Origin of the sequence: Metasolibacillus sp. (genome assembly GCF_025291715.1) — a bacterium.
Taxonomy (GTDB): Bacteria; Bacillota; Bacilli; order Bacillales_A; family Planococcaceae; genus Metasolibacillus; species Metasolibacillus louembei.
This window is the reverse complement of record NZ_JAMBIZ010000003.1, coordinates 57,672-115,342: the sequence shown is the minus strand read 5'-3', so window position 1 is coordinate 115,342 and position 57,671 is coordinate 57,672. Positions and strand designations below refer to the sequence as shown.

Here is a 57,671-nt window from a genome sequence, read left to right as displayed (position 1 = left end):
GCTCCAATGCTATTTCAAGAGCATTGACACCTTCCTCCACACGAAATGGATGTAGGACAGGGTCTCCTGTTATTTTTTCAACGACTTCGCTATCTTCGACACAAACATTTGTATACGGAATTGCACATAAGCGATCATATGGAATCGGCTGTTTACACTTAACGCACACCCCATATGTGCCCTCGTCCATTTGAGCAAGCGCCTTGTCAATTTGTTCAAGCTTGTCATAATTTTGCGTGTGCAGTGTTAAATCCTTGCTACGCTCGAATAGCTCTGTCCCTAAATCGGCAGGATGATTCGATAGCAGTGATAATTCATCGACAGAATCACGCAAACTCACTGGATCCTTAGCAGCAATTGTTTTTGACATATCCTCTTTTTCCATAATGAGCATTTTTCGCAATTTCATTAACTGTTTGTCTGTCAGCATAAAAAACCCGCCCTTTTTCATTAGTATGCTGAAAAAGGACGGATGCTATACGCTAGTTCATGCGCTGTGCGACCATATCATAAATGTATTTCGCTTGATCAAACTCAGGCTGCAATGTGAATGCTTGCTTTAAATGATAAAGTGCATCATCAGTACGCTCTGTTGATACCGCATAAAGCACACCTAAATTATAATGTGCATCTGCGTTGTTCCAATCTTCATCAATAACAAATTGCAGCTCACCTTGCGCCAGTTCAAACATCTCCAATGAGCAAAGCAAAATACCATATGATAGGCGAATTTGTAAATCCGTTGGGGCTAGCTCCGCCGCACGCTGCATATATGGCAATGCCAGCTTATACTGCTCCTCACGTTCAAACGATTTTGCTAGCATATAATAAGCATCTGCGCCTTCAATGCCATGCTCAATCGACTTTTGATAAAGCTTTGCCGCCTCAATATAGCGCTCCGCATTATAATATAAATTCGCTAAGCCATAATAAGCTGTCGCTGATTTTTCATCAACAGTAATCGCTTTTTGGAAAAAACGTTCCGCACGCTCCACGTCATTTAACACAGCTAATAAATTGCCGAAATTGACATAGCCTAATGCATCATTTGGCTCCGCTTCAATCGCCTGTGTAAAAAACTGTGCTGCTTCCTCGTATTTTTTTTCCTGAAAAGCTTGAATGCCTTGTTCATTAAAGGACATGCTCAATCTCCTACCCTACAAATGTTAATTTTTCGCTATTTTTAAATACTTCATCAATTGTACCGCCGCCTAAGCAAACCTCACCATCGTACAAGACAACTGCTTGCCCTGGTGTAATCGCGCGCACAGGCTCTGCAAATTCGATATAGGCTGTGCCGTCTTGGCGTAACTCTACCTTTACAGGTGAGTCTTCTTGACGATAGCGGAATTTCGCTGTGCAGTTAAACTGTTGTGGTAGCTCTTTATCAGTTGTGAAATTCATTTTCACCGCAGATAACGCCGTTGAATACAGGGCATCATGATGGAAGCCTTGTCCAACGTATAAGACATTGCGCTGCAAATCCTTCCCTAACACAAACCAAGGCTCACCATCGCCACCGATGCCTAAACCGTGACGTTGCCCTAATGTATAGTACATTAAGCCGTCATGCTGTCCCACTACTTGCCCATCAAACGTTTCCATTTTACCAGGCTGTGCAGGTAAGTATTGGCTTAAAAATTCTTTGAAATTGCGCTCGCCGATAAAGCAAATACCTGTAGAGTCTTTCTTTTTCGCTGTTGCAAGACCTGCTTCTTCTGCAATTTTACGCACTTCTGGCTTCGGCAAATGACCAATTGGGAACATGACATGCTTTAATTGCTCCTGTGATAGCTGGTTTAAGAAATACGTTTGATCTTTATTATTATCAACACCACGCAGCATCACCGTTTCTCCTTCACGCTGCTCTACGCGTGCATAATGACCTGTTGCTAAATAATCTGCCCCTAAGTTCATCGCATGCTCTAAAAATGCTTTAAACTTAATTTCTTTATTACACATCACATCTGGATTTGGTGTACGTCCCGCTTTATATTCTTCAAGAAAGTACGTAAACACTTTATCCCAATACTGCTTTTCAAAATTCACTGCGTAATACGGAATACCAATTTGGTTACATACAGCAATGACATCTTCATAATCCTCTGTCGCTGTACATACGCCGTTTTCATCCGTATCATCCCAGTTTTTCATAAAGATGCCGATAACATCGTAGCCTTGTTGCTTTAATAAATAAGCGGCAACAGAGGAGTCGACACCTCCTGACATACCGACTACTACACGTATTTCGGATGGTTTTCTTGTTTCTATCATCATAATCACCTTTTCAATCCTGTCGCGTAAAAGGCGCGAAGCATTAGTTTTTTGTTAAACGTTTGACAATATCCGCTGTACGTTTACCAGCCTCTCGAACAAGCTCCTCCGTTAAACCATGCCCAAAGCTAAAGCGAATGGAGCTGCGCAACACCGTAGAATCTTTACCGAACATCGCCACTAAGACGTGTGATGGGTCAATAGAGCCTGCTGTACAAGCAGAGCCGCTCGATACAAAGACACCTGCCATATCCAAATTCACTAAAAACGATTCGACATCTGTCCCTGGCAATGTCACGTTGAAAATATGTGGTAGCATATTTTCAGCATCACCATTCACTGTAAATTCAATATTCGCCGCCGTAAATTGTTCAACGAGTATCGCTTTATATTGTTCATAGGCTTGACGTGTTTGCTGCTGTGTTTCAGCGACAAGCTGTACTGCCTTCGCAAAGCCAACAGCCGCTGGGATGTTTTCCGTTCCAGCACGACGCTTTTTCTCCTGCGAGCCGCCATACAGTAGGCTGTCTACCTTTGCACCAGCTCTCATATAAAGCAACCCGATGCCTTTTGGGCCACCAATTTTATGGCTAGAGGCACTTAATAAATCGACTTGCAATTTTTCCACATCGATGTGCTCTAAGCCAAATGCTTGGACTGCATCGGTGTGGAATATGGCAGAGTGTCCCTTTAATAGCTTGCCGATTTCCTCGATTGGCTGCAATGTACCCACTTCATTATTGCCATACATTATCGTGACTAAAATTGTGTCATCTGTCAATGCATTTGCAACATCTTGGACAGCGACGCGCCCTTTTTCATCTACAGGCAAATAAGTAATATGGAATCCTTGTCGTTCTAACTTTTCGCACGCATGTAACACCGCATGATGCTCAATTTGTGTCGTAATAATATGTTTACCTTCATGCTGCCTTGCATTAGCGACACCGAAAATCGCCATATTATCCGCTTCTGTCCCACCGCTCGTTAAAACAATTTCAGTTGCTGCTGCACCTATCTGCTTCGCTAAAATCATACGCGCCTCATCCAAGACTTTACGTGCTTCACGTCCAGCAGCATGAATGCTCGATGCATTGCCATAAACAGTTGCCATCGCAGCTGTCATCTCAGTAATTACCTCTTTTAGCATCGGTGTCGTTGCAGCATGGTCAAGATAAATTGTTGTCATAGCATAAACTCCTTAAATATAAAACATATAGCCATCTGTAGGTGAAGACTCTGTGTATTTTGCTAAATCCTCTAAGCTCGTTGTATCCAATACATTTTTCACTGCATCACGAATGCGCATCCATAGCTCGCGCTGTGGTGCTTCCTCATCTTCAATCCCTTCAACAGGCTGAATTGGTCCTTCTAATACGCGAATTACATCAGCAGCTGAAATTTCTGCTGGTGGGCTTGCAAGCATATAGCCTCCATAGGCACCGCGTACACTTTTTACTAAGCCTGCGTTACGCAGTGGGGAAACTAATTGCTCTAAATAGGCTTCCGATAAATCTTTTTCTGCTGCAATTTGACGAAGTGGTATTGGTCCTTCACCATGATGCTTTGCTAATTCAATCATAATTGTTAAGCCATATCGGCCTTTTGTAGAAATTTTCATAAATTACACCTCTAATTTTCTAGTCCATTCATGTGTTTTATTATAGCATATTTCCTTTTATTCCACTCGGAAATACATTGAAATTTTCATTGTTGTTACAGAAACAGTGTGAAAGCCTCTGCTTTTCTTCCAGTACAAAATGCACTATCATTAATGATGATAATGGATGTAGAAAGTTGGTATAGCAATGCACAACGAACCTTTAGCTTATAAAATGCGACCACGCAATTTAGATGAAGTTGTTGGACAGGAAGACATTATTGGTAAGGATAGCGCCCTCTACAAAATGATTATTAAAGGGCATGTGCCTTCCATGTTGCTTTACGGTCCACCTGGTGTTGGCAAGACTTCTATTGCAAGCGCTATTGCAGGTAGTTCCAAGCTGCCATTTTTCGCTTTAAATGCAACACAGGCAGGAAAAAGCGATATTGAACAAGTTGTGATGGATGCAAGAATGTCAGGCAAAGTTATTTTATTCTTAGATGAGATTCACCGTTTTAATAAATTACAGCAAGATACTTTGTTACCCCATGTCGAGAATGGTTCCATCGTCTTAATTGGAGCAACGACGGAAAATCCGTTTCATAGTGTGAACCCTGCTATTCGCTCACGCTGTGGGGAAATTTTGCAGCTGACACGTTTAACCGTTGAGGATGTTTGTACATTGCTACAGCAGGCTTTGACAGATAAAGAACGTGGACTTGGTAAGCTTGGCGTTTCTGCAACAAATGAGCAGCTCATAAAAATAGCGGAAGCAAGCAATGGCGATGCACGTAAATCATTAACATTATTAGAATCTGTTTATTATGCCTCTGATGAACAAGACGGCGTAACGGTATTAAGTGACCGCGCAATTGAACATTTAGCGAAGCGCATTGGCGTTTATGGTGACAAAGGTGGCTCACATTTTTATAATTTATTATCCGCCTTACAAAAATCAATTCGTGGCAGCGACACAAATGCTGCTTTATATTATTTAGCACATTTATTAGAATCTGGCGATATTGTCGCAGTATGTCGACGACTTTTAGTGATTGCCTACGAAGATATCGGCCTTGCTAATCCAGCGGTTGGTGCACATGTCAATGCAGCTACAGAAGCAGCACAAAAGCTCGGTTTACCAGAGGCACGCATCCCACTCGCTGCCGCTGTTGTCGAGATGTGCTTAAGCGATAAATCAAACTCTGCCTATAAAGCGCTTGATGCCGCCATTGCTGCTATTCATGAAGGAAAAACCGGTGACATTCCGAATCACTTAAAGGATGCCCACTATGCAGGCGCAAAGGAATTAGGGCATATCGGCTATCAATATCCACACGACACGCCAATCGGCACCTTTGGTGGATGGATTAATCAGCAATACCTACCTGATGCACTTGTTGGAATGGAGTTTTATAAGCCTGTGATTGCAGGAGAGGAAAAACGGATGGCGAGTATTTATGAGAAATTGAAATCGTTTAAAATGTAAGTTATAAAATTTATAAGAAATTCGTAAAATTCAAAACCCAAAACTATTAGTCCACACAAAATAAGTGTCCTCTAATAATTTTGGGTTTTTCCAAACTTTATTATCAGCTTAGACAAGCCAATCGAATTGTATTTATTATAAATAAATCTACCAACTCTCTTTGGAAATAAAATAAATCCCTCCTATTTATTAAATATATTTCCACAAAAATCCTTGTATATATAATACAAAATTATATTATATGGTATATTAACCTTTGGGGGGATTTAATGAGCTATCTAATAGGTTTCATAACTTTTTATTATCCGATTCTTCTAACTTTTATTCTTGTTATTTTTCAAGCTTATTTTGGTAAATACGGAAAGTTAACTTACGCTATTATTTTACCTATCTCTTTTACAATTTTAATAAAATCTTTATTTTGGGCGCATGATTTTCTAGTTGTTCTAATCCTTGGGAATTTCTTTTTTTATTTAATTGCAGTAGTTACATATTTTACAAAACCGAAATTTTGAGAGGGAAGGAAGCTTCATGTTATGGAGGGGTATTACATTTTTATCATCAAATAAAAAACGAGCAGGGGCTCATCTCCCTGCTCTTTGGCAAAAGCTTCCCAGCAAATCCGTGCTGTTAGTGGATGCTTCTGTTGTAAAGTCGAAACTTTACGTAGGTTTGGCACCTAGTTTACATTATAGCAAATTATCATTATGCTTTCAAATGGATTGCTTTACCAAAGACCGCACGTGCCGCATCGCCAATATGCTCGCTCACTGTTGGGTGTGGGAATACCATTCGAGCTAAATCCTTCACAGAGCCACCAGTAATTTTACATGCTAACATCGCATTGATCATTTCCGTTGCACCATCTCCAACAACACATGCGCCATAAATATCGCCTTCTGGGCTTGCAACAAATTTCATAAAACCTTGAATGTTGCCTTCAAGCAATGCTTTCGGATTTGTTGGCAAATACATTTTTGTCACAATAGAGTCTGTTGGTGCTTCATGCTCTAGCATACCAAATGTCGCAATTTCAGGATGTGTGTATACACAGCGTGGAATTTCCTGCTGATTGATGACGCGTGGATGCTTACCTAAAATATAATCCACTGCATGCACACCTTCTGCGCTTGCAGAATGCGCTAATTGGAAGCCACCCACTAAATCGCCAATCGCATAAATGCCTGGAACGCTCGTTTCATAATGATTATTCACCGCTATTAAACGACCATCCATTGTCAACTCTAATGCTTCAGCAATTTGCGTGTTTGGACGACGCCCTGTAGCGAACAATAAATTTTCATACGTAAAAACACCTTTTGACGTATGTATTTCATTGTCTTGAATTTCTTCAAAGGTAAAATCTGTGATAAGTTCAATGCCTAGCTGTGCCATGCGTTGGCGAATTAACGGGCGCGCATCCGGCTCCTCTGTTTGCAAAATATCCTGACTATGGTTTAATACTGTCACTTTTGTCCCCATCGGCGCTAAGGCGAATGCCATTTCGATGGCGATTACTCCCCCACCAATAATCGTTAGCTGCTTTGGCAATTCCACCATCGCAAAAAACGTATCTGTCGTATAATAATTCGCAGTTTCAATCCCTTTAAATGGCGGAACAAATGGACGACTACCTGTTGCTAAAATGACATAGTCTGCTGTAAACGCTTTTTCTCCAACCATCACCTTGCGCTCTGCCGTCACGCTCGCCTCACCGCGATACATCGTAATATGCGCACTTTCAATAAAGCCTTCGATATTATCCAGCAATTCAGCTACTACGGCGTCTTTACGCTTCATTAGCTTTGGAAAATCAATATCGATTGTTGGTACAGTAATGCCCCAATCTGTGCCACGACGAATTTCCTGTACGAGCTTGCTATGCTCCAGCATGATTTTTGATGGAATACAGCCGACATTATAGCAGGCACCTCCGACTTTATCTTTTTCTACAAGTGCAACCTTTAAGCCGCTTTTGGCAGCATGTATTGCTGCAACATATCCCCCAGGTCCTGCCCCTATCACTGCAACTTGATAATGTTCCATAACTACTCCCCCTTTTTTACTACGATACCATTTTCTATTTTTCCTTACTAGCCAAAAAAGGGAGCGTCCCAAAATGACTTTTCGGACGCCCCCTCTCTTCTAGTTCTCTTCGTTATCCTGACGATTTTTCTTCAGCATTTTCGATAACATTTCATAAACGATTGGTACAACAACTAATGTTAGCAATGTGGATGATAATAAACCACCAATTACTGTGACAGCTAAGTCTTTTGAAATTAGACCACCACCTGCGCTACCAAACGCCATCGGTAGCATCGCACCAATTGTTGCGATTGCCGTCATTAAAATTGGTCGTAAACGCGTCATCCCTGCCTCTAAAATTGCCTCGCGCATCACCATACCATCGCGCTCCATATGAATAATACGGTCCACTAATACGATGGCATTGGTCACAACGATACCAATCAACATCAGCATCCCCATCATTACCGATACAGAAATTGTTTGCCCTGTCACAAATAGACCAACAAATGCACCGATAACTGCGAATGGTAATGAGAATAAAATCGCAAATGGTGCTAACCCTTCACCGAATGTGACAACAAGAATGAAGTAAACAATCGCAATCGCCGCTAGCATTGCAATACCTAATTGCGTGAATGCCTCTGTCATATCTGCGGCAACACCAGAAACGCCTGTTGTTACACCTTTTGGTAAATCTAACTCATCTATTTTCTTATCTGCAGCAGCTGTCGCTTTGGAAATATCATTACCAATAATTTTTCCTGTTACTGTTGCAAAGTATTCACCTTTTGAACGTGCTAATGAATTTAGCGCTGTACTCTCTTCCACATCGACTAAGTCCCCAATTTTCATTGTTGTACCTAATGCAGTTGGAATTTCTGTTGCTAAAATATCATCAATAGATTTCGCAGCCGTTCTCGCTTCACGCTTGACAATGACATTAATATCTTTGCCGTTGTGCTCAACAGTTGTCAATGTTTCAGACGTGCCTTGTGGTGATAGTGCCATGACAATTTGCGCTGTCGTTAAGCCATATTGCAAGACATTTTGCTGCTCTACTTTTAAAATATGCTCAACATATGGATTTTCATTGTCAGACTTGACATCTTCCAAGCCATCCACATCGCGTAATGCTTCCTCTACTTGCTCCACCGATTTACGTAAATTATCAAGATCTTCACTATACAATGTATAGCTTACCTCGCTTGAGCCCATGCCGCCCATTGAAGCGAAATCCTGCGACTTCCATTCACCCGATTGTCCGATATTGAATACATAGTCCTCTACCTCTTTACGAGCGCCTGGGAAATCCTTCATCTCTGGGTCGAAAATTAAGTACATTAATGCACCGCCACCAGCGCCACCCATCATCATTGTTGCTGGATCAGCACTTTCCGCGTCTGTAATCGACACCTGTACAATATCTATATCATCGCGCTTCATTAATTCTTGCTCGACAATATTCACATTTTCCTCTGTTTCGTCTTTCAGCTCACCCGTTGCTGGAGTATACGTTAAGTACATGACCTTTTCTTCCTGTGAACCTAAGAAGCTGAAGCCAATTAATGGTGTTAAAGCAAGTGAGCCAACAAGCATCACAACAGCAATTGCTGATGTAATGAATTTATGGTTTAATGCTTTTTCTAAAATACCTTTATACCAAACTGCTAGCTTGCCAACCTCTTTATGCTGGCTTTCTGTTTTCTCACCATATACCTTTTTACGGAATAAGAAATGAGATAATGCTGGTACAATCGTAATTGCTACTAATAATGATGCCCCTAATGCAAACGACATCGTTAAAGCGAATGGCATAAATAGCTCACCAACCATACCGCCTACGAACATTAACGGTGCAAATACCGCCACTGTTACTAATGTAGAGGATAAAATTGGCTTGAACATTTCAATTGTTGCCTCACGAATTAACGCACGACCTGTTAACTTTTCTTGCTTCAAGTGAATACGACGATAAATATTTTCCACAACGACAATGGAGTCATCAATTACACGCCCAATTGCAACCGTAATTGCACCTAATGTCATAATATTTAACGTAATATCCATCCAGTTTAATAATAGCAATGCCATAAAGACAGAGACTGGAATCGAAATAATTGAAATAATTGTCGATTTAAAATCACGTAAAAATAATAAAATAATTAATACAGCGATTGCACCACCGAATACTGCTTTTTCAATCATGGTAAAGACAGAATCCTCAATTGGTTTCCCTTGGTCAAGCGATACGTCAATAATTAAGCCATCAATTTTCGCTGTTTCCTCATCGATTAAATCCTTCACTGCATTGACAACTGTTACAGTATTTGCATCTTGCGCTTTAACAATTTGCACACTGATTGAATCTTCTCCGTTTGTACGGGAAATAGATTGTACTTTCCCTTCCACTTCAATTGTCGCAATATCGCCTAAACGAACAAATGGCGAAGGGTTTTCTGCTGATGGTGTAACTGGAATTAAAAGCTCTTTTAATTCATCAACAGATTGTACTTTCCCATCGACTGAAACCGCTTGTTCACCAACAGTAAATTCATATAACCCTAGCGATAAAGCCATATCGCTCGCCTGAATCATTTGCTTCACTGTATCTTCTGTTAAGCCTAGCTCCGCCATTTTCGCATCATCGTATTTAAATGACACTTGCTCAATATGCTGACCTGTAATGGAAGCAGATGCAACACCTTCAATTTTATTCAGCTTTGGTAAAATAATATCCTCGACTGTTGAAGTTAGCTCCACGATATCTTCCTGTGAGCTACTCACAGACAATGCGACAACAGGCATCATATTCATGCTAATTGCCATAACAGAAGGCTTTTGCGCTTCTTCAGGTAATACAATATCATCTAAAGCTGATTCAAGCTGGCGTTTTTTCTCATCCATATCAACGCCATAATCATACTCAATTTGCACTTGTGAAACGTTTGATGATGATGTCGAAAAGACTGACTTGACATCTTCTAAGCTTTCTACTTTTTTCTCAAATGGTATGGACATCTCATCCATTACCTGCTCAGGTGTTGCTCCAGGATATACACCTACAACGATTAAATAGGGAATCGAAATATCAGGAATTGACTCCATCTTCATTCGTGTACCAGAATAAATACCTGAAACGGTAACAATAATCGTTAATAACCACACAGCTAATTTATTTTTCAGAACAAAATTGACTAACGACCGCATGCTTTTCTCAATCCTTCCTTGACACTTTTTCTCACAAATCCTATACTAATGACTAATCGGTCAGTTGTCAATTCGAAGGGGGGTATAAATTATGTCTAAAAAGCAACTTATTTTAGAAACGGCTGCAAGACTCTTTACTGAAAGAGGTATTGATGCCACATCTGTTCAACAAATAACAGAGGCCTGTGGCATATCTAAAGGGGCTTTTTATTTATCCTTCAAATCGAAGGATGAGCTGATTATCGAAATCATTGACTATTTTGTGAAAGATGTTGCCGCCAAGATTGACCGTTCAGTCACCGAAAGTCAAAATACCGAAGAAAAGCTCTATAACTACTATTATCAAATTTTCTCAATTATGCAGGAGCATGCGACACTTGCCTCCGCATTTTTTAAAGAGCATACGCAGTTTGTCAGTGAGGAATTTATTCAAAAAATGGCGCACTATGGTGTCATGATGAATACATTGATTGAAAATTTATTATTGGAGCTTTACCCACAAGCAGCTCAGCATGTTTATGATTTGGCGATTATCGTACGCGGCTTTATTTCCGGCTACTCTGAGCATCTATTCCATAAAGGCAATAGCTATCCATACGATTTACAGGCACTTGCTAAAAGTCTTGTCGAAAAAACGACAATTCTTGCCACACATGCAACAATACCTTTTATGACAAAGGAAATGGCAGTCATCCCAACAACTGCTGATACATTGATTACTGTAGAAAACATTTTGCGGGAAGCGCATGTATTGAGCTCCTATTTAGATGATGAGCTATTACAGGATTCTGTTCGTGTCATTACAGAGCAGCTCCAATCCAAGCAGCCTCGCCCCGCTATTATGCAAGGTATGCTAAACAATTTACAGGCTGAGCCTGTGTGTAATTGGTTTTGTTATATTGTCAAAAAACATATGCAAAAAGAAGGCTGATGAGGAAATTCATCAGCCTTCTTTTAAAATGCTCGCCTATAAAATGGGATGCTCAGCAACACAAGAATAGCAATAATAAAAAATAATTGTGCTTGAAAATGCACGAGCAGCCAGCCACCTAGAACAGGTCCGATAAAGCCACCAATATTTTTCAATTGTGACGCACCTAAATAGGTTGCCTTTTGCGTCTCAGGTGCGATTTCCTCAATAACGGCATTCATCATTGGAAAAGCAAAGATTTCACCAACCGTAAAAACAATCATCGCCACGATAAAAAGCCATGCCGTATTGGCCATACCAAACAGCATTAAGCCTAGCGCAAAGAAAATGATGCCCGCAATGAGTGACGCTAAAATAGAAATTCTCTCTGCTAGCATGCTAATTGGTAGCTGTAAAATTAACACAACAACTGCATTTAATGAAATAAGGAGCGAATAGAGCTTTACCCCATCCTCTAATTTTAATTGCACAAACTGTGGTAATGTCGAATCAAACTGTGCATAGCCAAGACCGATTAATGTGCCACCAGCTAAAAATAGCAGGAGCTTATAGTCAGAAAAGACAACGCGTAAAATGCTTGCGATATTTTGCCCACCTGCTAGTCGTTTTTGACGCATCTCATATTTCTTCAAAACGCCTATTAAAAAGAGGCCGTAAATGACATACATAGCACCAGTAATAATAAAAGGTATGACAGGGCTTGCTAAAGTCGAAATCAGCACACCTACTAATGGTCCTATAACAGCTGCAATATTGATTGCTGTATAGCGCACTGAAAATAAACGACGTTTTTTCGCATCTTCTGTAAAATCAATCATCAATGCCTGTGTCGCTGGCTCAAAAAAGGAGCGACATAGCCCGTTCAAAGCATTTAACACAATAAATAATGGTGCAAACGTTGCCAATGCAAAGCCAAAGAACACCATTCCCCAAACAAAAATCGTTACAATAATGATAACTTTACGTGCAAAGCGATCCGTTAAATAACCACCTAAAAAGCCACCAAATGTCGCGCAAAGTGGTGCAACCCCTAACGTAAAGCCGATAAGCAGTGGCGATGCATCATGTACAGTATGTAAATAAATCGCTAAAAACGGCATCGTCATAAAGCTGGCAATACGTGTAAAAATTGTTCCACATAAAATAATCCATACGAGCGGATGGAAATAATGAGCTAATTTCATTAAAATATTCTTTCACACCCCTTCCACAATTTTAGCAACACAGCAATGGTTTTAGCATATACTACAATTATGTGAAAAGCTATTATCTTTCAAAAAGGAGCTTGAGAATGAATATTTTATTGTTAACTGGAAGCACAAGAAATGATGGCAACAGCGAGCAGCTCGCACATTTAGCATTAAAAGGGCTGTCCTATGAAACCATCCAATTAAAGGATTTACACATTGAGGCTATTGAGGATTTACGTCATACGGAAGAGGGATTTCACCCTGTCGATGATGACTATACAAAAGTGTTGGAGGCTATTTTACGGAGCGACCTGCTCGTCTTAGCGACACCTATTTATTGGTATAGCATGTCTGGCACGATGAAAAATGTTATTGATCGTTTTAGCCACGCCATTCGTGATACACGTTATCCAAATGTGACAGAGCATTTAAAAACGCTGAAAGCAGTCGTTATCGCAGTTGGCGGTGACCAGCCACGCATTAAAGGCTTACCTTTGATTCAGCAATGTCAGTACACATTTGACTTTTTAAATATCGAATTTTATTCGTATATTATCGGAGAGGCACGCAAGCCTGGTACCATCCATCATGATAAGCTGGCGCTTCAGCAAGCAGCTTACTTAAATGAGCAGCTTCGTGCCTTGTAAATTCCATATAGGCTTGAGTTAAAATTTAAACTCAAGCCTCCTCTTCCCATACCTTTACATAAATTTCATCGAAAAGCTGGTCGTTAATATACGTTTCTAATTTCCACATGCCAGACTTAGGTAGCATCATATGGCTAGGTATATGAGTGGTTGCCCCATTGTTTGGACTTAAATAGTCAAATTCCGATTTTAAATTTAAAATTTCGATTTTTTCATCAGGTTTGTCTTCTGAGCTAGCTAACACTTTAAAACCTCCTTGCAGCTCCTCCTTATCTGCCCAAATATGCCACATATATTTATTCACTTGATTTTCTACAAAAAGGAGATGATCTGGATTGTAAATAAAACCGATTTTATTTTCTGTTCCAATCATTTTATACATGCCTACATCAAAAAATTCACTTTCCTCCCAATTCGCTTCTTGTTTATTTGAACAGGCGGCCAACATGGTTATGGACAAAAAAACGAAAAAAAGTAATCGCTTAGCTGTAAACATCTTCATTCCTCCTCTCTATTAAAACTAAAATCCGCTTATGGTTGTTAATAGGATATAATTTAAAGAATATTTTGTCAATTATCCTAAAAAAGAGAGCATGTTGGATTTCTCCTAACATGCCCCTCTTTTATTTTTGATGTGTTGCAATCCACTCTACAGTCCCTGCACTCAGCCCACCTGCGCGCCATAAAACGAAATGCTCATACTTTGAATCCTTCTCCTGTACATAGGCAATCCACTTTTGCAAAGTTTCCGCATCTGCATACCATGCCTCGTAGTCCATTCCTTTATCCTTGTAATGGAAACGGATAGCATGGCTATCTTGATCACGTGCAATCGAAGACTTCGTTGAAGCAATCAATTTTTCTGCCTCATCGCCTGTTAATGCGATAATTTTGCCGCTCTTCGGCCATGTAAAACCACCTGTTGCAAAGGCAATACTAAATTGCTGATTCGATTTCTCTAGCTTGCTAAGCAGCTGATCTAAAAATGGAAAGGTTGCTTTCGCCCCAGGGCCGCTATGATAGCCATGTACATTATAAGCCATCACCGTATAGCTTGGTCCATCTGGTAAAGCCATTTCAAATGGGAAGCTTGGCACTACGACCACATGCATTGACAGCCCCTTTTTCTCTAGCGCTTGATAAAGCTCCTGCAAAAATAAAATATAATTTGCGGTATCTTCTTTTGCTATTTTTTCATAATCAATTTCCACACCGTCTACTGGAAATTTTTCTGTCATTGCCATAATATCAGCAATATGCTTTTTTCTTGCCTGCTCATCCTTTACTAAGCGATGAAGCAATGTGCTATCCTTTTGTACAGATGGCTTGCCCTCTACTACAAAATCATTAATAAAGGTTAAAAGTATCGTGTGGCTATCTCCAAAGTTATTATGCATATGCTCATAAACCTTCGTCGCTGTGTCCGTTAAAAACGGCTTGTCATTGCCATTAAAATACGCACCAAAGACACGTAAAGTTTCTAAACCCTCTGAGGAGTTTTCAATATTTTCAATCGTCGATTTTAATTGCCACTCAGGAAGCCAAATCGATAGTTTTGTTTTTTTCGTTTCCTCAACGGGATTTTTGGTAGCCTCACAGCTGCTACAGCCTGCAAGTGCAACGATTGCTATGACAAAAAAAGTGAATATTTTTTTCATTTCTAATTTGCCCTCCAAAGCTCTTAGAAGGTTTCAATGAAGAAATCAACTAGTCTATTGAACCATGTAGTGACATTATACTTCACTTTATCGAATTTTGTATATTGGTTTGTAAATACGACTTCTTCTTCTGCATCTGTAATTTTAATATTCTCAATCACTGTATCATAAATATCATCTGCATATTGCTCATGTGTCGTATCCTTTTTAGAATAAGATGCAGCGAAGCCAATCTGCGTCCCTTGGATTGCCTCAGAAATTGCGATATTCGCTGATAGTTCTTTATCTACCGATAATTGAAGCTCATTTTGCTCTACTTGCACTGAAAAATGACGTCGCTTTTTTAAATTGCGAGGATATTCCTCCTCGTCAATGCGGGAGCCCTCTTGTGTATCATTGTAAGAGTATACGGTCGCTTTGTTAAAGGCATAATCCTCACCGCTCCACTCAACCTCTTTCAATGGATGACGCTCAATTTCATTTTCCTCTTTATTCGGCTGTTTTTCATAGACAATGATTTCATTATCCTTTAACATAACGCGAAGATAACTATTCGCTGTAGCATCATAATTGATAAAAACGGATTGCTCTCCTACAATATTTCCATAAAAATCAAATTCCATTTGGTATGCTTGTGGCATCGATTCTCTTAAAAACATCGTTCCTTCTATCGCTGGCATGGAAGTTAAAATAATTTCATTATTTAAAAACTCTGCTGCCCCATTAGCGAGCGTCCACTGCTCTGCTTTTTCATGATTGCCAATTTCAAACTCCACATTTTTATTGCTAGCCTGTTGAATTTTCATCATTAAATGATTCGTTGACCAATATGGGGAAACTTGCAATCTACTTAAATTATAAATATCTGCATTCGCCTCATTATAGGCATCCAGCTCTCGGTTAAAATGCATTTTATAAAGCTTTTTAATTTGCTGATCATTGGCATTTGCCACAAGCGTATCCATGTTATTATAAAGCGCATTTGCATGCATAATTGCATACGCCTTTGGCATTTCCTCTAACGTTTCTGTATAAATATCATGCATTAGCTCATAGTCTGTTGTAATACGCTTCTCCATTTCCGCCCTTGTTTCTGTCGGAATCATGTATTCATCTCGAAGGAAATCCATTAAATAGTGATTATAATATTCAATCATCATTTTATCTGGCACGTCATTTTCATCAATAACACCTAACGATTGCCCTTTATCATTGAAAACGTTGATATATGTTAAGCGATAGCCATTTGACCCAAGCTCCCAATAACCACTGTTTTCCATCAGCTTTAAATGCTTCGGTCTTAAAAACTTTGTATCTTTCGTATCCATTTTATTGGCATACGTATACATCGTTGCTTTGTAATTCAATTTTTCTAATACTTTTTGAGCAAAAATACTCGAATCTGTCCGTCCATCCTCAAATGATAAATACAAAGCCTTTTCTGGCAACGGCTTACCTTGCTCATAAAAATCAATAATATCCTGCTGAGAAATTGTTTGGTAGCCCTGCTTTGCTAACAGTGATAATTGCTTATCTAAATTGCCCTTTGATACGTATTTCGGCGATTCACCACGACTTACACCGAAATACGATAAGGCAACAAAGCCCTCTTCATTTGTTAAAGGTGCGGTTGCTTCTTCAAACTTATTCATTAAAAAGATAGCTCGAATTAAAATAGTTGCAAGCATGATAACAATAACTGCCTGAATAATGGAACGAATAACTTTTTTACGGTCTTTTGCCTTCGGATTCAGCACTGTATTATTTTTACTCATTCGCTCACACCTTTATGTCCTTTTTTCCATTTTCTTTTACGCTGTGCTTTTTTCGCTTCTTTTCTTTCTCGTTCTAATACGTCCTGTGGTGTTTCACGTGTTCCCCAAGTGGACTTCCAAAATGTCACCCAAGCAACTGGCATTTGCCACAGCAAGACAAATTCGTAAAATAAAACGAATATAAAGCCGAACGCCCATAATTTACTTTTTCTAAAGTATAAATGTGCTAAACTCATTAACATCGCCATTAATAACAGCCCAACAATAAATGTTGTTGGAAAAATGCCGTGTGCAATTGGCACCCAAAGCAAGTTATATACAACGACAATTGGCGCAGCAATCGGTACGATTAAACCGACAATAAAGAATAAAAACATGAAGGGTTCTTTTTTCCACATAAAAGTGAAGGCACGCAATGACTCCCTTAGCCAAGAACGCTTCCAACGCATTTGCTGCGATAAAAACGATTTTGAGTCAGACGGAACAATTGTCGAACATACCGCATTATCTTGATAGGCAGTACGATGTGTTTGCAAAATGTAGTTCGTCATACTGCGATCATCCCCAAACGTAGCTGGCTGTCCTAGAAACTTTTGATTCAGCCATGCCTCCTCATTTTTTAAAACGAGGTCTTTGCGATAGCACGCAAGCGGTCCAGATAAACACGTTACTGTATCAAACCAGGATTCTGCCGCTTTCATAATACGAAAGGCAATATAATAACGAACTGTTTGTAGCTTTGTTAACGCATTAGTAAATTTATTTTCCACCTCTGTACGTCCAGCAACACCGCCCATTTTAGGGTCTTGGAACGGCTGTACAATATTGCGAATTGCGTTCGGCTCTAAAAAGCTATCCGAATCCACAAAGACAACTAAATCATGCTTCGCCATATGCACCCCTGCAACAAGCGCCTCTCGCTTTCCGCCATTTTGAGGAAGCTTATAAAATGTTAAACGCTCCTTCGTTTTGAAGCGCTCTCCCTCCGCATTAATCAGCTCAATCATTTCCTTCGCCTTTTCCTCGGTCTTATCCGTTGAGCAATCATCTACAACAATTACCTCTAGCTTATCGACAGGGTAATATTGATTAATACAGCTTAAAATTGTACGATGAATCCATTTTTCCTCGTTAAATACTGGAATAATAATTGTAACGCCTGGCTCGTAATCTGGATTAATCGGTACATTGCGAAATAGCATACCAAATATATAACGACTTAATAAAAATGTTGCCGCTATAATACTATAAAAATAGAGAAATTTATTAAATTGGAAATATATCACACTTTCAGCACGCATTAATACAACGATTAACGATACTAAAAATAACACTAAGCTTGATACAAAAATGGACATACCCCAACGCTTTTTCACCATATATTCATTTAAAGGCTGCAAAAATTCATAAGCATAATAGTAGCGTATCTCACCATCAACCTCTTTTTCAAATGCACGTACCATCTTTGCTTGTATTTTGACATTCGCTTCATAGCCCTCCGGCATTACACCACCTGGAATTTTAAAACGCATTGTCGTCACTTCATCTACATTAAAAATATTCGGTGTATCTGTATAAACAAGAATGCCTGTTACTGAAATATCCTCTGAATAAAACTTATGCGAGGTTTTCTTTTGCTTGCCTTCTCGTATAATTTTCACAGGAAAGGCTGAAATATAGCGCATGCTTAATGATTGCAAACGAAAAAGCTCATTCACATCCGCTACACTCACCTCTGCCTCTTGATAAGTAGCCCCTCTACGATCAACGAGGCTTCGTACGTTTTCAGGGTCGGGAATGTTTGACAAAATACGTCTATCGGGTCTCGGTGTCATCAATATTTCTTTTGTTTTTTTCATCCGTATCAGTCTACTTTCTCATCAATATCTTGTTCAATCCATGTGGACAGTTTATTAAAGGAATAACCTTGCTGCTGTAGTTGTTCAATAATTAAAGGTAAAGCCTCCACTGTTTGCGTCCCATCTAACACGTGCATAACGATAATTTTCCCTGGTGCCATTCGATCCATTACTCGCTTATAAATATCCTGTGCTGTATAGTCTAAATTCCAGTCGAATGACGCAATATCATATAGAGCAATCACCTTCACACCTGTTGCTGCAATGATTTTCGCTGTGCGCTCATCCATTTCACCTTGTGCAGGTCTGAAATAAAGTAGCGGGGATTGCTGTAGTGCATATGTTAATGCTTGATGTGCTTTAATTAAATCCTCCTGCAATTCTTCTGGTGACATTTTCGTTACATTTGCATGATTATAGGAATGGCTGGCAATCTCATGTCCCTCATCTAAAATTAGTTTTGCTATATGCGGGTTTTCCTCCGCACGCTTACCAATTAAAAAGAATGTACTTTTAATATTGTATTGACGTAATACGCTCAACACTTCTTTTGTTCGCTCTTCGCTTGCCCAATCGTCAAAAGTTAGCACAACTTCCTTTTTCGTTGTATTTTTGCGATAGTAAATAAAAGGCTCTACATTTTCATAATCCAGGTTAAATTGAAGTGCATCATAACCTTCAATTTCCTCCAATGGCTTTACTGTGTACTGCTCCTTGACCACATCCGCCAATGTCGTCAACGTATAGCCCTTGCCCTCTAACGATTGTGCTAATAATGGAATCGCATCAATTACAGCTGGATTAATATACGTATTTAAATGAATAACTGCTCCGCTATTAGCAAAGCGTTCAATATACGCAGCAATCTCCTCAGCACTTTGCATATTGCGATCCTGTGGGTTAATAGACGACTCGACAACAGCTGACATCCCAAGCATCGATGCTACAGCCTGCATATTTTCCGTTGAATCTCCTGAGCGACTACGCACATATCGAGGCTTAAAGCCTAAGTGCTGCTCAAAAATTTGATTTGTTAAAAATAAATCCTTATACGTTTGCTCGTAATTTAGCGTTGTCATATCAACAAAGGACAATGTTCCACTTTGCACTTCGTGACCTCGCTCAATAATATTTTTCACAAGCTCTGGCTCCTGTGCGACACGCATTCCCTCAAGAAAAAAAGTCGCCTTTATCGAATACTTATCTAGCTGCTCCAGTAATTTTAGCATTGTTTGCTCGTCTGCAAGCCCATTAAATGTAAGAGCCATTTTTGATTGTAAAATATTAGCAGATTGAATCATCTCGCTTAATGTACCATCAGATTCAACTACATCAATGGAAGGCTCTACCGCTTCTATAGCATTCTTCTTTGCATCAGCCTGACAGCCTGCTAACAGCAGCATCGCTATAATGCTGTAGAATAGTAAATTCCGCATAAATAAACCCCTTATAATTTATAATAATTCGCATTTTCAAATGAAAATGCCGTTTGACGCGTATCAAAAATGAGTGCTGCATGACGATCTATTAATTCGTAATCAATAGAAGAATGATTTGTAATAATCAATACAGCATCAGCCTGTTGTACTAAATCAGCTGTTAGCTCTACCGTTTTAATCCCTTGTACAATATCGATAAAAGGTTCAATAATATGGAGCGTGCATTGCTGCTCCTGTAATAATTGAATAATCGGTAATGCTGGCGATTCTCTTACATCATTAATATTTGGCTTATATGCCGCACCAACTACTATAATATCAGCTTTTTCAAGCTTTTTGCTTTGCAAACTTAAATAATTTGTTAATCTTTCAACAACAAATTGTGGCATTGACTCATTAATTTTATCAGCTGCATCAATTAATGTGACAGCTGTACCATGCTGTTGACCAGCCCATGATAAATATTTTGGGTCTACAGGAATACAATGTCCTCCAACACCAGGCCCTGGTGTAAATCTCATAAAACCATAGGGCTTCGTTGCTGCCGCATCAATTACTTCCCAAACATCAATACCCATTGTATGACATACTTTGCTTAATTCATTTACTAAGGCGATATTCACTTGACGAAACGTGTTTTCTAAAAGCTTCTCCATCTCAGCAACTTCTGGTGTAGATACACGATGTACCTTCGTTTGCAATGCATGCTCATAAAATAATTGTGCTAAGTCCGTGCATTCCTTGGTCATACCGCCGATTACTTTAGGTGTATTTGTTACATTAAAGCTGCTATTGCCTGGGTCAATTCGCTCTGGTGAATATGCGATGAAGCTATTTCCCCCTATTGTGTAGCCTTGCTGCTCAATCGCTGCACCAACAATGTCTCTCGTTGTGCCTGGGTAAGTTGTGCTCTCCAAAATAATGAGTGTGCCTTCCTTAATGTGCAGGCTAATTTGCTCAACCGCAGAAATAATATATGTAATATCTGGATTACCTTCCTTATCAAGAGGTGTTGGAACACAAATAACAATGATATCTACTTCATGGAGCTGTTCAAATTGTGCTGTTGGCTCAAATCGTCCTGTTGCTAAAGCCTGCTCTATGTTTGTTGATGGTAAATCTGTAATATAACTCTCGCCTTGCTTTAGTTGATTTACTTTATTTATATTTTTATCAAAGCAAATTGTAGTAAATCCTTGCTGTATTATTTCTAGTGCAAGTGGTAGACCTACATATCCTAGGCCGATAATCCCTACTACAGCTTGCTTATTTTTTATTTTCTCGCTTAAATCAAATGCTTTTTTGTATATTTCACTACCCAAGAAAATCACTCCTTTTTCCTATATTTTTAAGTATCGTCTTTTATCTGTAGATTGGAATAGGTTTAAAGGATTATTTAATATTGTATATAAGATACAAAAGTTATGTTTTTTATTATATTTTTGCTATAAATTGTTTTATAGCAATTAAATTTATTTATAAAGGCTAATTCCATGTGCACAATAACATATTCCTTACTTTTCAGCAGCAATTAAAAATTCTAAAAGGACTAAAGACTTAATTGTTATGAGAATTTTTAAAAATAATAGTAGAAATTAAGATTAACAGAGCCTGCTAAACAAAATCTGAACAAAAATTTATCATTTAAATCAACATTCCCTGAATATAAACCTTCAATGCCTTAATGAAAGTAGCAGCATGTAAAATGTCATGCATAACTCATAAAATAAAAAAAATTGGTTATGTTATACGTGTAGAATGGAGGGAATAGAAAATGAATCGCTTCCAATTAATATTTTGCTTCGTACTACTTGGCATTTTTCTTATTGCGACACCTAGCCATGCACAGCAAACGCCTTCGCAAGAAGAAATATACGCACAAAGGATGTCCTATTATTATGAATTTGAAAGCCCTATCGTTCCTTGGTACTATCTCGCTGCCATCGATCAATATGAGCGCAATATTCAAGCTGTTCGCAAGGACTTGGCAACACGCGAGGGAATACTTTCCATACAATTTCCTTCACATTTTTGGTCAGGACCCTTCAACCCTTCTGTAGAAGATACTTCACCTGCCACTATCGCTTATTTTGGCGGGCATGGACTTGATGGCAATGAGGATGGAATAGCAGATCAAACACAGGATGCTGATGTTTTGCGCACACTCGTTGGCTATTTGCATCAAGCACATCGAGAAGCAGGTACTTTTCAAGCTGCGCTAGAGAAATATTACGAAAATGAGCAAGCTATTAACCAAATACATGTCATCGCCAATATTTATAAAAAATACAACACCGTTGCCTTAGCTGAACGAGCATTTCCAATTCCGATTCGTGCAAATTATAGCTATAAAGGCACATGGGGAGCAAGCCGTGGCTGGGGTGGACGCAGAATGCATGAAGGAACAGATTTATTTGCAAGCTATGGAACGCCTGTTCATTCTACCTCTTATGGTGTGATTGAAGTGATGGGCTGGAATGAATATGGTGGCTGGCGTATCGGTATTCGTGACTTATATAATACGTACCATTATTATGCACATCTTTCCTCCTTCCATCCTGATTTAGCAATTGGCGATATTGTAGAGCCAGGTACAATTATCGGCTATGTTGGCAGCTCAGGCTATGGCAAAGAAGGAACTTCCGGTAAATTTCCACCACATTTACATTATGGCATGTATAAATTTGACGGACGCACTGAATGGGCTTTCGATCCATTTCCATCCTTGTTAATTTGGGAGCGTCAAGCAAAAAAGAAAAATTAAAAAACACATGAAATCAGGGACTACCTTGATTTCATGCATTTTTCTATTTTAAAAACTGCAAGCCTGTTCGTAGCATCATTTTGACAAATCGAATAAGTAAGATAGTTAAAGCCAGATAAAAAAATGCTGTTACGAAAACAATCATTAGCTGAACATTCTCCATCATATTCATGCCAAAGGAAAACGCAATAAGTGAAGCAACAACAACAAATGTAGCGAATCGCTCTATTTTTTTATATGCTCGCATACTATCTGTTTGTTCTGAAAGAGGCTTTAGCATATAAATAATGAGAAGCATCGCTAAATACTTAAATATGAACAATAGCCAGCTGACAATGTCCTCTAAAATAATATATTGCGTATACCATTTCACTGACAATAGCTCATCTGCCATAACAATAAGCAATAGGATGTAAATAGCCCCTTTTAACTTACTTTTTTCAGGCACCTTCCATACGCTATAGAAAATAACGAGCATCGCCAATGCATGTACATAGGGTAAGAAAAACGTCAAAGTCGAACAAATTAAACCTCTTCGCAACCATTTCAGCGCAATTTGCCATTGCTCAGTCATTCGCTATCATCTCCTGTCGTATTTCTTTGACGATTTTGTGGGAAAATGGGGGGAAAAGGATATTCGCTCTTTTATTTATCGTGCCATCTGTCGTTTCAATAATAAAATATAAACTTTGATAGCTGCGTAGCTCCCTCTCATCGCTCAGTTGATAGGAAAGTTCTAGCAAGGTATCATCTATCGCATATGGCAACAAATCAATATCCTCTTCTCCAGCCATATTGACACGCTTAATGACCTTTCCACGGCTTTCTAATTTATAGTGCTGAATAACAGGAGGCGGTGTAATAGCAGTAATTGTAGTCATATCTGTTTTAAATAACTCTTTGTGATTGCCATTTGAATCCACTTCAAAGCCAAACCCTTCGCTATCATCCCCTTGAACAAATTGTGTAAATTGGATATCGAAAGGAATTTTTTCACCATCTAAAAAAAGAGCATAGGCTTCAATTGGCGAACGCTGCATCATTAATCGATTTAAATCTTCTACTTGAAAATTAAGCGCTGCATTCGTTGTCATATGATGTGCTGTACTCCCTAAACTCAAGCTGTAATCACCATTTACCGCAAACGTTGTATCATTAATAACAACTGCGCGTATTGTATTTTCAAACTCACTTTTATTTATAATTGCATGGATATAAATAGATTGATAACCTGACCTTTCTTCTAAATTCACACTTACTGGATACACATACGGTCTTGGTAGCTGCTGCGCCTCATAATAGGCGCTATTCCACACCCATGACAAAGCAACAAGCAAAGTAAGCGCCCATTGTTTGCGCCATTTTTTATGACTTTTTCCAAGGTTCCATACTATCGTTACTAGAAGAACTGTACAAATACTAGCCAGCCAATATGTGTTCGTTAATGGCTGCACTAGCCCAGCTGCTTGCGTATTGTGCTCCAAATTTGGCGCTGTTGATACAAGCCAAATAAAATAGGCAACTGCTGCGGTTAACGGGATTGTTAAAAAAGTAGGTAGCCATTTTTTTCGCTGTTTTTCTTTCGCAGCACGCTCAATGCCAATGACTACATGCTTATGTAGCTCTGCTGGCTGCTCAATTTGTCGCATTTCATCCTTTAAAGATTTCATCCGCTATTCCCTCCTCCACAAGCTTTGTCTTCAATTTTTTCAACGCACGATATAAAATAGTTTTCGTCGTGCCAAGCTTTAATTGCAAAACGTCTGCAATTTGTTCAAATGTAAAATCCTCATAGTATTTCAGTAAAACGACATGCTTTTCTTCCATTGATAAATGCTGCATCACACTTTGCAATGTGAAATGCATATCGAGCTCTACTGGTTCTTCAATGAGATATGTATCGTGTAATTCCTCGTAATATGGTCGCTTTTTTAACAAGTCGTGAGCACAATTGATTAAAATGCGAATGAGCCATGTTTTAAAATAAGCTACGTCTCGCAATTGTTGAATTGCTTTATAAGAGCGATAGGCACATTCCTGCACAATATCGAGCGCATCGTCCTGATTTTTTGCATAAACATATGCCATCGCATACAGCTCCTGCTCATATTGCTGAAAGAGCGCAATATATGCCGTATCATCCCCGCTTTGCGCTTGTCGTATTAGCCGTTCATTCACACTTTTCACCTCTCTATACATATTAGACTGTCATTTTTTCAATTTAGCTTGCAATTTTGGAAATTTTTTTAGAAGTCGCTGATAAAAAAATGACTATTAAGCGAGATGCTCAATAGTCATTTCATTCTATATAATTGCTACAATAACACATGCCCATGCGGCAATAAATAGTAGCCCACCAATTGGCGTAATAGCGCCGAGCTTTTTCACACCTGTAACTGCTAATATGTATAGGCTACCTGAAAAGAACACGATGCCAGCTACCATTAAATAGCTTGCCCATTGTAAAATTGTCGATACTCCTAATAGTGTGTCATAGCCTAAAATACCAACAATAATTAGTCCTAATGCGTGATACATATGATACTGTACAGCCGTTTCCCAAATCGCCGCATATCTTGGCTCTGGAAATTTATCCTTCAAGGCATGTGCGCCAAATGCACCTAATACAATTGCTATTAAAGCAAGACTTGCACCTAATACTAATGCAACAGTCATATTGACAACCTTCTTTCCTCATGAAATTCACCTCATTTATTATACGCTTATTACGCTAGCATTTTCTACTTTCTTTCATAAAAAAGCTTGCTTATAAACTTTTTTTATTTACATTCCAATATTGTATTGTATAGAGAATTTAAAAATGTTATAATTTTCGAAAAATTAAAACAAAGAAGGTTGTTCACATGCAGTACTCAGACAGAATTTTAAATACCCCCTCTTCATTTATTCGCAATATTTTAAAGGTAACTGAGGCAGATGATGTCATTTCATTTGCAGGCGGTTTACCAAACCCCATTTCATTTCCACTAGATGACATGCATACGTCCATCGATCGTGCAATGAAGCAACATGGTGCTAAACTATTCCAATATGCCTCAACTCAAGGCTATTTACCTTTACGTCAATATATCGCAAATAAATATAATCGTCGTTATGGCTTACAAATAGATGCTGATGATATTTTACTCACAACAGGCTCACAGCAAGCATTGGAGTTACTCGCAAAGGTTTTAATCAATAAAGGAGACGGCATTATTATTGAGGAACCAGGCTATTTAGGTGCGATTCAAGCATTTACTTTAGCTGAGCCAACATTTTACCCTGTAACATTGGAACAAGATGGTTTGAATTTAGAGCAGCTAGAGCAAGCGTTACAGCAGCCAAATGTCAAATTCATTTATACAGTGCCAAATTTCCAAAATCCAACAGGACTCACGTACTCACTGGAAAAGCGCCAGCAAGTGTATGAGCTCATTGCACGTCATGATGTGATTTTAGTTGAGGATGACCCTTATGGGGAACTGCGTTTTGAAGGTGAGCACCTTCCTTATATCGGTGCAGGCAAATTGGAAAACAGCGTGCTGCTTGGCTCCTTCTCGAAAATTGTCACACCTGGGATGCGCCTTGGCTTTATTATTACGAAAAACAAAGAGCTCCTACAGCATATCGAGACAGCAAAGCAAGCTACAGATTTGCACACAAATGTGTTCTCACAATATGTCATTGCTGATTATTTATTAAATAATGATATTGAGCAGCATATTCAAAAAATTAAAGACTTATATAAAGCACAATCCGATGCGATGCTGCAAGCGATGGCGACATACTTCCCAGCACACGTATCCTACACAAAGCCTGAAGGTGGTATGTTTATTTGGGCAACTATGAATGATGGACGCTCTGCGATGGATGTTTTCAATAAAGCAATGGATGAAAAAGTCGCTTTTGTGCCTGGCAATCCGTTTTATGTGAATCCAGGCAATGTTAATACAATGCGTTTAAACTATACAAACTCCACACCTGAAATTATCGAGGAAGGCATTAAGCGTTTAGGAAATATTTTATAAAGCGAGGCGTAGAGCCCTCGCTTTTTTCAATATGCTGCTGCTTTTATTCTACGTTTTTCAAATTCCCCATTGACATGCAAATACATTTTCTCTATCATTGGATTAATTTACCGTTAAGGAGGAGATACCATGATACGACTTTTAACAGCTGAGGACCATGACATTTGCATGGAGCTCGTCCAGCAACAGCCTGCCGAAAATCTTTTTATTATCGGCGATATAGAGGTATTTGGCTATGATCAGCCCTTCCAAAAAGTTTGGGGACAATTTGAAGAAGACAAGTTAATTGCAGTTTTACTAAAATATGAGGGCAACTATATTCCATATGCACAGGGTGCTTTTGACACGCAAGGCTTTGCAGCAATTATTAACAGTGATGAAAACGCGACAGAGTTATCTGGCTTAAAGGATATTACAGATCAACTTGAGCCATTTATCCAAAAAGAACTATTCACAAAAAAAGAGCTCTATTACGCAAAATGTACAGCCCTACAAAAAATTTATGAGGACCACGATTTACAAAATATCGAGCTACTTACACGTGAGACAATTGAAGAAAATGTTGAGCTGCTCAAAACAATTCCTGAATTTGCAGGCAGCCCTATCTCAGTCGAAAGCAAGCTGCGCGTTTTAGAAAGCAAAACAGGTCGCACCTATTTCATGCGTGAGGGCGATGTCATGGTATCATCTGCCTCGACAACTGCTGAAAACAGCCTATCAGCAATGGTCGTTGCTGTGGCAACACGTGACGGCTATAAGAAAAAGGGCTATGCGACAAAATGTATGCAAAAGCTATGTGGTGAGCTCTTAAATGAAGGCAAATCACTTTGCCTATTTTACGATAACCCTGCGGCTGGCGCCATTTATAAACGCTTAGGCTTTGAGGATATCGGCTTTTGGAATATGCTGCGTTACCAAAATTAAAAAGATGGATGGAATCAATGAAATCCGATTCCATCCACCTTGTCATCCTATACTCAGCCATTGCACAACTGCTAAGACAAATCCACAAATAATTGGGGCAATTCTTAACATTGTGTACCCTGTTGACGTACTGTTCCATTTCTCTAACGGGTCTTTTGCAGGCGAGCCTAAATAAGTAATAAAACGATCCCAACGACTTTTTTTATAAGTCACAAGTTTCTCAGGAATTTGCACGTCAAATTGATCGAGTCGCCGCTGCAATTCATGCTCCTCTTTCCACTCATCATTTAGCATGGAAATCCTCCTTTAACTCTTCTTTTAAACGCTTTAATGCCTGATGCAATCTCGACTTCACTGTCCCAATAGGTATTTCCAAAATTTTCGCAATATCCTCCTGTGGTAAATCATGATAATAGGCAAGCAAAATAACGCCAAGTTGCTTTTCTGGCAGCTTTGCAATCGCCTGCTGTACAGCTAGTTTATCATCTGCTGAAAAAGAAGTCGTTTGTATCGGCACTAAAAACGGAAAAAAGCTGCGCAACCTTTTTCTGCGATTCAGCTTATTCATTAACAGGCGATAACCAATCTGAAAAATATATGATTTTACCATGCCCTTTTGTGCATCGAAATCATGGCGCTTTTTTTGCAATTGCTCAAAGGTATCCTGCACAATATCAACGCTTAACTGCTCCTCCCCTGTATAGCGAAATAAAAAGCTATACAGAGGCTTATATAATTGCTGATATAACTGATTGAATGCCTCGTCATCCCCCTTTTGATAAGCATTCATCAAGCTCTCATTTGTCATCATCGAGCTTATCACCTAAATGTGCCTTAATGGCTTTTAATGTACTGGAAATACGTATAAATGAATAAATAACAATGATAATTACCCATACTTGTGATTGATTTGTAAAAAATTGTACATAGGGGTTTGTGACATCCTGTCCACTGGAAATAAGCCAGTTCAATGCTTGCACACAGCCAATTGCATATATACCTAATGTAAAGATGATTGTATCGAACACATTCCAACGTAAGTAAATCGTTGTTTTATGATAATTAATTTTGCGATTTTCACGTACAACATGCTTGCGGTCAAACGGTATAATAATGGCTAATATAACAATCACCCATATCCCACCGACAATTAATGAAACTATCCAGCCAATTCCCATCATGTTTCCCTCCTATCTGTGATAAACTTTGCGCGCAATTAATGCCAGTACCAAACTCCACCCTGCCAAAATAAGTAAATATTGATATAGAGGAAGCCATGTATTTGTCGTTAAACCTAAATAATATTGTAAGCTATCATTCAAATAAAGCATCGGATTCCACACTAAAAAAATGAAATATTGCTGTGGGTCTTTACCAGCAAGCGTTAAAAACATCGTTGTCATCGTTATCGAAAACATCAATAAAATCATAACTGGTACAAGCATGCTTTGTGCCATTTTTCCATTTTTAAAAAGCCCTGCCAAAATAAAGCTTAATGGATATAATGCAAGCAAGACAAAATTACATATAAATAATATAAGAAAGAAATGGTCCCATGCAATATCAATTACTAGTTTATAGCAAGCTAATAATACTACTAATGCCATATTTGCTAATGCAAACACACCGATCCCTATACCTAGATAGTAAGTGGAGGCTGTGATCTTTGTACGTTTCAGCCAATCAAATGTGCGATTCGCTTTCATATCCGCTAAATAAATTGTGACGCTAGAAAAGGCAAAAGAGAAGAGCAATAATAAGATGGAAACAGGTAAAAATTGCCCCTTCACCATATATTGAAATGTTTCCTCATTGACAACAGATTTTATGATAAAAGATAGAATTAAAAAAATAAATGCCGGAAGTATGTTTCCAAAACCTACACCATAATTACGCATGCTTTCCAATATAAATGTACGTGTAATTTGTTTGATCATCCTACTTGCCCTCCTAATACTTTACCTGTCACTTCAAAATAAATACCCTCAATCCCTTTAAACACAGGGTTAGAATATTTTTCTTCCAACGCCTCCAAAGTACCACAATCCGCCAATTGACCTTCTTTTAAAATATAAATCTCATTAAATAAAGATTCAAAGCCCGCTACCTCATGGCTAATGATAACAATAATGCGCTGCGTCTGTTCAATATCTTTTTTCAAAAAACTGGCTAATTGCTTTTTCTTCATTAAATCTAAATCTGCAAATGGTTCATCAAGCAAAATAATCGGTTTATTTAATAAAAATGCTAAATAAATCGACAATGCCTTGCGCTGGCCACCCGACGCATTTTTTACTAAAACATGATTATATGTAGCTAATTCAAGCAAATGATACAGCTCTGTTAAATCCCTTGGTTCCTCTGTCAATGCTTGAAAAAGGCGAATAACTTCAGATATTTTCAAATGGCTATAGCTATCAAAGCTTTGATACTGTATAGCTACACAATCAGCTAACGGCTGAGGATAATGCATTGTGCCACTATCGTATGGCACATCTCCCGCAATGCATTTCACCAAGGTTGATTTTCCTGCCCCATTTTCACCTAATAGCAAATAGCAGCCTCCTGCTTGAAAGCATGCTGAAAAGTGATTTAACACCGCTTTCCCATCATATGTTTTAACAATTTTCTGTAAAGAAAGATTCATCTAAAACCCTCCATTTTTTTATGTATTTACTTACTATACAAATGGGAGAATTAGAAAGTTCATTTTATTTTTGAAACATGGCATAAATTTCATTTCCTTATCTGCATAAATAAAGCACTTTCCAAACAAGTAGTTGGAAAGTGCCAATTTATTTTTGTTAATATGCTCTTGCAAACCACACCGTATGCTGTGCTGGCTGCTCACAGCAAATACATGTCTCTTTTTGAGCAGGTGGCTGGAATGGGATATTGCGTGTTGTGAATTTTGTTTGCTCCTTCACCTTTTGTTCACAATCGGTGCTGCCACACCAGCCTGCTAATATCCATCCTGGAACGGCATTTGCTTCAATATGCTGCTGCAACTGTGGTAAAGAATCGATTGTCGTGTGCGAATGAGCAGCTCTAAATTGACGTGCCTTTGTCAGTAAACGAGCTTGCATCACTTCAAGCTCTTTTTCAATCACCGTCACTAGCTGCTCAAGCTGTACTGTTTGTTTTTCTTCTTCATCGCGCGCTTTTATAATAGCTTGCCCGTTCTGATAATCACGTGGCCCTAGCTCCACGCGTAGCGCAGCACCTTTTTGCTCCCATTTATTAAATTTAAAGCCCGCTGTTTGGTCTGAATCGTCAAGTTTAACACGAATGCCCTTCGCCTTTAAAGCTTGATGAATTTCCTCCAATTTCTCTAAAATTTCTGGGTGCTTTTTAAATGGACCTACTGGCATCAGTACGACCTGTGTTGGTGCAATTTTTGGTGGTAGCACTAAGCCTTTGTCATCACCATGCACCATAATAACAGAGCCGATTAGTCGTGTGGATGTGCCCCAAGACGTTGTATGGACATATTGATGCTCGTTATTTTTATTTAAAAATTTAATATCAAATGCCTCAGCAAATTTCGTTCCTAAATAATGCGATGTTCCTGCTTGCACTGCCTTGCCATCCTTCATCATCGCTTCAATTGAAAATGTATCAACGGCACCTGCGAAACGCTCTGATACAGTTTTTGTGCCATCATAAACTGGAATCGCCAAAAGCTCCTCGACAACCTCTTTATAAATAACGAGCATTTGCATCGTTTCATTACGTGCCTCTTCCTCATTTTCATGCGCGGTATGCCCTTCTTGCCATAAAAATTCGGATGTACGAATAAACGGTAATGTTTTCTTTTCCCATCTAAAAACATTTGCCCATTGGTTGAGCAACAGCGGCAAATCACGATAGCTATTCACCCATTTGGAGTAAAGATGTCCTATCATCGTTTCAGAGGTTGGTCTAAGTGCTAAGCGCTCCTCAAGCTGCTCTCCTGCCGCCTCTGTTACCCAAGGTAGCTCTGGTGAAAAGCCTTCAATATGGTCCTTTTCCTTTTGGAAAAATGATTCGGGAATAAGCATTGGGAAATAAGCATTGCGATGCCCTGTTTCTTTAAATCGACGGTCCATCTCCGCTTGAATATGCTCCCAAATTTCATAGCCATCTGGGCGGAACGTAATACAGCCTCGAACAGGCGTATAGTCCATTAACTCTGCGTCTTGAATTGTCTTCAAATACCATTTTGTAAATTCATTTTCCTGTTGCATTCATTATGCACTCCTTTTTTAACAAAATAAAAAGCATAAAGCCATCCTGAATTAGGACGTCTTTATGCATAGAAAACGTGGTACCACCTATTTTTAGCTTTAATTGCTTAAAGCCCTCGAACGTTGTTTAACGGGAACGAGCCGGTAACTTCTCCGTAGTAGGTTTCAATAAAGAAGCGGTGATATAGCTCTCAGCAATTGCTATATTTTCTGTTTCACAATTCTTTATTTACTTGGCTACATCAACGAATTAACTATATGTTTTTTCATCATAGCAAATCAGCTAGCGAATTTCAATGTGAGAATAAAGCTGCTGATAAGCTTTTGCTGTCACTTTATATAATGTCCCCGTATCGGAGGCTTTAACAAAGACGGCTTCTTGCTCATTGAGCCATAAGTAATAATGTTCCTCTTCAATATTGAACATATAGTCTGCTTTGTTAACAATCAAATTGACGATACCTTGCTCCTGCTCCGCTGTGCCAATGGCTTCTTTTAGTGCAGTAGCTAACTCCTTATTGTTCATATTTAACGGAAGCGGCTTTGTGCTATTTAATGTAGCTTCATCACGAATTGCGATGAAATCAATCATTGAAAATTGTTCCTTTGTGAGTGTGGCACTCTGCTCTTCTGTCTCAAATTGTATATAGTCTACATTTTGCACAAGTGTCCACATATAGAGGGCTACCCTATACTTTATTTCACTTGCTAACGGTGTAGTCGTATTGACAATAATACCGTATGGCTGCTGCTTTGTTTGTAGTGCGAAAGAGTCGTAGCTTTCCTCACCTAAAGCGTAATTTAAAATGTAGCTGACCTTACTGTTATCACCTACATATGTGCCCTGCAAATCAAAAATGGCTTCCTGCTGTAACGGTGTATTGGCAGTATGCTCTGTCCATGAGCCACTTATCCATAATAATAGTCCAATCATTACAACACCCACTACCGTTAATTGCGGAAGCCATGAACGTGGTTTCTTTTTGAGTGGTTGCTGCAAAAGTTCTACTTCAAAAATCTGGTTTAAGCTTGCCTTCACCTCTTTATTCATCAAGTACCATTCCTCCTAGCTTCTTCTTCAATTGCTCTCGTGCACGCTTTAATCTCGTTTTCACTGTTCCTTCAGGTATTGTTAAAATCAGCGCAATTTCGGGAATAGAAAAATCCTCATAATAATACAGCACAATGATTTCTCGATAAATAGGCTTGAGCTTTAAAATGGCTAACCCAAGCTGCGCCTGTGTGTCCTTTTTTAATGCACGCTGTTCAGGTGTATCGATATGAAAGCTTTGCATAATCGCATGCTGCTTATATTTCCAGCTACGTAAATAATCATAGCTACGATTAATCGTCATTCGAATTAAATATGTTTTATAGGAAGCCTCTCCACGAAAGATTGCCTCCTTCTCAACTGCCTTTTCACATACATCCTGCACAATGTCCTGTGCCATTTCGCGATTTTTTACATACGTGTAAGCGAGCTTTAGCAGCATCGTATAATGTGTATGTATCGCTTGTTCTAGCGTTTGCTGCAAAATGCCGCCTCCTTTCAAATTTATGTTTAGACGGCTAGCTAAACGAAATAGTTTCAAAAATTTTTAAATGAAAAAAGCTCACCACCATTTAGCAGTGAGCTTCTCAATTAATGAAAATTTTTCAAATAATGCAGCGGCAATTCCATACGGGCCGTTTTGTTTGGGTCAACAATTTGGCTAATGCGCAGCTGCCCTGCCAAGGATAGTAAATGTATCGCTTCGGCATCCGTTAATGTTGTGGATTGTTGAATCACACGCACCATATTTTTCGTCGCCATTACCGTTGCTTCGTCCAATGTTTTGGCTGAAGCAATTGTACTAATTGTATCGCCATTAATGACATATGGGGTTGGCACTAAATGATTTTTTAGCACACGCACTGTTACCGTTACTTGTGCAGGTACTTCGCCACCACATACCGATACTTCACCATCTCCCATTGCAGCATGGCAATCACCTAGTGCAAGGAGAGCTCCCTTCACACTAACAGGAAGATACAGCTTTGCCCCCTCTGTAATGGCGGTTGTATCCATATTGCCACCATGCGCATCAGGTACACCACAGCTAATCGCATCTTGTGCAGGTGCCGTGCCAATAACGCCAATCATTTTATTCATGGGAATTTGAATATCCTCTGTAAATTGTAGCTTGCCCTCGACGATTGGAACACGTTTAATTGTCATCGTATCTAACTCATCACCTAAGACACCAAGCTCAGGACCTGTCATTAACGTTACCGTATCACCAATGTCAATGGTATGAATGTCCACCTCTACTACATCCCCAGGCTCAGCTCCCTCGATAAAAACAGGGCCCGTCGCAGGATTAATTTTATTCCAATCTAAAGCTTCAACTATTTGATTCTCGCTAGTTATCTGATTTGTAAAGCAATCATATGCCTCAAATACAATTGTATCGCCACTCTGTACTTTACAAGCAGGCTGATTATCTGCACTCATCGCGTAAATGGCGTGTTCCTTTGAAATAAAATGCTTCATTTATCATTCCCCCTATGTCAACATTATACTTAAGTTGAAATTATTTTATCATATTTCTATTTGGAAAGAAGGCTGGATCAATGAAGATAGAAAGAATGTTTGCGATTGTCGTTTTTTTATTACATAAACGACTTGTCTCTGCGGAGGAGCTAGCTGAAAAATTAGAGGTTAGCAAGCGCACAATTTATCGAGATATTGATTCGTTATGTGCGGCTGGTGTCCCGATTATTTCACATCTCGGTAAAAATGGCGGCTTCACATTGGCAGAGCGCTATCAGCTTGATAAATTAACATTTAGCGATGCGGAGAAAAAATTAGTTATGGACGGCGTCACATTAGAACAGCAGCTTTTCGAAGGACAGCAGCTTTCTTCCTTGCAGCAAAAGCTTGCCCTTTTTCACGAGGAGCAAGTGCCCTTCACATTGACACAGGCAACTTTGCATCGAGCTATTATTGAGCAGGAAACGAAGCATAAAATTCAGCAGCTTCTTTCTTTTATTCAGCAGGAGCAAGCGATTGAAATTTCATATGTTGCGCAAAACGGACATTTCACGACACGTATCGTTTTACCAATCAAGCTCCATTTGCAAAACGGTAGCTGGTATGTAGAGGCCTTTTGTCAACTGCGTGAAGCTTATCGACTTTTTAAGCTGACACGTATTCGATCGATGGAAGTAGCTGATATATCAATGAAGCTACCCCTTCTCGCATCTCAAGCTACGCGCTCTATTCAATTAGAGAAAATCATTTTACAATTTGCTTTAAGCGAGCATGGGAAGCTTTATGATTTTTTTACAGAGGAGGAGCTTATCATACAGCAAGAGCATATTATCGTAACATTTTCCTATGATATAACGAATGACCTTCTCCCTTTTATTCGTATGTTCGGCAGTAAAGTGAAAATATTGGCACCTGATTGGCTTCAGCAAAAGCATTTGCAAGAAATTCAACATATTTTAGAAAGCTGACAGACAGTTGTCATCCTTCGTTCTTTATACTGGCATAAAAGAAGGAGGAGTTCACATTGAAAACAACAATTACAGAAAAGAAAATTGTAGGGACAAGCATTCGCACAAACAATAATTCGCCAGAAACGATTGGGCAGCTATGGGAAAAGATGATGGCAAGCGGCTTACAAGGAGATATCTTCGCTATTTATCACAATTACGAAAGCGACTTTACAGGAGATTATGATTTAACGATTGGCACAGAGCAAGTTGGAGCAAATGCAGTCATCATACCTGCTGGACAATATGAGGTCATGGATGTCGATATGTCTCAGCCAAATGCGGTATTTCTTGCATGGACAACGATTTGGCAAAGCGCTATACCGAGAGCCTATAGCACAGATTTTGAGCATTATGCACAGGATGGCTCTGTCAAAATTTATTTATCTGTTGTAAATTGAAGTATGGAAATTTTGACGTTCTAGCGGCAACTTCAAATGATATCAGCGGCTTTTGAGAATATATCAGCGAAATTCCAATTATATCGGCGACTTTTATGAATATATCAGCGAAATACTAATTATATCAGCAACTTGGCTGCCCATGCTTTCTCGGGCAGCCTTCTTTTATACATTTGCCTTCTTTTCCATCATGTTAATGCCGATACCCATTAAGACAACTGCCATAAACAGCAAAATGCTAATAGGCTGTAGCAGCTCATTCCATGTACTATTGTATAATGTGACACCGTTTAATATTTCTAAGCCATATTTGATCGGTGAAATATAGGACAGTGCATAAATAATCGGTGAGCTGACAAATTCAAGCGACCAATATAAACCACCAAGCATGGAGAAGGATATTGCGATGACCATCATCATTGTATTAAATTGGCTCACTGTACTCGTGATTGATGCGATAAAAATTGCCAATGCTATAACACATAGTAAATAAGGAATCAACGATAGTAGCGCATAGATAAATTTCCCATAAAAATCAACACCTGCTACATAATGAAAAATAGAAAATACAAGTATCATCTGGGCATAGCTAATGCAAAATGCATAGGCTAAATTTGCTGTGTACGCTTGCCATTTACTAATGCTCGATACAAGCAGCCGGTCCCAGACACCCGAATTGCGCTCCGCTAAAATATAGCTAACCCCTGAAGCGACTGTATAAATGACCATGAATAAAGAAAAGGAAAACAGCATCAACAAGCTATGTGAATAAATGTACTCATCATTTTCATAGTTTAGTTGAAAAGCAGGTGACAACTCTTTTGTTATCAAAGCCTTTTGATACTGCATTTTTAACTCATTTTGCAAAAGTGCGCTATCCATAAAATCGCTCGCTACCACAAGCTTAAATTCCTTTTCGTATAAAAAAATGGCCACCTTCATTTTGCCTTTTTCGACAAGCTTCCTTGCCTCTTCCTCTGTATGCAATTCATAATTATAGAATGGCATTCCCTGCAATATTTGTGTCGTTTTCTCCTCATTGAGCGAGGAAGCTATCGCCATCGATTCATTCGATTGGTACCCCATTAAATAGACAAATAGGCAAATAATGAGTGTTGAAATAATGTAATGTAACGGATTGCGAATCAGCAATAAGCACTTCGTTTTAAAAATCGCTATCATGCAACCCCTCCCTTTCTAGGAAAAATACGCACAGCTGCTACAAAAAAGGCGACTGCTAAAATAAGCAATATTGATAAATATGGCACTAGTTGAACAAAGTCTGCACCTTGCTGTAACAATAAATAGCTTTGTAGCGCTGCGCCATTTGGTGTAAAATGCCCTAACTTTGCAAGCTGTGGCACTGCTACACTTAAGTTAAAAAATGTGCCACCAAGCAAAGCAAGGATTGCGACGAAAGCTGTATTAAATAATGACGATGCTTCATAGGAATTATTACGGTAATTGAGTGCCGAATAAAATGCTGCCATTGCGCCAACTGCTATTGCTATACAAACAGTTGTCACCACATAACCGAGCATGCTTTCAAAAACAACACCAAACACCATGTAAATGATTGCGAATAAAATAACCATTTGTAGCATGGCCAATACCATCGTTGATAGCAAAATTGTTAATAAATAGAGCTTTGGTGGAATGTTCGCAAGCACCAGGCGGTCAAAAATATGATTTTCCTTCTCTCGCAACGCTTGCGCTGCCATAATGCCGACCCAATATAAAACAAACATCACACTCAAACCAAAAGCATAATAGGCACTTGTCGCAACAGGCGGACGCTGGTGGATTGTTTCAATCGATGATTCAATCACTGGAGCTGCAACCCCTGCACTTTGCCATGTTAATTGCTGCTGATAGTTATCCATCATATTTTGAACAATACGTGACGTGAATTCTTTTTTATGATTCAAATAAATATTGGGCATATGAATGACAGCACTATACTCATTGGACTCTTTCACTTCCTCTAGTGACTCCGCATCAATTGTTGTTAACTTAACAAATGACTGGCTTTGTAAATAGGCAAGCAATTCACTGTCCCCATCTTGCTCCATCATAGCCATTTTTACTTGCACAGATGAATTGCCGTCCATTAGCCCACCAATTGCAAAATGAATAATAAGTATAATGACAATAGGGGTACCTAATAAAATTTGTAGCTCCTCTGGTCTACGCCAAATTAAAGTGAGCTTTTGACGAATAAATGCAAAAAACATAGTCAGCACTCCTTAATTGCGTAGCGCACGACCCGTCAAATGTAAAAATACATCTTCCAGCGTTGGCTCTTTCATTTGAAAGCTTTTCAATACAACTTGATGCGCCTCACATAATGGCAAAATCAAAGGCAGGAAATCTACGTTTTTCCCCACCGTAAAAGAAATATGCGCCTCAGCAACTTGAATATTAGCAAGTAACCCCTGTGCTATCAATGCATCAGCAAAAGGCTTTGAATGCTTTTCCAGCTTCATTTCAATTGTTTTTTCTGCCGATAAAATGGCTTTAATTTCTTCCTTCGTACCAGCCGCAATTATTTTCCCTTTGTCCATAATATAAAGGCGGTCACATAAAAACTCGACTTCCTCCATATAGTGACTTGTGTAAATAATCGCAGTATTTTCCTCTTGATTCAGCTTTTTAATCGCTTGCAAAATATAGCTTCTCGACTGTGAATCAATGCCAACAGTTGGCTCATCCATAATTAAATATGCTGGCTTATGTAATAGTGAAGCGCCAATATTGAGGCGCCTTCTCATACCACCCGAATAATATTTCACCGGCTTTTTCAGTTCATCTTCTAAACCAATTTGTTGCAATACTGTATCAATACGTGCCTTCAACTCGCTTTGTGGTATTTTTTGAAGCGAGCCGAAAAACTGTAAATTCTCACGTGCTGTCAGCTCCCAATATAAGGCGATTTCCTGTGGTACAACCCCTAACACCTCACGCAGTAGCTTCGGGTTTTGAATAACGCTTTGCTGCTGGAAAAGCACATCCCCAGCTGTTGGCTCAATTAATGTTGAAAGCAACGCAATTGTTGTCGATTTCCCCGCGCCATTCGGGCCAAGCAGTCCCACAATTTCCCCTGGTTCAATATATAAATTGACATTGTCAACCGCTTTTACTTGCTTAAATGTTTTTGTTAAATTCACTGCTTCAATCATGGATGTCCCCCCTTGTTTAGTAGTATAGCAAGACATTCAATGCAAAACGACTAGCGTAAGTCATCAACTTACGTGACGGAGGTCATCACTTTATTCATGATGAGGTAAATATTTATTAGATAGCAATATCCTTATTACCGAATTTTAGTATTAAAATATGGTGAATTTAAAATCTGTACAGCTATTTCATCAATTAAAAAAATCGTGCCAACACATAATTGGCACGATGCATATTAAGTTGCTATTAACTTCATTTTTCTTTTTTGTAAAAACCATAATACGACTGTCAGTGTGAAGAAAACAAGGGGCGTATATCCAACATATTGCCAAGCATTTTCTGCACCGAAGAAATAAGCTGTAACGGGTATAGATGCAATGGCACTGATTAGCATATACATCCATGAGAACCTAACTACTGCGAAGACAAAGGCAAAAATGAATATTACACCTGAGGCACTCCAAAGTAATAACATGTCTATCCCTCCCTTTCTTCTATTATACCTTAAACTAGCCCATTTCTCACCGCATAAATAGCAAGCTGAGTGCGATCTCGTAGCTGCAATTCATTTAAAATGTGTGTAATATGATTTTTTACTGTTCCAACAGATAAAAAGAGTTCATTGGCAATTTCTTTATTTGTTTTGCCTTCACCAATGAATCGGGCAATTTCTAGCTCACGTGCCGTTAGATTCGTTGATGGCTCCTCTTGCTTAATTGTTTGCTGCAATAATTTCGGCACTAATTTAGCGGCTACCTCCTCTTGTAAAACCATGCCACCTGCAAATACGCTATGAATGCTAGCAATTAATTTTTTCGGCTCAGAGGATTTGACTAAAAAGCCATTTGCTCCGTCCTTTAATGTTTGATAAGCATATTCTTCATCATCGAATGTCGTTAAAATTAATATTTTCATTGTTGGAAAGCGGCTACGAATATGTTTTGTTGCTTCGATACCATTCATTTCAGGCATGTGAATATCTAGCAAGACTAAATCAATCGACTGCTGTTCCAACAAGGTGAGTGCCTCGATGCCATTGCTCGCCTCTGCCACGACAGACAATGCCTCATCTTGTTCAAGTATCATTTTCAAGCCATTGCGTACAATCGCTTGATCCTCTACAAGTAAAATGCGTACTGTCATTGCATGTCCTCCTTCACTGGTAATGCTCCTTCAATAATAAAATGCTGAGCAGTTTTGTAAATCTGTATTGTACCACCTGCCTGTTGTACTCGCCCCCTCATACTCTCGAGCCCAAAGCCCTCAATAATGGGGATTCGTGCAAAAGATTTATTTTGCACTGTAAATTGAATTTGTGTTAATGCATTCATGCCTAACAATATCTCAACTTCCTTTGAATCGCTATGCTTCATCGCGTTTGTTAATGCCTCCTGTAAAATACGGTACAATACAACGCTTTGCTGATTAGAAATGGGTAAGGATAACACCCCTTTATCAATTGTAAAACGAATATGTAACCGGCTTTCCATTTCAAGCCTGCGAATCAATTGCAAAACAGATTCGATGCCATAGACCTCGCTCGATTTTAGCTGTCGTACCGCATAGCGGGTTTCTTCAAGACTTGCTCTTGCAAGATGTTTAATTTCCTCTAATGCTTCATGATTATGTTTCATTGATAGCATTTCCGCATGCATTAACAATACCGTTAGCTGATGCCCTACAGAATCATGCATATCCCGCGCAATATTTGTGCGCTCCTCGGCTCTCACAGCCTGTTCCTGCGTAGCCTGTGTACGCCTCAATAAACGATATTGCCCTAATAGCTCATCATATAGCAGCTGCTTTTCACTAGCAGTCTGCACATAATGACGTAGTAAAACAGCACTGCACATAACTGCCAGTACTAATAAGACACTATGTAAAGGCAACCATTGTAGTAGGACAAGGATGGTGCTAATCAAAACGGTTAGTAGCAGTAATGAAAAATAGGCTTTTCTCTTCAATAATAGCGCACCGTCAATTAAAAAATAGGCAAGCATTGGCAAAGCATATGTCACATCTAATGATAAAAATGCACTGCTAAATAACAATAAAATAATAAAGCTATAACTTACAACATGCCATTTTTTCAAAAGGGGTATAAAAAAATAGCAAGCAAGCACACTAGCACTTAATAAAAAGGCATTTGTCAATATGCCACCAGCTTGTTTTGTATGTATAAGAAATAGCGCAATGAATAGCAATAAGATGCTGATGCGCCATATAAAATAAGGCATCGCTCTAGTTCCTTTCTAAATACTTTATTTTCTAATTATAAACGGATATTGCATGAAGTGGAATATCCTATAGGAGGTTGCCAAAATATTAAAATGTACATACAAGACAAGCCATTTCGCTCAATTGAAAACAAGGGCATATCTGAAAAAGTGATACTTTTCAAATATGCCCCAATATTAATTATGAACGATAAATTTAGGCAGTGGGTCAGGAAATGCTGTCCAGTCCGCCTGCATTTCAGCGTCTGTTAATAAGCAGCGATCAAGCTCGCATTCAATTTCTTCCCTTTCAAGCTCAATACCAATGAAAACTAATTCTGTTTGCTTATCGCCATAGGTCTCATCCCAGCGCGCTCTTAGTGCCAAATCATCCTTCAATTCTGCCTCTTGCAGCTCTTTCGGTAAATCAGCAATCCACTCGCCAGCTCCTTGGAATTGTATAGAAGCCCCTGCCTGAGATAATATACCCGGCATATTGCGACTAGCTAGCCAAAAGAAGCCCTTTGCTCTGACAATTTCAACAGGTAAATTTTCTAACCACTCATACCAACGCTGTGGATGGAAAGGTCTTCTTCTTCGATAAACAAAGGATGAAATGCCGTATTCCTCCGTTTCTGGCACATGCTCTTCATTTAACTCTTTTATCCAGCCTGCCCCTTGGCTCGCTTTATCAAAATCAAATAAATGACGGTTGATTAATAATTCAGGTTTAATGCTGCCATTTTTAACGACATACTGTTCCGCATCTGGATTGAGCTTTAATAGAAAAGCTTGCAAAACCTCAAGGTATTCAGGTGTGACTAAATCGGATTTTGTAATACACAGGATATTGGCAAATTCAATTTGGTCGATTAATAAATCGGAGACATCACGCTGATCATAAATATCATCTGTTTGCTTTCTCTCTAGCAATGTTTCCCCACTTTCATAGTCATGCCAAAAACGGTTGGCATCTATGACCGTAATCATTGCATCTAAACGACAGTGTGGCGTTAAATCAATGCCTGTTTCCTCATCAATATAAGAAAATGTTTGAGCGATAGGAATTGGTTCACTAATTCCTGTTGATTCAATGACAATGGCATCGATATCACCTGCTGCAACTAATTTCTCCACCTCAATCATTAAATCTTCACGCAATGTACAGCAAATGCAGCCATTCGATAGCTCCACTAGCTTTTCTGTTGTTCTAGAAAAGCCTTGCTCCTGAATCAATTGTGAATCGATATTGATTTCACTCATATCATTAACGATAACAGCTATTTTTCGACCTGCTCTATTTGCTAATAATTGATTCAATATCGTCGTTTTGCCTGCGCCTAAGTAGCCACTTAACACAGTAACAGGTATTTTATTCATACTACATCCTAACTCCCCTCAACTATGATTGCTCTAAATTGCTTCTATTTCAATGGCAGGAATTTGATTTCTTCTCTGTAGAAAAACGGTATATTAAATTGAGTAATGTTGCTTTACAATTGTTTAAAATAATAACCTCTATCCTCTCACCCGTATTATCTACCACTAATTTTCCAATCAAATGGGTCTGCAATTTCATCCCATGGGTCCATCATTTCCTCTGTTGTTAATAAGCACTTATCCAAGCTACTTGTAATCGTATCCTTCGGTAAATCTATACCAATAATCACGATTTTAGTCATGCGGTCACCATACTCGATGTCCCACTCTGCTTGAATCGCTGGATTTTGCTGTAGGATTTGCTCTCTTTGATGCGATGGCAAAGCAGCTACCCAATAGGATACTGGGTCAATACTTACAGAGGGACCTGCCTGAGACATCACAATTGCAATATCATTATGTGCGGCACTCCATACAATGCCTTTTGCTCTAACGATTGATTGCGGCATGCTTTCAGCCCATTGTTTAAAGCGCTCTGGATGAAACGGCAATCTTCTTACATAGGTGAATGAGCTAATACCATATTCCTCTGTTTCAGGCGTATGATTTTCATGACCTAGCTGTAATTCCTTTAACCAGCCCGCTGAATTTGACACTTTCTCAAAATCAAATCGGTTTGTATTCAATACTTCAGAAGGATCAATTTTACCATTTACTGTACGAATAATTTTAGCTTCAGGCTGTAAAATGCGAATAACATTTTCCAACTTATCCAATGCTTCCGCATCTACTAAATCACATTTATTTAAAAGAAGCACATCGCAAAATTCGATCTGATCAATTAATAAATCGGCAACATCTCGCTCATCTAGCTCCCCAACCGCCTCCTTTCTATCTAATAGGCTTTCTCCAGATTGAAAATCATGCCAAAAGCGATTGGCATCTACCACTGTTACCATTGTATCTAGCTTGCATGTAGCCGTTAAATCGATGCCCAATTCTTCATCAATATAAGAAAATGTCTGTGCAACAGGAATTGGTTCACTAATCCCAGTTGATTCAATAACGATATAATCAACATTTCCTTTTTCAGCCAATTTCTGTACTTCAATTAGTAAATCTTCACGTAACGTACAGCAAATACAACCATTTGATAGCTCCACAAATTTCTCCTCTGTGCGTGAGATACCGCTTCCCTTTTCAACTAGCTCGGCGTCGATATTAATTTCACTCATATCATTGACAATGACAGCAACTTTAAAATTTTTTTGATTTTGTAAAAGGTTATTTAGAACAGTCGTTTTTCCTGCACCTAAATAGCCACTAAGCACTGTTACTGGTATTTTTTTCATAACAAACCCCCTAAATAGTAATTATTACGATTTAATACTTACAAAGTTAATCATAAAATAATTCATATTGCAAGCATTTTATTATGACTCAACAAAAAACGGATTTGGAAATATAGCTTCCAAATCCGTTTTGCTTCTATTTATTTCTGCTTCATCCGCGCTACTAAAAAGCCGCCTTTAAAGGATTTCGGTTCATAGGAAATGATAAAGGCATTTGGCTCAAATTGCTCGACTATTTTAAACAGCTCCGTCTCTCGATTACGCTTTGTTAAAATCTCGTATTTATAGCGATTGCTATCACGCCCCTCACCAATAAAGGTTGTCACAGCAAAGCCCTCACTTCTTAAAAATTCAATAAGCTTTTCATTTTTTTGCTGCGTATTAATTGTTGCATATATATAGCCTATTGCGAGCTTTCGTTCAATTTTTGCCCCTAGAAAAATACCTAGACCAAAGCCTACTGCATAGACAACCATCGCTAAAATACTTTGCTCACCACTGAAAACGAGGGAAAGTCCAAAAACATAGATTAACATTTCAATCATGCCGAAAATAGCGGCTAGGAAGGTGACATTTTTCACTAAAAAGATTGTCCGTAATGTTAAAAATGGTACATACACTAATTGTAAAATAATAATTAATATAATATTATTCATACAAGCTACGCCTCTCTTTCTACCATAAGCTAGGAACTTCCTGCTATTGTAGAAAGGAATGAATGGAAAGTCAATGTAAACGCCCTACAAGTAAGAAGGCTATTCTCGCTCTTCCTATTTCATGTTATGATGATAGGCGTATTTATTATTTGGAAGGAGCTTTAACATGCAAACTATACAGCAGCAATGGTTTAGCAATATACGGGCAGATATTTTATCAGGTATCGTTGTTGCGTTGGCGCTTATACCTGAAGCCATTGCCTTTTCAATTATGGCAGGAGTTGACCCAATGGTTGGGTTGTATGCTTCGTTTACCATTGCAACAGTCATTGCCTTTGTTGGTGGACGCCCTGCGATGATTTCTGCTGCGACAGGGGCTATGGCAATTGTCGTTGTTGATTTAGTGGCAGATCATGGACTGCAATATTTACTTGCTGCAACCATTTTAACAGGAATTATTCAAATTTTATTTGGCATTTTTGGGATTGCAAAGCTGATGCGCTTCATTCCAAATGCGGTGATGATTGGCTTCGTAAATTCTTTAGCCATTTTAGTTTTTATGGCACAGCTTCCCCATTTTATTGGCGGTAGCAGTATGACTTATTTATTTTTATTTATTACAATTGGGCTTGTTTATGTAATTCCGAAATTTTTCAAAATGATTCCAGCCCCTTTAATCGCCGTTGTCCTATTGACAGCCGCAGCGCTTGTTTTTCATCTTGATTTAAAAACAGTTGGTGATTTAGGTGCAGTGCCAACAAGTTTACCTACTTTTTTATTACCTGATATTCCACTAACATTCGAAACGCTACAAATTATTTTGCCATATTCATTAGCACTGGCGGTCGTTGGTTTATTGGAATCTTTATTAACTGCACAAATTTTAGATGATATGACGGATACGAAGTCGAATAAAAATATGGAGGCACGTGGACAGGGTATTGCTAATATCGTTAACGGCTTTTTTGGCGGTATGGCAGGCTGTGCGATGATTGGTCAGTCGATGATTAATGTCAAATCTGGTGGGCGTGGGCGTTTATCCACACTTGTCTCAGGTATCTTTTTAATATTTTTAATTGTCGTACTAGGTGATATTGTTGTTGATATTCCGATGCCTGTCTTGGCAGGTATTATGGTAATGGTTGCAATCTCTGCATTCGATTGGCGCTCATTGAGATACACAATTGCTGCACCAAAGGGAGAAGTTTTCGTGATGCTTATTACAATTATTATTGTGCTGTATACGGGCAATTTAGCAATTGGTGTTGTGACAGGTATTATTATTAGTGCGCTATTTTTTGTTGCGAAAATTTCAAAGGTTCATATTACACAAAAAGCAGATGTATATATTGTAGAAGGTCCTTTATTTTTTGCATCAACGAAAGCTTTTGTTGATAAGCTAGAGCAAGCGGAGGAGCTACATATTACAATTGATTTGACAAGCAGTCATCTTTGGGATGAATCCAGTGTCGGTGCACTTGTCAAAGTAATAAGCAAGCTAGAGGAAAATGGCAAAACAGTTACCGTTATTGGTATGAACCCTGCTAGTCAGGCACTTTATCAAAAGCTAACGAGTTACTCATAAGGGGGATTTTTTATGTATCAACATATCGTTTTAGCAGCAGACGGCTCGGAAAATGCGCTACGTGCTGCACAAGAAGCGGTGAAAATCGCACAGTTTTCCGTCAATAGTGTTGTGGACATCGTGTATGTCGCAAGCTTTGACAACGCACGAGCAGACCGACTACATAGCGCCTCACCCGACAGCCTGTTGTTAGAGCGCCGCCGCAAAGTAGCCGCAGTCGAGCAGCTCATAAAGGAGCAGGGCATTTCATATAAAGTAACTATTTTAAAGGGTGAGCCTGCTCCTGAAATTATTCAATATGTAAATGCCAACAATGTAGACCTAGTCATTATTGGCAGCCGTGGTTTAAATGGCCTACAGGAAATGGTACTAGGCAGTGTCAGTCATAAAGTCATGAAGCGGGTTAACTGCCCTGCCTTGATTGTGAAGTAATTTTATGGAGCTATTTTTCAAATAGCTCCTAAATGTGTATCCTTAAATCCTGTCATATATTTCAAGCCATAGCCTAAAGTCCGATCCATCAAAATATGTGCTAACCAAATCATCGCAATTGATAACAATAATGCGATATTTGCGAATAAAGCAATTGTTAAGAGAATAGAAGGTAGAATAAGGCTGTGCCCAATATTGTATATAATGGCACCTACTTTTGCATTTATCACATAGCCAATCATACATATATCTGGCGCAAGCAGCAAAAGAAAGAACCATAGTATCGAAAAATCAAGATAACAATAAATAGCAAATAGTACGAAAAAACTGAGTGCATACTCTAGTTTAATTAAGCTATGCAAAGCTATCACCTAGCTTTCGATACATTTCTTCAACAACCTCATCAATTTGCTCTTTATTCGATTCATATTTACCCTCTTGCACTAACCCTTCTGCCATTTTTAATACATCTAATGCCATTGTTAAAAATGCAAGCTGTCTTTCAATCTCATTGATTTTATGAGCAAATAATGCATGTGAAGCCTGATTGCATTCTTCACTCATCGGCTGCCCACTTAAAGTAAGCAAGCTACGAATTTCTTGTAATGAAAAGCCAATATTTTTCATCACTTGAATGAATTTAACTGCTCTCTCACAAGACACATCATAAAAGCGATAGCCATTTTCTAAGCGCTGTGGATGGAGCATCCCTTCTTTTTCATAAAAGCGAAGCGTATCTTGTGACAGATGATATTTTGCGGCAAATTGCTTAATAAACATATATGTCGCCTCCTTTATTCTCACACTATCATTGGACTACACTCCAACGTCAAGTAATTTTTTGAAACTTGTTATAGTATTTTACGTATAAGTAAAACAAAAAGAATCTTAGAAAGGATGACTATTATGCAAGTATTTTTACTATCCTACCAATGGGAATTATTTATAGCTGCAGAAATAATCTCCATTGTTTCACTATTATTATTTGGTACTACAAGATATTTCTTTAATAAAAGAAATACAAGTAATCTCTTTATTTTATTGTTTATTGTGGTAACAGCTTTCGAAGCAGCAATTGCTTGGATTATATACAACTATACGGGGGAAATTTCTAGCTTTACAGTAATTATTACGATATTCATTCTTTATGCTGTCACATTCGGATTGAATGATTTTAAGAAATTAGATAGATGGATGCGTGTAAAAATAGGAAATTATCGAGGTATTGATTTACTAACAGCTAAAGAACATCAAGCAATTGCGAAGGAAGGAGACCCTCATCATAAAAAACGCAAAGATTTAATCGTAACAACATTGCATGCTATCGCTTTTTTTATAGCACAAGTTATTTTTTGGATGCTTGGTACAGAATCTCTAAGCGAGTGGTGGCATTATCTTTCCACAATAAGTGATTGGGTAGGCGCAGGGCAATTTGAACAATCTCCTTATCCAAGTAAATTTCTATATCAATTTTCCATGGTTTGGACAATTGTTGTCGTTGTTGATGTACTATATTGTGCAAGCTACTCATTAAAAAAATCATAATTTTTTGAAACCTATAATATCATTTTCACGTATTAGTAAAAAACGAGAGGTCGTGACAACATGAGTAAATATTCAATTTCGGAATTTATTAAGCAAACGGAGCAGGTTGATCGTGGAGAAGGCTTTTTTGAGCTAGAAACACCGCGTATGCTAGAGGTCAATTTAGATAACCTCGTTTGGGCGAAGGCGGGCTCCATGGTTGCCTATAATGGGCAAATTAAATTTGAGCGTGAAGGCATTTTAGAACACGGGCTTGGTTCATTATTTAAAAAGGCGCTGACAGGTGAAGGTGCCTCTTTAATGAAAGCAACAGGTAAAGGTAAGCTTTACCTAGCAGACAGCGGTAAGAAAATTATTATTTTACATTTACAAAATGAAGCAATTTATGTGAACGGCAATGACTTACTCGCTTTTGAGCCAACGATTAAGCATGAAATTAAATTAATGAGAAAAGTAGCAGGCATGATGGCGGGGGGCTTATTTAATATTCGCTGTGAGGGAACAGGTCTTGTAGCAATTACAACACATTATGAACCACTCACTTTACGCGTCACACCAGGTAATCCAATCATTACAGACCCGAATGCAACGGTTGCATGGTCAGGCAATTTACAGCCCGAGTTCCAAACAGATATTTCCTTTAAAACATTCCTAGGGCGCGGCAGTGGCGAATCCTTCCAAATGCGCTTTGAGGGTGATGGCTTCGTCATTGTCCAGCCATACGAAGAAGTATATATGCAGGCGCAGAGCTAATGGTGAAGGTAGATGCTTTACTTCAAGCAATGGCTATGCCAGCATCGGCTCACCAGATTCAACAAATTCAAACAGCACATCGCCTACAATTAATTGACTTTTGGGGAATTCCTAAAGGGGCAAACGTGTTAGAAATTGGCTGTGGGCAAGGCGATACGCTTGCTGCACTTGCCTATACAGTTGGCGCTACAGGCTTTGTACATGGCATAGATGTGGCAGATGCAAGGTACGGTGCACCTGAAACGCTAGGTCAAGCGAGGGAGCGTTTATTGCAAAGTGAACTAGGACAACAATTGCGCATTGATTTTAACATCGATATTTTCAATGAACAGGTGACATTTCAAGACAAGCAATTTGACTATATCGTTTTATCACACTGTATTTGGTATTTTGCTAGCTATGAAATGCTAGAAAAAATGTTAATGCGCATTAGGCCATGGGGACAACACCTTTGCTTAGCTGAATGGAACCCTTGCATTGAGCTTGCAGAGCAGCTACCGCATTTTACAGCAGTATCCATTCAAGCGATTATTGAAAGCTTTAAAACAAGCAGTGAATCCAATGTACGTACGATGTTTTACCCGAAGGATATTGAACAAGCACTCAATAAAAGTGGCTGGACAATCGACAAAAAAGATAATATTTACTCCCCTGATTTACAGGACGGTGACTGGGAGGTAGATGGGGCGCTTTCATTCTATTCCGAGGAGCTAGAGGGGCTACCACAAATCCCAGCCAAATTGAAACAGCTATTACTTGCACAAATTGAGGCTTTGAAAGAAGTGAAGGAAATAAAGCCGATGTCTACGTTTTGTGTGAAAGCGAGATAACTAAAAACGCATGGAATCTAACATGATTTCATGCGTTTTTTATATAATCTTTTATAATAGGTTGGTCGACTTGATTTAAATTAACAGGCAATTGCTCTATAGGAAAAAACCTTACTTCAAACGCTTCTTCCTCGTCATGCTTTAATTCTCCAGCAAATTGCTTGCATTCATATGTTGTAACAACTAAATAGACCTCATCACCATGTGGATATTGATAATAAAAGCCTTCCCCTGAATACGTTTGTAATAAGATTAGCTGTTGTGCTTGTAGCCCTGTTTCTTCTAGCATTTCACGATATGCAACTTGCTCTAATGATTCCCCAAGCGCCAACCATAATGAGTGGTCGGCTACCCACTACTTTTCGCAATTTTTTAATATAGCCCATCTTAATCCACCTCAGCCGCAATCATCATATCAAAAGGTGCAAACTCATCATTAATATACACCGAAAAATATTTATCCTCTGCTTTTGATTTCATTTTAGGGATTTTGTAAAGATACGTTTTTAATTCCTTTGAGTCTGATTCGGTTTCTGTTAAATATACTCTTTGCTCATCGTTCTCTTCTACAAAGGACATTTTTACCTCCCCTGTAGTGCGATAAATAACATAGGACACCCCTTTTGTTGTAGATATTCCTTGCAAGGTTAAATCAGGCTGGATCACTTCTGCAACTTTTTTCGGCATTTTTGTTAATTCCACTGCGCTTTGTTCTTGGCAGCCTACTAAGCATACAATCGTTACAAGCATTAAAAACATCAGCTTTTTCATTGGTTATCCTCCTGAATTTTTTTTCTGAGTAAAGATCATTGCTAGCAACTGTGGAATAATATTTAAACAGCTAGCAAGCAACAGCATTCCCTCTGGCGAAAAAGGCTTAAAAAAGCCACCCCAATTTTCATTCTCTGCCATTGTTCCAATAAAAAAATAAGAGACAATTGCTGAGACAAGATTTCCTATAATGACAAATTTGATATAACCATATCGTTTTGCTATGTATGCCAAGCCAACTGTCACAACAATCATCAATACATAGCCTAACATTGAATGATGCGTAAAATCTTGATACATAGAAAAATAGACAAATGGAAAACAGTATAGGCATATGATTGCAATTCCCTTGATAGATTTTCCCATATATACACCTCAATTCCATTACTTTTCTATAGTATACATGAAAAAGCGAGAATGGAAAACAAATTCCATTCTCACTTTTCCTTATTGTAACAGCAATTTCTGTTCCACTAAATGATAACGTACTGTTGCTGTTTGTTGTAAAAATGCCTCATCATGCGAAACGATTAACACCGTTCCTTGATAGCCTAAAATAAAGCGCTCCAATGCTTCCAATAATGTAATATCTAAAAAATTTGTCGGTTCATCAAGCAGTAGCACATTATAATCTCCAACAAATAATAAAGCTAACTGCAGGCGCATTGCTTCACCACCGCTTAGCTCACAAACGCTTTTTCGCAAGTCCGTTTGTGTAAAATGCATGGCAGCTAAGATTTTTCGCAAAAAGCCTTCATCATAGGCTGATTGTGATTTCATAAATTGTAGCAATGTTTGAGCTTGCACAAACCGATAGCTCATTTGCTGAAAATAGCCGATTTTCACTTTTGGTGATATATCAATGCCCTCTATACCGTCAGCAATCGCCTTTAGCAATGTGCTTTTACCACTACCGTTTGCACCTGTAATGGCGATTTTTTGCCCTTGACGAATTTGGAAGGAAACGCGCTCTAATAATAGCTTGTCTCCAGCCATTAATGTAAAATCATTCGCTAAAATCGGCACTTTATTATGCAGCTCAGTAATTGCTTTGTGCGCAAAATGAAATACTCGCTCCGCCTCAGGCTTTTCTACTGCCTGTAGCTGCTGGACACGCTCTTCCATCGCCTTTGCTGCTCGGTGCAATGCCTTTTGCCCAGAGGCTTTGGATTTTGTTTCAAACATGCGGTTTGGCTTTGCCTTTGCTTCTTTACGGGACATATTTTTTGCTTGTGCCATTTGCTCGGCTCGCTTCATTTTATCTGTAGCAGCAGCTTCTAGCCGACCTTTTTCCTTTACGTATGCCTCATGTGCGACTTGCTGTTGCTGGTGCTCTAATTCCTTTTGTTCTTTATAGGAGCTGTAATTACCTGTGTACACATGTATTGCGCCATCCTTTACTTCCCAAATCGTATCGACTAAGGCATCTAACAAAGCTCGGTCATGGCTAACGATAATCAATGTTCCATAATAATGCGTTAGCTCATCAATTAAAAATTGAATACCATCTCGATCTAAATGCGATGTAGGCTCATCTAATAAATAACAAGGTGCATACGTCGATAAAAGCTCGGCTAGCTTGCGTCTCGTTCGCTCGCCACCGCTTAAATGCTCAGCCATACCTTGAATATTAAGTTTACCTTGCAATGCATAGTCAATATCCTGCGTTACTTGTAAGTCGATTTGATCCATATAGAGCGCATCAACAAAGCTTTTGACATGACCTGTCGTTGGAGAAATTTTTCCTGCCAACAGCTTGAGCAATGTGCTTTTGCCTGCGCCGTTATCCCCCACAATACCGATACGCTCCAATTGATGTACAGCTAAATACGGGATATTTAAAATTTCCTTATCTAAATAGTTCACTGTTGCTTGTTTGAGTTCAAATTGCAATTGTTCCATTTTGCACTACCTCCGAAAAAAGATATTTTTTCCGTATCGATAGTGACTATCGATACGAGCGTTTCATCACTCGTATCGGCTTATAAAAATAATAACCACATGTGGTCTTCACCTCCTATTCCTCTCGTAACCACTGCTCATACAATGCTTCTAGTTGCTGCTCTAGTTTTGTACGCTGTATAGCAGCAAGTGTTGGTTCCTTTAATTTGATTTCTAATTTTTCGATTTGTTCTAAAGTAGAGCGTGCTTTTTGACGTTGAACTTTCTCGACTGGTGCTTTTTCAACAACTGTACGCTTTGCTTTTGCCCACTCATAATCACCGTCATACACTGCAATTCGCTGATGCTCAACCCATGCTATTTTCGTGAATAGCTTTTGTAAAAAATAACGATCATGTGAGACAGCGATAACTGTCCCTTCAAATGTTTCCAAGGTATCCTCTAGCACTTCACGTGATTCAATATCAAGATGGTTGGTCGGCTCATCTAGCACCAATAAATTGATTTGTTGATGCATCAGCTGCGCAAGACGTAAGCGCATTTTTTCGCCACCACTTAAATTTTTGATTTTTTTGAAGACATCATATCCATAAAATAGAAACTGCGCTAGTATGTGGCGTGCCTCTGCCTCGGAAACAGCTACTGCTTCACGGAAAACATCTACTACCCGTGCCTCCGTATCGCGATAATCAAATTGCTGTGATAAGTAGCCAATTTTAACATTGCTGCCAAGCTTACAGCTTCCCTGCTGTGGTGTGACTTCACCCGTTATCATTTTTAGCAGCGTCGACTTGCCGCAGCCGTTGTCACCAACAATGGCTAGTCTGTCTTGGAAATAGACAGCTAAGTCACTATCAGCAAATAGTATACGCTCATAGCGATGTGTAACATTTTCAAAGGCTACGACTTCCTTGCCACTGCGCTCTGACATTGTTAATGATAAATTCATCTTTTTTATGTTCGATGGCTTTTTCACTCTCTCCATTCTCGTTAATGCCTTCTCCATACTCTTCGCGCGACGGTGCAAGCTATCGCTAGGCGGATTCGCTTCATTTGCCCATTGCTTTAGCCGTTTAATTGCTTCCTGCATCTTTTTGATTTTCTTCTGTTGTTCCTCATATTGCGCAAATTGCTGTTCAATTTTTTCCTGCTTTTGCTGGACAAATGCATCATAATTACCATGATAAGTGTGGGCCTCGCCATCTTCTATTTCCACTATTTTTTGTGCGACCTGATTCATAAATTGACGGTCATGTGAAACGACAATGACGATGCCATCAAATTTTTGCACATGCCCCTCAAGCCATTCAATTGCCCGCATATCTAAATGATTTGTTGGCTCATCTAATAATAAAATTGATGGGTTTTGCAATAAAATTTGCCCTAGCATCACCTTTGTTTTCTCACCACCACTTAATGCTTCAAATGGTTGTGCTAAAAAAGGATGAATGCCTAAGCCATTGGCAACTGCCATCAGCTGAGAATCTAGCTCATAACCACCTTCTTGCATAAATTGCTCCTGTATTTGCCCGTATTGCTGTAAAAGCTTTTCGGCTATTTCCCCCGCCTGCATTTGCTGCTCAAATAACTCCATTTTTTCCTTCAAGGCAAAAATCGAAGCAAAGGCTTCCTCTAACACGGCTCTCACCGTATATGCTGGATAGCTCGATATTTGATGTAAATAACCAAGCGTTGCTTCCTTGCTTTTAATAATACGACCTGTATCTGGTGTGTCCTCGCCTGCTAATAGGCGCAGCAATGTCGTTTTGCCGCAGCCGTTTGGACCGACAACGGCCATATGCTCCCCTGTATTAACCTCTAGCTGTAGTCCTGTAAAAATTTCATGGCTACCAAGTGTTTTAGTAATCTGCTCTGCTTTTATTTGCATTGTTATGCCCCCAAATAACGTGCGGAAAAGGCATTTTGAACGTCAAAAAAAGACTGCACATTAACATGCAGTCTTTTCCTTAATTGCTCGTGAAAAAGAATGGTTAATCCGCTACGTTTCGTATTTTGGTTTGCTTAAAAAAGGACATACTTGTCCCGTTGTTTGCAAAATCAAAAGTAATTACACGTGCAAAGTACATTGCAGTATCCACTTTTACACCTGTAGTCATAGCGTTTTGAATCATTCTCTTTCACCTCCGTTCATTTAAATTAGTTATAGTGTAGCATATCTTTATCGCTTTTGGAAGAAGGGGTTTTAAAATATTGTCAATTTATAGTACAATAAAGCATAATACTTCAATCATTTGTTAAGGAGGGTATCCATCGTATGAAGAAAAAAATATTGTTGTTTTTATCATCTGGATATGGATATTCCATTGCTGTTTTTTTCTAAAAAATATTTAAAGGGAGAAGTGTGCCCATTTTTAGCAAATGCAGTAGCAATATAATGATGAGGTGACAAAAATGAATCAAATTATGAGAACAAATCCAACAACAATGCCAAAGCCTGTTGGCAACTACACACACATAACGAAAATCCCAAGAAATGCAGAGTTATTTGTGTTATCAGGACAAATTGGTATAGATATGACAGGACATTTACCTGAGACATTCAATGAGCAAATGCACAACACATTCCAAAATATTAAGCTAGCTTTACAGTCAGAAAATTTAGATGCAACAAACATTATTAAAGTAAATGTTTGGGCAACAGAGCCGATTGATTGGCATTATTTTTATAAGGAATGGGACGATTTCTTCGAAAAAGAATACCCAGCAATGACAATAGGCTATATTGCTGCACTTGGCTTGCCAGAAATCAAAATCGAAATTGAAATTTGGGCTGCAAATCCATAAAATAAGAGGTGTGAGCTTAAGCTCACACCTCTTTTATTGCCCTACATCACTGTTGCTTCTGGCTCGTAGCTAATCATTTGCTTAATCGTGTTATTGTCACCCATAATCGCTACAGTTGGCTTATGGTCACGTGCTTCATTTGCATCCACATAAACGTATGAAATAATAATAACGATATCGCCCTTTTGTACAAGGCGTGCAGCTGCACCATTAACACAAATAACGCCACTGCCACGCTCTCCTGCGATAATATATGTTTCAAAGCGTGCCCCGTTATTGTTGTTGACGATATGCACTTTTTCGTTCGGCAGCATACCTACTGCATCTAAAATATCCTCATCAATTGTAATTGAGCCAACATAGTTTAAATCCGCCTGTGTTACTTGTGCACGGTGGATTTTGCTATTCATCATCATGCGAAACATTGTTTATTCTCCTTCTATTTGAAAAATTAAATTGTCAATTAGTCTCGTTTTACCAATATAAACAGCTACTGCTAGTAAAAATTTATTTGTTTGCGCTGTAATTGCTGCTAAATCAGGATAGCTTAAAAGCTGTAAATAATCAATGCGACCTGCTGTATTTGTTGTAATGTGCTTGTCAGCAAGCGCAATGGCTTCCTGTGCATTTTGCGTTTGTAAAAAATGTGCCTTCGCTATATTTAATGCCGCAAAAATTGCTGGTGCTTCCGCCCGCTCTTGCTCTGATAAATAGACATTGCGACTCGATTTTGCAAGCCCATCCTCTTCACGAACAATCGCAATCGTTTTAATTTCTAGAGGGAAATTAAAATCGCGCACCAGCGTTTCAATAATCGCAACTTGCTGAGCATCCTTTTGCCCGAAATAAGCGCGCGTCGGCTCTGCTAAATGGAATAGCTTTGCGACAACTTGCACAACTCCATCAAAATGTCCTGGTCGGCTTGCACCGCATAAAATCGTTGCCTGACGTCCTGCTAATAGCTTAATGCCACCGTCTGCTGGATACATTTCCTCCACGCTTGGTGCAAAAATTACATCAACGCCTGCAGACTGTGCTAGCTCCGTATCGCGTGGTAAATCGCGCGGATATGATTCAAAATCCTCGTTTGGTCCAAATTGTGTTGGATTGACGAAGATGCTCATAATGACAACATCGTTGTCTGCCTTTGCTGTGCGAGCAAGTGTTAAATGTCCATCGTGCAAATAGCCCATCGTCGGAACAAGACCGATTGTTTTTTGTTCTTTCTTCGTTTGTTGGACGAATTGCTTTAGCTCCGCAATCGTTGTGACAACTTTCATTTATTTGACGCCTCCATATAGCTGGTTCAGTTCTTCATCTTTCATTGTAAATTGATGCTCTTTCGCAGGGAATGTGCCTGTCTTTACTTCACGTACATAGCTTGTAATACCATGCTCAACTTCATCACCAACATGTGCAAATGCTTTAACAAACTTCGGAATATGGTGCTTGCCGTATTGCACTAAATCGTGGAATACAAGCACTTGCCCATCCGCTTCAACACCTGCTCCGATACCGATTGTCGGAATCGTTAAAGCCTGTGAAACTGCCTCTGTTAGCTGATGTGGAATGCACTCTAATACAACGGCTGCTGCCCCTGCCTCCTCACATGCCCTTGCATCTTCAATAAGCTGCTGTGCTTGCTCAGCTGTTTTCCCTTGCACTTTATAGCCACCGAGCACCCCCGCTGATTGTGGCAATAAGCCTAAATGTGCGACAACAGGTATGCCTGCATCTGTTAGCTTCTTAATGACAGGAATTACATCGCCTGCTCCTTCAAGCTTTAATGCATTAGCATTCGTTTCCTGCATCATACGTACAGCTGTTTTTAATGTGTCATTTACATCGCCATGATAGGAACCAAATGGCATATCTACGACAATAAATGTGTTTGGCGCACCGCGACGCACTGCCTTGCTGTGATGAATCATGTCATCAACTGTCACACGCATTGTTGATTCATAGCCAAGTACAACCATCCCTAAAGAATCACCGACTAAAATCATATCGACTGCCGCATCCTCAGAAAATTTAGCATTCGGGTGATCGTATGCAGTAATCATGACGATTTTTTCACCTTGCTGCTTCATTTTCAAAAAATCACTTGTTGTTTTCATATGCATCCTCCTTGTTGTATGAGAAGAAAACATAAAAAATCCTTCTATCCAAAATTGGACAGAAGGATTGCGTTGTACACATTCTAAACGCTTTCGTTTTCTCCCGTCCCTGTCTAATAAGATCAAGGCAGACTATTGTTTATTAGTATTTATTGCTGGTACAGTTC

60 protein-coding genes and 1 pseudogene (1 of these 61 only partly in view) are annotated in these 57,671 nt (G+C 39.0%); 14 read left to right on the top strand and 47 right to left on the bottom strand.

Annotated elements, in window-relative coordinates; translation table 11 throughout:
* The 5 genes in view from M3Z76_RS03530 to cymR are tightly spaced (at most 52 nt apart) and all read right to left on the bottom strand, a layout consistent with a single transcriptional unit that may run on beyond the window.
* Positions 1-430 carry the 5' portion of a TraR/DksA C4-type zinc finger protein gene (locus M3Z76_RS03530; protein ID WP_293920954.1) on the bottom strand. Its footprint begins 98 nt before the window's first position, so only the first 430 of its 528 coding nucleotides appear in the window; it begins with the start codon at positions 428-430; its stop codon lies off the left edge, out of view.
* Between the two features lie 52 nt (positions 431-482).
* Positions 483-1,142, bottom strand: a complete 660-nt coding sequence (locus M3Z76_RS03525) for a tetratricopeptide repeat protein (protein WP_293920955.1) — start codon at positions 1,140-1,142, stop codon at positions 483-485.
* A gap of 10 nt (positions 1,143-1,152) precedes the next feature.
* A complete protein-coding gene (gene mnmA, locus M3Z76_RS03520; protein ID WP_293921130.1) occupies positions 1,153-2,274 on the bottom strand; it encodes a tRNA 2-thiouridine(34) synthase MnmA in 1,122 nt (373 codons plus the stop codon).
* Between the two features lie 43 nt (positions 2,275-2,317).
* The gene (locus M3Z76_RS03515) at positions 2,318-3,463 is read right to left on the bottom strand and encodes a cysteine desulfurase family protein (protein WP_293920956.1); all 1,146 of its coding nucleotides are present in this window, start codon (positions 3,461-3,463) and stop codon (positions 2,318-2,320) included.
* Positions 3,464-3,475: 12 nt separating this feature from the next.
* Positions 3,476-3,895: a cysteine metabolism transcriptional regulator CymR gene (gene cymR / locus M3Z76_RS03510; protein ID WP_293920957.1), complete on the bottom strand. Its 420-nt coding sequence runs from the start codon at positions 3,893-3,895 to the stop codon at positions 3,476-3,478.
* Between the two features lie 187 nt (positions 3,896-4,082).
* On the opposite strand from cymR, the gene M3Z76_RS03505 reads away from it, so the two are divergent.
* A complete protein-coding gene (locus M3Z76_RS03505) occupies positions 4,083-5,363 on the top strand; it encodes a replication-associated recombination protein A (RefSeq protein ID WP_293920958.1) in 1,281 nt (426 codons plus the stop codon).
* 705 nt (positions 5,364-6,068) lie between these two features.
* Here the strand turns inward: M3Z76_RS03505 and lpdA are convergent.
* Both lpdA and M3Z76_RS03495 read right to left on the bottom strand, forming a co-directional pair.
* Positions 6,069-7,409 carry a dihydrolipoyl dehydrogenase gene (gene lpdA / locus M3Z76_RS03500; RefSeq protein WP_293920959.1) on the bottom strand — a complete coding sequence of 447 codons (1,341 nt, stop codon included), beginning with the start codon at positions 7,407-7,409 and terminating at the stop codon, positions 6,069-6,071.
* Positions 7,410-7,508: 99 nt separating this feature from the next.
* Positions 7,509-10,601 (bottom strand): efflux RND transporter permease subunit, encoded by a 3,093-nt coding sequence (locus tag M3Z76_RS03495; protein ID WP_293920960.1) that lies wholly within the window; start codon positions 10,599-10,601, stop codon positions 7,509-7,511.
* 91 nt (positions 10,602-10,692) lie between these two features.
* Between M3Z76_RS03495 and M3Z76_RS03490 the strand changes: the two genes are divergently transcribed.
* Positions 10,693-11,532 carry a TetR/AcrR family transcriptional regulator gene (locus tag M3Z76_RS03490; protein ID WP_293920961.1) on the top strand — a complete coding sequence of 280 codons (840 nt, stop codon included), beginning with the start codon at positions 10,693-10,695 and terminating at the stop codon, positions 11,530-11,532.
* A gap of 23 nt (positions 11,533-11,555) precedes the next feature.
* On the opposite strand, the gene M3Z76_RS03485 is transcribed toward M3Z76_RS03490, so the two are convergent.
* Positions 11,556-12,716 carry an MDR family MFS transporter gene (locus M3Z76_RS03485; RefSeq protein WP_293920962.1) on the bottom strand — a complete coding sequence of 387 codons (1,161 nt, stop codon included), beginning with the start codon at positions 12,714-12,716 and terminating at the stop codon, positions 11,556-11,558.
* A 107-nt stretch (positions 12,717-12,823) separates the two neighbouring features.
* On the opposite strand from M3Z76_RS03485, the gene M3Z76_RS03480 reads away from it, so the two are divergent.
* The gene (locus M3Z76_RS03480; RefSeq protein ID WP_293920964.1) at positions 12,824-13,369 is read left to right on the top strand and encodes a flavodoxin family protein; all 546 of its coding nucleotides are present in this window, start codon (positions 12,824-12,826) and stop codon (positions 13,367-13,369) included.
* Between the two features lie 31 nt (positions 13,370-13,400).
* Here M3Z76_RS03480 and M3Z76_RS03475 read toward each other — a convergent pair whose 3' ends face one another.
* The 6 genes from M3Z76_RS03475 to M3Z76_RS03450 all read right to left on the bottom strand — a co-directional run bounded on the left by M3Z76_RS03475 (position 13,401) and on the right by M3Z76_RS03450 (position 21,422).
* Entirely contained in the window at positions 13,401-13,865 is a 465-nt protein-coding gene (locus M3Z76_RS03475; RefSeq protein WP_293920965.1) for a DUF4871 domain-containing protein, read from the bottom strand.
* A 127-nt stretch (positions 13,866-13,992) separates the two neighbouring features.
* Positions 13,993-15,027: a glycosyl hydrolase family 18 protein gene (locus M3Z76_RS03470; RefSeq protein ID WP_293920966.1), complete on the bottom strand. Its 1,035-nt coding sequence runs from the start codon at positions 15,025-15,027 to the stop codon at positions 13,993-13,995.
* Between the two features lie 23 nt (positions 15,028-15,050).
* Entirely contained in the window at positions 15,051-16,802 is a 1,752-nt protein-coding gene (locus M3Z76_RS03465; protein WP_293920967.1) for a polysaccharide deacetylase family protein, read from the bottom strand.
* Entirely contained in the window at positions 16,799-18,661 is a 1,863-nt protein-coding gene (locus M3Z76_RS03460) for a glycosyltransferase family 2 protein (protein WP_293920968.1), read from the bottom strand. Before M3Z76_RS03460 ends, M3Z76_RS03465 begins: the two co-directional genes overlap by 4 nt.
* Before the next feature lie 5 nt (positions 18,662-18,666).
* Positions 18,667-20,097: a polysaccharide deacetylase family protein gene (locus M3Z76_RS03455; protein ID WP_293920969.1), complete on the bottom strand. Its 1,431-nt coding sequence runs from the start codon at positions 20,095-20,097 to the stop codon at positions 18,667-18,669.
* Positions 20,098-20,108: 11 nt separating this feature from the next.
* Positions 20,109-21,422 (bottom strand): nucleotide sugar dehydrogenase, encoded by a 1,314-nt coding sequence (locus tag M3Z76_RS03450; protein WP_293920970.1) that lies wholly within the window; start codon positions 21,420-21,422, stop codon positions 20,109-20,111.
* 452 nt (positions 21,423-21,874) lie between these two features.
* Here M3Z76_RS03450 and M3Z76_RS03445 point away from each other — a divergent pair, with 452 nt between their 5' ends.
* Positions 21,875-22,864 carry a M23 family metallopeptidase gene (locus tag M3Z76_RS03445; RefSeq protein WP_293920971.1) on the top strand — a complete coding sequence of 330 codons (990 nt, stop codon included), beginning with the start codon at positions 21,875-21,877 and terminating at the stop codon, positions 22,862-22,864.
* 43 nt (positions 22,865-22,907) lie between these two features.
* Here M3Z76_RS03445 and M3Z76_RS03440 read toward each other — a convergent pair whose 3' ends face one another.
* From M3Z76_RS03440 to M3Z76_RS03425, 4 genes are all read right to left on the bottom strand, one after another.
* Positions 22,908-23,438 carry a hypothetical protein gene (locus tag M3Z76_RS03440; protein WP_293920973.1) on the bottom strand — a complete coding sequence of 177 codons (531 nt, stop codon included), beginning with the start codon at positions 23,436-23,438 and terminating at the stop codon, positions 22,908-22,910.
* Positions 23,431-24,534, bottom strand: coding sequence for a hypothetical protein (locus tag M3Z76_RS03435; protein WP_293920974.1), 1,104 nt, complete (start codon positions 24,532-24,534; stop codon positions 23,431-23,433). The genes M3Z76_RS03440 and M3Z76_RS03435 overlap by 8 nt, the downstream gene beginning before the upstream one ends.
* The gene (locus M3Z76_RS03430; protein WP_293920975.1) at positions 24,515-25,042 is read right to left on the bottom strand and encodes a sigma-70 family RNA polymerase sigma factor; all 528 of its coding nucleotides are present in this window, start codon (positions 25,040-25,042) and stop codon (positions 24,515-24,517) included. Before M3Z76_RS03430 ends, M3Z76_RS03435 begins: the two co-directional genes overlap by 20 nt.
* A 126-nt stretch (positions 25,043-25,168) precedes the next feature.
* Positions 25,169-25,540 (bottom strand): DUF423 domain-containing protein, encoded by a 372-nt coding sequence (locus M3Z76_RS03425; protein WP_293920976.1) that lies wholly within the window; start codon positions 25,538-25,540, stop codon positions 25,169-25,171.
* 188 nt (positions 25,541-25,728) lie between these two features.
* On the opposite strand from M3Z76_RS03425, the gene M3Z76_RS03420 reads away from it, so the two are divergent.
* Together M3Z76_RS03420 and M3Z76_RS03415 are read left to right on the top strand one after the other, a co-directional pair.
* Complete coding sequence (locus M3Z76_RS03420; RefSeq protein WP_293920977.1) at positions 25,729-26,892, top strand: aminotransferase-like domain-containing protein; 1,164 nt, start codon at positions 25,729-25,731, stop codon at positions 26,890-26,892.
* Positions 26,893-27,021: 129 nt separating this feature from the next.
* The gene (locus tag M3Z76_RS03415; protein WP_293920978.1) at positions 27,022-27,816 is read left to right on the top strand and encodes a GNAT family N-acetyltransferase; all 795 of its coding nucleotides are present in this window, start codon (positions 27,022-27,024) and stop codon (positions 27,814-27,816) included.
* Between the two features lie 42 nt (positions 27,817-27,858).
* On the opposite strand, the gene M3Z76_RS03410 is transcribed toward M3Z76_RS03415, so the two are convergent.
* The 9 genes from M3Z76_RS03410 to M3Z76_RS03370 form a co-directional block, all read right to left on the bottom strand.
* Entirely contained in the window at positions 27,859-28,110 is a 252-nt protein-coding gene (locus M3Z76_RS03410; protein WP_293920979.1) for a hypothetical protein, read from the bottom strand.
* On the bottom strand, positions 28,100-28,636 hold the full coding sequence (locus tag M3Z76_RS03405) for an RNA polymerase sigma factor (protein ID WP_483310140.1): 537 nt from the start codon (positions 28,634-28,636) through the stop codon (positions 28,100-28,102). The genes M3Z76_RS03410 and M3Z76_RS03405 overlap by 11 nt, the downstream gene beginning before the upstream one ends.
* The gene (locus M3Z76_RS03400) at positions 28,614-28,997 is read right to left on the bottom strand and encodes a group-specific protein (protein WP_293920980.1); all 384 of its coding nucleotides are present in this window, start codon (positions 28,995-28,997) and stop codon (positions 28,614-28,616) included. The genes M3Z76_RS03405 and M3Z76_RS03400 overlap by 23 nt, the downstream gene beginning before the upstream one ends.
* Before the next feature lie 9 nt (positions 28,998-29,006).
* Positions 29,007-29,753 carry an ABC transporter permease gene (locus tag M3Z76_RS03395; RefSeq protein ID WP_293920981.1) on the bottom strand — a complete coding sequence of 249 codons (747 nt, stop codon included), beginning with the start codon at positions 29,751-29,753 and terminating at the stop codon, positions 29,007-29,009.
* The gene (locus M3Z76_RS03390) at positions 29,750-30,463 is read right to left on the bottom strand and encodes an ATP-binding cassette domain-containing protein (protein ID WP_293920982.1); all 714 of its coding nucleotides are present in this window, start codon (positions 30,461-30,463) and stop codon (positions 29,750-29,752) included. Before M3Z76_RS03390 ends, M3Z76_RS03395 begins: the two co-directional genes overlap by 4 nt.
* Positions 30,464-30,620: 157 nt before the next feature.
* Entirely contained in the window at positions 30,621-32,042 is a 1,422-nt protein-coding gene (gene proS, locus M3Z76_RS03385) for a proline--tRNA ligase (protein ID WP_293920983.1), read from the bottom strand.
* A gap of 283 nt (positions 32,043-32,325) precedes the next feature.
* Positions 32,326-33,093 (bottom strand): DUF4825 domain-containing protein, encoded by a 768-nt coding sequence (locus M3Z76_RS03380; RefSeq protein ID WP_293921134.1) that lies wholly within the window; start codon positions 33,091-33,093, stop codon positions 32,326-32,328.
* Positions 33,086-33,577, bottom strand: a complete 492-nt coding sequence (locus M3Z76_RS03375) for an RNA polymerase sigma factor (RefSeq protein WP_293920984.1) — start codon at positions 33,575-33,577, stop codon at positions 33,086-33,088. Before M3Z76_RS03375 ends, M3Z76_RS03380 begins: the two co-directional genes overlap by 8 nt.
* 107 nt (positions 33,578-33,684) lie before the next feature.
* Positions 33,685-34,575: an acetamidase/formamidase family protein gene (locus M3Z76_RS03370; RefSeq protein ID WP_293920985.1), complete on the bottom strand. Its 891-nt coding sequence runs from the start codon at positions 34,573-34,575 to the stop codon at positions 33,685-33,687.
* A gap of 80 nt (positions 34,576-34,655) precedes the next feature.
* Here M3Z76_RS03370 and M3Z76_RS03365 point away from each other — a divergent pair, with 80 nt between their 5' ends.
* Both M3Z76_RS03365 and M3Z76_RS03360 read left to right on the top strand, forming a co-directional pair.
* Positions 34,656-35,543 (top strand): helix-turn-helix transcriptional regulator, encoded by an 888-nt coding sequence (locus M3Z76_RS03365; RefSeq protein ID WP_293920986.1) that lies wholly within the window; start codon positions 34,656-34,658, stop codon positions 35,541-35,543.
* A 56-nt stretch (positions 35,544-35,599) separates the two neighbouring features.
* Positions 35,600-35,983, top strand: a complete 384-nt coding sequence (locus M3Z76_RS03360) for a GyrI-like domain-containing protein (protein WP_293920987.1) — start codon at positions 35,600-35,602, stop codon at positions 35,981-35,983.
* A gap of 165 nt (positions 35,984-36,148) precedes the next feature.
* On the opposite strand, the gene M3Z76_RS03355 is transcribed toward M3Z76_RS03360, so the two are convergent.
* The 9 genes from M3Z76_RS03355 to M3Z76_RS03315 form a co-directional block, all read right to left on the bottom strand.
* Positions 36,149-37,165 (bottom strand): ABC transporter permease, encoded by a 1,017-nt coding sequence (locus tag M3Z76_RS03355; protein ID WP_293920988.1) that lies wholly within the window; start codon positions 37,163-37,165, stop codon positions 36,149-36,151.
* Positions 37,162-38,217 carry an ABC transporter permease gene (locus M3Z76_RS03350; RefSeq protein WP_293920990.1) on the bottom strand — a complete coding sequence of 352 codons (1,056 nt, stop codon included), beginning with the start codon at positions 38,215-38,217 and terminating at the stop codon, positions 37,162-37,164. The genes M3Z76_RS03355 and M3Z76_RS03350 overlap by 4 nt, the downstream gene beginning before the upstream one ends.
* 12 nt (positions 38,218-38,229) lie before the next feature.
* Positions 38,230-39,162, bottom strand: coding sequence for an ABC transporter ATP-binding protein (locus M3Z76_RS03345; RefSeq protein ID WP_293920992.1), 933 nt, complete (start codon positions 39,160-39,162; stop codon positions 38,230-38,232).
* A gap of 233 nt (positions 39,163-39,395) precedes the next feature.
* Positions 39,396-39,635 (bottom strand): hypothetical protein, encoded by a 240-nt coding sequence (locus tag M3Z76_RS03340; protein ID WP_293920994.1) that lies wholly within the window; start codon positions 39,633-39,635, stop codon positions 39,396-39,398.
* Between the two features lie 29 nt (positions 39,636-39,664).
* Positions 39,665-40,303 (bottom strand): response regulator, encoded by a 639-nt coding sequence (locus M3Z76_RS03335; protein ID WP_293920995.1) that lies wholly within the window; start codon positions 40,301-40,303, stop codon positions 39,665-39,667.
* The gene (locus M3Z76_RS03330; protein WP_293920996.1) at positions 40,300-41,397 is read right to left on the bottom strand and encodes a sensor histidine kinase; all 1,098 of its coding nucleotides are present in this window, start codon (positions 41,395-41,397) and stop codon (positions 40,300-40,302) included. The genes M3Z76_RS03335 and M3Z76_RS03330 overlap by 4 nt, the downstream gene beginning before the upstream one ends.
* A 177-nt stretch (positions 41,398-41,574) precedes the next feature.
* Complete coding sequence (locus M3Z76_RS03325) at positions 41,575-42,756, bottom strand: GTP-binding protein (RefSeq protein WP_293920997.1); 1,182 nt, start codon at positions 42,754-42,756, stop codon at positions 41,575-41,577.
* Positions 42,757-42,911: 155 nt separating this feature from the next.
* The gene (locus tag M3Z76_RS03320) at positions 42,912-44,108 is read right to left on the bottom strand and encodes a GTP-binding protein (RefSeq protein WP_293920998.1); all 1,197 of its coding nucleotides are present in this window, start codon (positions 44,106-44,108) and stop codon (positions 42,912-42,914) included.
* A gap of 140 nt (positions 44,109-44,248) precedes the next feature.
* Entirely contained in the window at positions 44,249-44,764 is a 516-nt protein-coding gene (locus M3Z76_RS03315; RefSeq protein ID WP_293920999.1) for a DUF2179 domain-containing protein, read from the bottom strand.
* 166 nt (positions 44,765-44,930) lie between these two features.
* Here M3Z76_RS03315 and M3Z76_RS03310 point away from each other — a divergent pair, with 166 nt between their 5' ends.
* Both M3Z76_RS03310 and M3Z76_RS03305 read left to right on the top strand, forming a co-directional pair.
* On the top strand, positions 44,931-46,349 hold the full coding sequence (locus tag M3Z76_RS03310; protein ID WP_293921000.1) for a SulP family inorganic anion transporter: 1,419 nt from the start codon (positions 44,931-44,933) through the stop codon (positions 46,347-46,349).
* A gap of 12 nt (positions 46,350-46,361) precedes the next feature.
* A complete protein-coding gene (locus M3Z76_RS03305) occupies positions 46,362-46,781 on the top strand; it encodes a universal stress protein (RefSeq protein ID WP_293921002.1) in 420 nt (139 codons plus the stop codon).
* Between the two features lie 17 nt (positions 46,782-46,798).
* On the opposite strand, the gene M3Z76_RS03300 is transcribed toward M3Z76_RS03305, so the two are convergent.
* Together M3Z76_RS03300 and M3Z76_RS03295 are read right to left on the bottom strand one after the other, a co-directional pair.
* Complete coding sequence (locus M3Z76_RS03300; protein ID WP_363319828.1) at positions 46,799-47,152, bottom strand: DUF4260 domain-containing protein; 354 nt, start codon at positions 47,150-47,152, stop codon at positions 46,799-46,801.
* Positions 47,136-47,561, bottom strand: a complete 426-nt coding sequence (locus M3Z76_RS03295) for a MerR family transcriptional regulator (protein WP_293921004.1) — start codon at positions 47,559-47,561, stop codon at positions 47,136-47,138. The genes M3Z76_RS03300 and M3Z76_RS03295 overlap by 17 nt, the downstream gene beginning before the upstream one ends.
* Before the next feature lie 126 nt (positions 47,562-47,687).
* Here M3Z76_RS03295 and M3Z76_RS03290 point away from each other — a divergent pair, with 126 nt between their 5' ends.
* Genes M3Z76_RS03290 through M3Z76_RS03280 form a run of 3 tightly spaced genes read left to right on the top strand, consistent with a single transcriptional unit; the run spans position 47,688 to position 49,909 of the window.
* A complete protein-coding gene (locus M3Z76_RS03290; protein ID WP_293921005.1) occupies positions 47,688-48,326 on the top strand; it encodes a hypothetical protein in 639 nt (212 codons plus the stop codon).
* A 60-nt stretch (positions 48,327-48,386) separates the two neighbouring features.
* Positions 48,387-49,079 carry an AIM24 family protein gene (locus M3Z76_RS03285; RefSeq protein ID WP_293921006.1) on the top strand — a complete coding sequence of 231 codons (693 nt, stop codon included), beginning with the start codon at positions 48,387-48,389 and terminating at the stop codon, positions 49,077-49,079.
* A complete protein-coding gene (locus tag M3Z76_RS03280) occupies positions 49,079-49,909 on the top strand; it encodes a class I SAM-dependent methyltransferase (protein WP_293921008.1) in 831 nt (276 codons plus the stop codon). Before M3Z76_RS03285 ends, M3Z76_RS03280 begins: the two co-directional genes overlap by 1 nt.
* A gap of 28 nt (positions 49,910-49,937) precedes the next feature.
* Here the strand turns inward: M3Z76_RS03280 and M3Z76_RS03275 are convergent.
* The 6 genes and pseudogenes from M3Z76_RS03275 to M3Z76_RS03250 form a co-directional block, all read right to left on the bottom strand.
* Positions 49,938-50,295: pseudogene (locus M3Z76_RS03275) on the bottom strand (NUDIX domain-containing protein).
* Between the two features lies 1 nt (position 50,296).
* On the bottom strand, positions 50,297-50,680 hold the full coding sequence (locus tag M3Z76_RS03270; protein ID WP_293921009.1) for a hypothetical protein: 384 nt from the start codon (positions 50,678-50,680) through the stop codon (positions 50,297-50,299).
* Between the two features lie 3 nt (positions 50,681-50,683).
* A complete protein-coding gene (locus tag M3Z76_RS03265; protein ID WP_293921010.1) occupies positions 50,684-51,046 on the bottom strand; it encodes a hypothetical protein in 363 nt (120 codons plus the stop codon).
* Positions 51,047-51,127: 81 nt separating this feature from the next.
* Positions 51,128-52,582, bottom strand: coding sequence for a ribosomal protection-like ABC-F family protein (gene abc-f, locus M3Z76_RS03260; protein ID WP_293921011.1), 1,455 nt, complete (start codon positions 52,580-52,582; stop codon positions 51,128-51,130).
* 115 nt (positions 52,583-52,697) lie between these two features.
* Positions 52,698-54,470 (bottom strand): ribosomal protection-like ABC-F family protein, encoded by a 1,773-nt coding sequence (abc-f, locus tag M3Z76_RS03255; protein WP_293921012.1) that lies wholly within the window; start codon positions 54,468-54,470, stop codon positions 52,698-52,700.
* A 103-nt stretch (positions 54,471-54,573) separates the two neighbouring features.
* A complete protein-coding gene (locus tag M3Z76_RS03250) occupies positions 54,574-54,714 on the bottom strand; it encodes an RAxF-45 family protein (protein ID WP_293921013.1) in 141 nt (46 codons plus the stop codon).
* Positions 54,715-54,994: 280 nt separating this feature from the next.
* Between M3Z76_RS03250 and M3Z76_RS03245 the strand changes: the two genes are divergently transcribed.
* A complete protein-coding gene (locus M3Z76_RS03245; RefSeq protein ID WP_293921014.1) occupies positions 54,995-55,387 on the top strand; it encodes a RidA family protein in 393 nt (130 codons plus the stop codon).
* Positions 55,388-55,428: 41 nt separating this feature from the next.
* Here the strand turns inward: M3Z76_RS03245 and panD are convergent, their stop codons facing one another.
* The 3 genes from panD to panB are packed head-to-tail and all read right to left on the bottom strand — an operon-like array spanning position 55,429 to position 57,504.
* Positions 55,429-55,812, bottom strand: coding sequence for an aspartate 1-decarboxylase (gene panD / locus M3Z76_RS03240; protein ID WP_293921015.1), 384 nt, complete (start codon positions 55,810-55,812; stop codon positions 55,429-55,431).
* Positions 55,813-55,815: 3 nt separating this feature from the next.
* Positions 55,816-56,667, bottom strand: coding sequence for a pantoate--beta-alanine ligase (panC, locus tag M3Z76_RS03235; RefSeq protein WP_293921016.1), 852 nt, complete (start codon positions 56,665-56,667; stop codon positions 55,816-55,818).
* A complete protein-coding gene (gene panB, locus M3Z76_RS03230; RefSeq protein WP_293921017.1) occupies positions 56,668-57,504 on the bottom strand; it encodes a 3-methyl-2-oxobutanoate hydroxymethyltransferase in 837 nt (278 codons plus the stop codon).
* Positions 57,505-57,671: the final 167 nt, after the last annotated feature.

Excerpts from the sequence above, each read along its gene's own strand:
- M3Z76_RS03305 (WP_293921002.1), top strand. The coding sequence starts at position 46,362 with ATGTATCAACATATCGTTTTAGCAGCAGACGGCTCGGAAAATGCGCTA.
- M3Z76_RS03515 (WP_293920956.1), bottom strand. The coding sequence starts at position 3,463 with ATGACAACAATTTATCTTGACCATGCTGCAACGACACCGATGCTAAAA.
- cymR (WP_293920957.1), bottom strand. The coding sequence starts at position 3,895 with ATGAAAATTTCTACAAAAGGCCGATATGGCTTAACAATTATGATTGAA.
- M3Z76_RS03380 (WP_293921134.1), bottom strand. The coding sequence starts at position 33,093 with ATGAATAAAGAGGTGAAGGCAAGCTTAAACCAGATTTTTGAAGTAGAA.
- M3Z76_RS03395 (WP_293920981.1), bottom strand. The coding sequence starts at position 29,753 with ATGATCAAACAAATTACACGTACATTTATATTGGAAAGCATGCGTAAT.
- M3Z76_RS03320 (WP_293920998.1), bottom strand. The coding sequence starts at position 44,108 with ATGAAAAAAATACCAGTAACAGTGCTTAGTGGCTATTTAGGTGCAGGA.
- lpdA (WP_293920959.1), bottom strand. The coding sequence starts at position 7,409 with ATGGAACATTATCAAGTTGCAGTGATAGGGGCAGGACCTGGGGGATAT.
- M3Z76_RS03485 (WP_293920962.1), bottom strand. The coding sequence starts at position 12,716 with ATGAAATTAGCTCATTATTTCCATCCGCTCGTATGGATTATTTTATGT.
- M3Z76_RS03285 (WP_293921006.1), top strand. The coding sequence starts at position 48,387 with ATGAGTAAATATTCAATTTCGGAATTTATTAAGCAAACGGAGCAGGTT.
- panB (WP_293921017.1), bottom strand. The coding sequence starts at position 57,504 with ATGAAAACAACAAGTGATTTTTTGAAAATGAAGCAGCAAGGTGAAAAA.
- mnmA (WP_293921130.1), bottom strand. The coding sequence starts at position 2,274 with ATGATAGAAACAAGAAAACCATCCGAAATACGTGTAGTAGTCGGTATG.
- M3Z76_RS03370 (WP_293920985.1), bottom strand. The coding sequence starts at position 34,575 with ATGAAGCATTTTATTTCAAAGGAACACGCCATTTACGCGATGAGTGCA.
- M3Z76_RS03315 (WP_293920999.1), bottom strand. The coding sequence starts at position 44,764 with ATGAATAATATTATATTAATTATTATTTTACAATTAGTGTATGTACCA.
- M3Z76_RS03415 (WP_293920978.1), top strand. The coding sequence starts at position 27,022 with ATGATACGACTTTTAACAGCTGAGGACCATGACATTTGCATGGAGCTC.
- M3Z76_RS03455 (WP_293920969.1), bottom strand. The coding sequence starts at position 20,097 with ATGCGGAATTTACTATTCTACAGCATTATAGCGATGCTGCTGTTAGCA.
- M3Z76_RS03280 (WP_293921008.1), top strand. The coding sequence starts at position 49,079 with ATGGTGAAGGTAGATGCTTTACTTCAAGCAATGGCTATGCCAGCATCG.
- M3Z76_RS03295 (WP_293921004.1), bottom strand. The coding sequence starts at position 47,561 with ATGTTTATTAAGCAATTTGCCGCAAAATATCATCTGTCACAAGATACG.
- M3Z76_RS03440 (WP_293920973.1), bottom strand. The coding sequence starts at position 23,438 with ATGACTGAGCAATGGCAAATTGCGCTGAAATGGTTGCGAAGAGGTTTA.
- M3Z76_RS03340 (WP_293920994.1), bottom strand. The coding sequence starts at position 39,635 with ATGTTATTACTTTGGAGTGCCTCAGGTGTAATATTCATTTTTGCCTTT.
- M3Z76_RS03330 (WP_293920996.1), bottom strand. The coding sequence starts at position 41,397 with ATGCCTTATTTTATATGGCGCATCAGCATCTTATTGCTATTCATTGCG.
- proS (WP_293920983.1), bottom strand. The coding sequence starts at position 32,042 with ATGCAACAGGAAAATGAATTTACAAAATGGTATTTGAAGACAATTCAA.
- M3Z76_RS03390 (WP_293920982.1), bottom strand. The coding sequence starts at position 30,463 with ATGAATCTTTCTTTACAGAAAATTGTTAAAACATATGATGGGAAAGCG.
- M3Z76_RS03265 (WP_293921010.1), bottom strand. The coding sequence starts at position 51,046 with ATGGGAAAATCTATCAAGGGAATTGCAATCATATGCCTATACTGTTTT.
- M3Z76_RS03250 (WP_293921013.1), bottom strand. The coding sequence starts at position 54,714 with ATGATTCAAAACGCTATGACTACAGGTGTAAAAGTGGATACTGCAATG.
- abc-f (WP_293921012.1), bottom strand. The coding sequence starts at position 54,470 with ATGCAAATAAAAGCAGAGCAGATTACTAAAACACTTGGTAGCCATGAA.
- M3Z76_RS03410 (WP_293920979.1), bottom strand. The coding sequence starts at position 28,110 with ATGCTAAATGATGAGTGGAAAGAGGAGCATGAATTGCAGCGGCGACTC.
- M3Z76_RS03445 (WP_293920971.1), top strand. The coding sequence starts at position 21,875 with ATGAATCGCTTCCAATTAATATTTTGCTTCGTACTACTTGGCATTTTT.
- panC (WP_293921016.1), bottom strand. The coding sequence starts at position 56,667 with ATGAAAGTTGTCACAACGATTGCGGAGCTAAAGCAATTCGTCCAACAA.
- M3Z76_RS03465 (WP_293920967.1), bottom strand. The coding sequence starts at position 16,802 with ATGAGTAAAAATAATACAGTGCTGAATCCGAAGGCAAAAGACCGTAAA.
- M3Z76_RS03475 (WP_293920965.1), bottom strand. The coding sequence starts at position 13,865 with ATGTTTACAGCTAAGCGATTACTTTTTTTCGTTTTTTTGTCCATAACC.
- M3Z76_RS03310 (WP_293921000.1), top strand. The coding sequence starts at position 44,931 with ATGCAAACTATACAGCAGCAATGGTTTAGCAATATACGGGCAGATATT.
- M3Z76_RS03245 (WP_293921014.1), top strand. The coding sequence starts at position 54,995 with ATGAATCAAATTATGAGAACAAATCCAACAACAATGCCAAAGCCTGTT.
- panD (WP_293921015.1), bottom strand. The coding sequence starts at position 55,812 with ATGTTTCGCATGATGATGAATAGCAAAATCCACCGTGCACAAGTAACA.
- abc-f (WP_293921011.1), bottom strand. The coding sequence starts at position 52,582 with ATGGAACAATTGCAATTTGAACTCAAACAAGCAACAGTGAACTATTTA.
- M3Z76_RS03350 (WP_293920990.1), bottom strand. The coding sequence starts at position 38,217 with ATGTTTTTTGCATTTATTCGTCAAAAGCTCACTTTAATTTGGCGTAGA.
- M3Z76_RS03495 (WP_293920960.1), bottom strand. The coding sequence starts at position 10,601 with ATGCGGTCGTTAGTCAATTTTGTTCTGAAAAATAAATTAGCTGTGTGG.
- M3Z76_RS03490 (WP_293920961.1), top strand. The coding sequence starts at position 10,693 with ATGTCTAAAAAGCAACTTATTTTAGAAACGGCTGCAAGACTCTTTACT.
- M3Z76_RS03480 (WP_293920964.1), top strand. The coding sequence starts at position 12,824 with ATGAATATTTTATTGTTAACTGGAAGCACAAGAAATGATGGCAACAGC.
- M3Z76_RS03435 (WP_293920974.1), bottom strand. The coding sequence starts at position 24,534 with ATGAAATCTTTAAAGGATGAAATGCGACAAATTGAGCAGCCAGCAGAG.
- M3Z76_RS03505 (WP_293920958.1), top strand. The coding sequence starts at position 4,083 with ATGCACAACGAACCTTTAGCTTATAAAATGCGACCACGCAATTTAGAT.
- M3Z76_RS03345 (WP_293920992.1), bottom strand. The coding sequence starts at position 39,162 with ATGATTGAAGCAGTGAATTTAACAAAAACATTTAAGCAAGTAAAAGCG.
- M3Z76_RS03525 (WP_293920955.1), bottom strand. The coding sequence starts at position 1,142 with ATGTCCTTTAATGAACAAGGCATTCAAGCTTTTCAGGAAAAAAAATAC.
- M3Z76_RS03470 (WP_293920966.1), bottom strand. The coding sequence starts at position 15,027 with ATGAAAAAAATATTCACTTTTTTTGTCATAGCAATCGTTGCACTTGCA.
- M3Z76_RS03400 (WP_293920980.1), bottom strand. The coding sequence starts at position 28,997 with ATGATGGGAATTGGCTGGATAGTTTCATTAATTGTCGGTGGGATATGG.
- M3Z76_RS03335 (WP_293920995.1), bottom strand. The coding sequence starts at position 40,303 with ATGACAGTACGCATTTTACTTGTAGAGGATCAAGCGATTGTACGCAAT.
- M3Z76_RS03460 (WP_293920968.1), bottom strand. The coding sequence starts at position 18,661 with ATGAAAAAAACAAAAGAAATATTGATGACACCGAGACCCGATAGACGT.
- M3Z76_RS03365 (WP_293920986.1), top strand. The coding sequence starts at position 34,656 with ATGAAGATAGAAAGAATGTTTGCGATTGTCGTTTTTTTATTACATAAA.
- M3Z76_RS03290 (WP_293921005.1), top strand. The coding sequence starts at position 47,688 with ATGCAAGTATTTTTACTATCCTACCAATGGGAATTATTTATAGCTGCA.
- M3Z76_RS03355 (WP_293920988.1), bottom strand. The coding sequence starts at position 37,165 with ATGATAGCGATTTTTAAAACGAAGTGCTTATTGCTGATTCGCAATCCG.
- M3Z76_RS03420 (WP_293920977.1), top strand. The coding sequence starts at position 25,729 with ATGCAGTACTCAGACAGAATTTTAAATACCCCCTCTTCATTTATTCGC.
- M3Z76_RS03270 (WP_293921009.1), bottom strand. The coding sequence starts at position 50,680 with ATGAAAAAGCTGATGTTTTTAATGCTTGTAACGATTGTATGCTTAGTA.
- M3Z76_RS03425 (WP_293920976.1), bottom strand. The coding sequence starts at position 25,540 with ATGACTGTTGCATTAGTATTAGGTGCAAGTCTTGCTTTAATAGCAATT.
- M3Z76_RS03325 (WP_293920997.1), bottom strand. The coding sequence starts at position 42,756 with ATGAATAAAATACCTGTTACTGTGTTAAGTGGCTACTTAGGCGCAGGC.